This window comes from Candidatus Aenigmatarchaeota archaeon, from assembly GCA_016932615.1.
Taxonomy (GTDB): Archaea; Aenigmatarchaeota; Aenigmatarchaeia; order QMZS01; family QMZS01; genus JAFGCN01.
Map to the genome: position 1 here is coordinate 1 of JAFGCN010000014.1, position 49,498 is coordinate 49,498.

Genomic DNA, 49,498 nt, shown 5'->3' on the forward strand with positions numbered 1-49,498 from the left:
GAGAATCTCTCCCGAATGCCGCCGTCTTGCGCTGAACCGAGGTAATTCCCGTGATACCTTGGCGCATTGTCTCCATCAAGCCCGTAGTATGCCATAAGTTCAGGCATCAGAATAAAACTAAAGAGCAATTATCTCTATTTCAAAGTAAAAATATTTTCAAAAGCCGGCTTGGGGTGGCAAGGTCGCTTGTCTTATACCTAAGCACTAGGAAAAGCAAAAATCTTTGCAGGCCTTTCTGGGAGCAAATCCTTGAAACGCAATAGATCCGGTTTCATTTGAACTAAAGCAAACCTTCCCGGTCCAGATTCGGTTCTGCTTGTTCTTTCAGGTACGAAGCCCTCTTCAAATCCTCCGAAGGCGTTCAGACCAATTTTACGGTATCGGGTAAACCCGGCGCCTGTAGTATCTACCAAAAAACGGTGTAGAGCCACCAAAAGCTTGTCAGAAGCATAAGTTTCAAAGCTAGCTACACCAACCTCCTGCAATAATATTTCTCCAAAAAGGCCTCTGTCGCCCAGACCAGCAAATGCCCCTGTCGTCATGCCACCCCAATTAATTTGGATTTGGGCCTATTTAAACAACACACCAAAAAACCGACAAATCTAGAAAAATAAGCTACCTCTGAAAGTTGCTAAACTGACTTATGGAAATAACCCTTGACTCAAGCTCTCCATAGGTTTCATATATCGGGTTATGTCAAATTTCCCTCCTTCATAGGACTGTGCGGGCTTGTCTTCAAGGTTTATGATTTTTGCTCCTTCTACATTCAGAAATCTTGGCTCATGTGTCGCAACAAATATCTGCACGCCCCCTCCAAATGCACAATTTGAAAAGGCATCGACCAAGGCCTGCCTTCTAAACATAGAAATTCCGTCTTCCGGCTGGTCAAAGAGATAGGTCATATGGGACTTTCTCTTTAGTTCTCTAAAAAGGGTGTCTAGTTGATATATGGAATACTGTCCGGAAGAGTAGGTCTTCAGGTGATCATTCTTTGTATTATCCCTGCCACCCCTAAGTCTTATTTGCGACTCAATAGAATCACCATCCAGGGGCTGTTTTTCTTCGCTGTACCATATAGGCGGCTGATTCTTCTCATTACTGTGACTAATTTCAAAATAAGGACTTTTGAGTAATGCTGAGGAATCTTTCAGATGTCTCTCCCAAAAAGAGTTATGTTCTTGTGAATGGAGCTTTCTCAGGAAGGTGGTCTTTCCACTTCCGTTGTCACCAATCAAAACCACTAAATTGCTATTGGTGTCTAGCACATGTCCTATCTCAAAAGCATCTAGGTGATATCCTTCCCGCTTTCCATACCCCACATTTTGGGTAGCTTCAAAGCCTTCCAGAATCTTTACGCTAGTTATCATTATATAGTAAATATTTAAATATCTTAAGTTTCTCTATAGAGGCGTAGACACTTTCAGAAATAAGCCAAAAACTAGTATTTGGGAACTTCTTTTACTGCCTTTTACTGCCCTGCTGCCTCATAAAGGTCCTGATACGCTTGGTAGGGGCTCTTCTTTTCCTTCCCGCCAAAAACCCGGTCATATGCGCCGCCAAGTGCCCCGGATTTATGGAGCTGGTAAACTGCTAAAGCGTCGATTGCAAGCCCAAGCCACGAAAAGACTCCATCTCCTTCAACCAAAAGGTAAGTTCCTGGAACAAGCATGGCTTCCGCTCCAATGTCAGCCGACCGCTGGCTTGTCGCCTTTTTCACCCAGTTCCCCACTTTAGCGAAGTATTTTTCTCCTAGTGCCATTTTGTCACCATTATATCGTTGTATTAAGGAGTATTTATAGCAAATTTTACTGAGGGGCTACTTGAAATCACAGACAACCGGAAGCTTATTCCTCTCAACAAACTCACCAATCTTCCGCTTAATGTCTGCAATAACTTTCCTGTAGCCCTCGTCATCCATGCCCTTGGGGTCTTCAACTTCCCAGAACTCAGTTGCTTTGTTTTCCCTGAGGTAATCAGGAACCGTTTCCATTTCAGCCATCACGATAATCCTGTCGTAACCCGAAGCCATTTCGGGAGTTATCTGGCGCCGGACATTTTTCGTGGCATCACACCCCTCCTCTTTCATAAACCGGACAATCGGCTCTACTCCGGGGCTGATGTTCCACAAGTCCTGAAGCGTGCTTCCCGGCGCCTCCACTAAAGTTCCAGCAGAGTCCGCCTTGATTCCAGTGCATTTCGTAAAAAGCTCTGCTGCCATCTGGCTTCGGCCCACGTTTCCCCTGCAGACAAAAAGGACTTTCATAAAAGTACCTTCCTTTTTATGATTTTGCCAATTCTACTGGAATGCAATTCAGCCCCACAATATCCAATTTAGGATAATCACTTGGTGAAACCATATAGTCATAGTAATGCCCTGCGTCCAGAGAGCGCCTGCCACTCAGAAAGGCAGTTAGTGCCCCGCTCACGTTTGTCCTGAGTAAAGAATCGTTAAGCACAAGCACCTTAGCAGGATAGACCCCTCCAAGGGAGTTAATCTCACCAAAAGCCATATTTTCATTTAAGTAATCCCCAAAGGTATCCACCTGGCATTCCGGTTCCTGATGCCAGTACAAAGGCTGAAGGTTCTCCAGATTAGTATTGCCTTCTCTTGCCAGATACAACTCAGTAACTAGGCCTGAATAATCGAAATTAGCTATCCTAAAATCAGAAGGCCTGTGCAGAACCGGCTTGTCAAAAGCACTTGTTGTGTAAGGGAAGAACTGGATAAAACCCACACCTTCCTGCATATGCAATCCGGAAGAAGTAGCCATACCCAAGGAACCAATCGGTGGGTCGAAAAATAACTCCGCTGCATAAAAATGAGGATTTTTACTGCCGGTTGGAACGTAAAATGTCATAATTAACTACCTTTGCATATATATTAGTTCTTGAGGTTAGCCAACAAACTCAAACCTCGGCACCTTCTTTCCATTAACCTCAACAAGCTCCAGAAACATCTCCTTTGGCCTCACCCATATTGCATTATTGCCAAATTCCTTCGAGTCATATTCTGCCTGGTAGATGACAACTTCCTCTAAGGTTTCGCTGTGGCGCCCGGTTCCCAGAACCTCATAAAAATTGCCCTTGTAATGTCGATATCTCCCAGGCTTTACTTCCATCCTAAAAGAAATATCAGGACCATCCCAAGGGCGGCAAAGACAAGAGAAGTCTCACTGTCAAGAAGCGCAACAAAAAGCAAAAAAATCGCTGCGGCGATGGCAATGTTGGAATTGAATTTTTCCTTCCTCTGCTTTTTCTTCTTTGGCATTTTTATCTCTAGACAATCCCCCCCTTGAAAGGTGCAGGATTTGGCGACTGTCCCCTACTGAGGCCATATAATTTGTAAACTGCGTCAATAAGCAATTCTGCTTCCTCCTGGCTTAGAATCTTCTTCTCACGGGCAGATTTTCCCTCGTTAAAATAATCAAGCTCAATTTTTCCGTTAACAACCGCAACCGTGCATTCCTTCCCGCCACTGCTAAAAGTCTTCTGCAATTCGTCTGCAGTTTCTTCTATGCTCGGCATAAGTATATCGTATCTTGAAATATTAAGCTTTATTTTTGACCCTAAACAGTAGTCTAGTATATAGATTGGGAGAGTATTAAAATATTAAATAGATACTTATTATAGTGACTATGGCCAAAAAACAAATGAACATGGAGACAATAGGACAATGGTCCTTTATCATAGGAGTTGCTGTAGCAGTACTCGCAGGAGTCTTTGGCGCCTATAATGAATCAGCCAGATTGGTATTGGTTCTTTTGGGTATCCTTGTGGGATTCCTGAACATCTCCGACAAGGAGACTACCGACTTTCTTGTCGCCGCTGCAGCCCTGCTTTTGACAGGCATTTTAACCGGTACAGCTGGATTGAACACTCTTCCGTACATTGGATACTACATTGGTGCGATCCTTCCAAACATATCCACCTTTGTTGCCCCAGCTGCAATCATCGTTGCCTTGAAAGCAATTTACGCAATGGGTAAAGAAAAGTAAAAACTCCTTTCAGCAAGAGAAAAATCTTTTTTTTCTTATTCCTTTCGCATTTTACTAAAGATTCTCTGTATACCTCTCTATACTCTCACATAAATGCTACAATCTACGCTTTGAATCCTGACTGGGGATGCTAATGTTCTGGGAGGAACCCCACCAAATGACTTCCTGAAGATCTATTGTGGTCGCCAGCCAGCCTTCTGACATCAAAGTCAATTTTTTCTCGAAACTCGGGGTTTTCTGTGTAACTCTTCCTAAAATCCCTGTAAGATTCAGTAACTCTATTAAGAAATGTAGCTGCCTCATCAATCCTTCTGCGATAAACTTTAGGCCCAAAAAATTCGCGGTCTCCGGGATGCAGGTAAAATTCTGCCAAAAGCCCAGTAGACACAAGGTTACAACAATTATAGGGATTTGACCGCACAGGTTCAGTCATCAAATTAGGTCCCTGCATTGCAAAATTAAAATACCAGGCATAGTCTTCGGGGGTCATTACTCCATAATCTGCATCTAGTTCGCACAAAACAAGATCGGTGCTGGGGTAAACTTTGCCTCCATGGTGAATATCCAAGAATAAGTCTGGCCTCAGTGAATGAACTTTTGAGTAAATTTGGCGGCACACTTTACCGCAAATTTGCCCCCCAATAGAGCCCTTATTATCCTCAGGCTCATAGAAGAAGGTATTTTTTGAGCCAAACTGCCTCTGGTAAGAGCTGACTATCTCTTGCCCAAGTTCTGCTTCATTTTCATGGTAGCCAGTTATAAACATCACCCTGGGACCATTTTCCTGAAACATAATTATTGAACTGTAAATTAACAATTAATAAGTAATTGCAATAGACATAATGAATATGCCACTAAAATCTCCTTCTGGAAATGCTTTACGGACTAAAACCGACGACCGGCTGAGGTACCTCTCGCTTAAGCTTGAAGGCACCCACAACCTCGGAACCTCCGCCCACATAAGCCCGCTTATTATAGTTCCCTTAGAAGATGACCTTCTCGACCTGCCGCACTATCAAAGACATACTCCTCTTGGCTATCCTAAGGACCTTGCGGAAGAAAACGGCTTCAGGAGGATTGAAAAACCTAGAGAAGGTAAATACGGCCAAACGCCGCTCAGGATTGGCAAAACGGATCTTCATATAAGGGAAGTTGGGTCTGAGGAAAACCTGAAATCCGCAGCCATCGTGTCAATCGAGAACACTAAAGAGCACCTTCTAGGAAAAGATTTCCCAAAAGGCCTAGCCGGAGAGGATTTTGCAGGCGTGTTTCTCCATGGAAATGGAGTGATTTCCGGGGTATATATTCCCGGAGGGGTTCCGCATGCCCTCTGCAGCAATTGGTATCCTGAAGACAATAACTCTTTAGGCAAATATCCACACCCCACCCGCAAAAAGGAAGTGGAAGAGATTCTGAACAGAGAGTTTGACCTTGTTCAGGAAACTACCCTGGGAGCGGCACATAAGGCAGTGGGCTTTTACAGACTTCCTGATATGGTAATGCTTGCAACTGATATCTATAAAAATGCGGGGAGGAAATGACTATGGGAAAAATGAAGCCCCCTCAAACAACCAGAAAAGACCCACAATCCTACGAAACTGAATGGAGGATCTCTGCAGACAGAATAGCTGAGGTTGGGCTTTACAAGCGGATTTTTGACCCTTATGGCTTTGAGGGCAAAAATATTCTTGAGCTTGGAACTGGCCCGGGAAGGGAGACAGAAGAAATCTGGAGAAAAAATCCAAACCTGGTGCTTGGGCTGGAAATAAAGCCCCCCATGCTCAAGCTTGCAAAAGAATACCTTATTGAAAAGGGGTATCCCGTTAACATTACCGGCACGCAACGTTATTCAGGAATTCCAAGCTTCAACGTGAGAGAAGGAGAAATAACCCTTGCTCAGGCTAACTACCTGGACCCAAAAACGATAGACCCAAGGCTTAGGGGAAAATTCGACTATGCAATCCTGACTTTTCCCGGTGGGGGAATCTGGCCAGTAGTTAACTGTGACCCTGAAGAAGGCATATATCCTCTAGCAGTCGCCATGGAAAAAATTGGCTACCTGGTAAAACCTGGTGGAAAAGCGATTTCCGCAGACAGGGTTTTTTCAGATGACCTTGCAGAGAGGGCCCAAGATGTTGCTGTCCCCAGCGGCTTTCGACTAGTTGGCGCTAAATGCATTGAAGACAGGGAAGGCGTAAAAGCAACGGTTTGGGGCAATAAAAGTGCCAGCATCTATGCGGGGGGTAAAAAGAAACGCTACCCTATCAAGAATGCAAAGCCAGGGGAAGTTGCAGAAGTGATTTTGAAAGAGATGGACGAAACAGATGCCAAGCCAGGAATACTCACTCTGGAATTTGAAAAACTATGAAACGTGCAGAGTTATCTGGGATTGATTTGCCAGGAAATTACCCCAGAGAGTGGGAGATTTCATCGAGGCGCCTTGCAGAACTTGGGGTTTACGAGGATATTGCCAGAAGATACCCCTTTAGAGGCAGCAATGTCCTTGAGCTTGGAGTCGGGCCTGGTGAGGAAACAAAAGCGATATGGCAGCAAAAACCAAACCTCTTTCTCGGCGTAGACCATAATTGGGCAATGCTCCTCCTTGCAAGGGATAATCTCCAAAAAGAAGGCTACTCCGTAAATCTGAACAATCCAAGCGGCATCCCAATGTTTGACCTGAAGGGTGATTCAATTAACCTGGCACTGGCAGATTATTATGACTCTTCTACATTTGACCTCAGTCTTGGCGAAACATTCGACATTGCACTGCTTACGTTTCGCAGCGCACCAGACCCTCGTCAGATGAACTCAATCGCTTCCGTTTCAGATACCATCTACCCGCTTCTCAGGGAAGGAGGGAAATTCATTTATGCAGACAGGGCGTTCGTCCAAAACCCCGACTCCTTCATCAGCAGAATTATGGCGCCGCTGGGATATACGCTGGAAGCCGCTTTTTTCGAAGAGAACCAAAATGTGGCTGAAGCAAGCTTCTGGGGAAACAAAAGAGTATTTGTTCCCATGCCAGGAGCACTTGGTGAGCTAACGGGAGATAAGGACACCAAAGACGGCGAAATCGCAAAAATAGTCTGCGACGCTTACGCTGAAAGCGGATTTCGTGTCGGGCTTTTTACCCTTGAGTTGAAGAAAAACCCTGAAATTTAGAGCATTAAAAAGTAATTTCCTACTTCATAATGAATATGAGCCAAAAAGATGCTGCCAGGCAATGGTCCCGCTCTTCCAAAGCCCTCGATGATATGGGTGCTTATCAAAAGCTGTTTAGGGGCCTAGGGATACAGGGAAGCTCAGTTCTAGAGTTTGGAGTATCGGGCAGGGAAGCCAGGAGAATCGCTGAGAGAGGGCCTAGCTTTTTCCTCGGAATCGACAAAAACCCAGAATCAATTCGCCAGTCGGCAGATTACCTCCAGGAATGCGAGATTCCCGTAAACGTGGCCTCAGGCTGGTACCCGCGGCCCACCCAAAATCCCAACTGGAACCTTAGCCCGAACTCGATGAACTTTGCAGTAGCAGACTATACTGACCCCTTTACGTTCGACCCGAAATCATATGAAAAGTTCGACCTCGGGATCCTGACATTCAGCGGAGGGTCTGAGTATAGACCTATTTCAACAGAGTTCCCCTTTTTAGACCCCCTGCTCACCTGCGACTATGCCTTAAGGCCAGGCGGAAGCTTCTACTTTGTTCAAAGAGCCACCCTGCCAGTCGATAAACTGAAATCGCTTGAAAACCGGACGTTGATTGCACCAGAAGGTTACTGGCTCAAGGAATTTATTGTATACCCTGACGAAAAGATGCTCAAAGCCAGCATGGCTGGCAATAAGTCTTTCCTTGTATATGGAGATACTCAGCTTGACGTGATAATCTCAGACGGGCTGGAAGATGGCAAACCCATAAGCATATACTTAGACCAAGAAAAACAAAGGGGTATGTGCCCACTGATCTATACTGCACAATTTGTAAAAGAGGATTAGTTTATGAAAGAAAAAAAGATTGAAGGGATACTTGCCCCGGCATATCTCGTGGGGCATACGTTTACTGTAGAGCCCAGAGAAAACCTTCTCACAAGAGAAGACGGTTGCGAGATTTATGTCAGAACAAATCTTCCCCAGCATTCAGATGAACTAAACTTTGACTCTTATGCAGGTGTGGTATATTTTTCAGAAATCCCTGGAGAAGAGGAATGGAGGGACCCTGTGAGAAACCTTAAGTCGATTGAAGAGCAAATGGTAATGTGCGCCGTTGGGAACCCAAGAGACCGTGTCTGGAAAGACCTCACCGACCACGCATTTGGGCATCCAGATTCAAGAAGCGTCAGCAAGCTCAGAAGAGGAGTTTACGGCCCGACCCGAAGCTCAAAGACCTTCGAGGAAATCTACCTCATGACTTCAAAGGACATATATCAGCTTGGAAACAGAAAGATTTGCTCCGGCGGGCCTAAATGTAGTCCCGGCTTTGGGGGATATGACTACCTTGCCAGTTTCCGATGTGAAGGTCTTTTAAAGAAGCAAATCGATCATCGGAAAACCGTCCTGGGCGCGATAAAGGGCTACGCAAAAAGCCGGGGGTTTGCTGGAGAAATTCCAATAATTGAAGGGGAAATCAGGAAATTAAATGAGTTTGCCTCTGAAAAATTACCCGAATAGAGGCCTGACTCCGGGAGGAGAAAGTTGAACGGGGAGTAAAGCCCACCCTGCGCCCCTTATAAAGGGATTATTCATAGATAATTATATTATGAGTGACGACAACCCCCCCTTCTATAGAACTAATAAAGGCTTTTACAAAGTGACCCTTCCGGACAGGTATGGGCTGCTCGACGCAAAGGTCTCAATCCAACATAAAAGCCCAAGAAAGGAAATAGAGAGGATATTTACTCCTGACAGGGATTCCTGGGAGTTTACTTTGATGATGACTGAAGCAAGCCACAAGGCCATGAAATTGCTTACCGATTATGTCCGGCAGGGCGACGTATACGGAAAAAACCCCACGGCAGTCCCAAAAGCCGATGCGGGCGATTATAAATCAAGAGACGTGCTCCGGTTCAGCCCCGAACTGATGAGAATCTACTTGGGGGCAATAGACCAAATTATTCTCGAAACGCCCTTTCTTCATGAAAACTACGCCCGCTGGCCTGCGGTTGACTTTAGCCAAATCGTCCCCGCAGCGTGGCCCTGGAACTATGCAGAGTACCCGCAAATCCATTTGGTGGCTGGAAGCGGCAATGAAAAGGAATTTGAAAAAATCATACTAAGCTTGAATGAGTACAGCTCTCAGCTATATGAGGCGCAGAATCGCATTTTTAATGGGGGTGAGTGCATAGCAGAAATAGATACGCTCAAGGCGCACAAAGTCCCGCCCCTCATTATTCGCCCCAAACCATGGCAGACTGACGGCAAAACCCTCAGGTATGCAGTAAATTTTCTCGTGCCACCGGAAGTCCGGGTAACTCCAAATGTGCACTATTCGCTTTTGGATGATTAAAAAAGTGGTTCCTCACAGAATTTTTCCTGCGAGGCAAAGGGCTTGGCGGCTCCAGAAGGCCTTTGCCGATTGCCTGAGGAGGTTTAATAAGCAAAGCTAGTTTCTATATGGCAGACGCACTCTTTGAGGGGATATTGGCTCCGGATTGCCTGATAGGCCACACGCTAAAGGCGAAGCCAAAACTAAACGGCTTCGAACTTGAAAACGGCGAACTGGTCTTCGTGAAAAACAGGTTGCCGGACGGAATCGACGAATGCTCCTTATGCCTAAACGATGAGCCCATGTATTTCTCAAGCATCCGGGGAGAGGCATATGAACGCCTAAATCCGATAGAAGGCCTGAAAAAACTGGACAAGCAGAGAGTCTTATGCGCCTTGGGAGACCCAAAAGAACTCTTATGGTGGGACCTGATATACTTCACCGCCCCAAAACTCGACCCTGAGAGCATACTTGAAATACAAAATGGCCATCCAGACCCGACTAGCGAAACCGGCCCGTTTAGCATGCTTTACCTCATGACCGACCGGGATATCTACGGCCTCAGAACTAACTGCTGCGGAAAACCCTTATGCACGCCTGCCTTTATGGGTTATGACGACATCCCAATCCGCCACAGCGGCCACCTCGATGAGTATGAAATTTCAAAATTAGGCACTCATCGGACTGTCCTCAACATGATTAAAGGGTATGCTGAAAACAGGGGATTTGGCTATGCTGTCCCCGGAATTAACAAGGAAATCACCAAACTGGGAGATTTCGTCTACGAGAATTTCCCGGATGAAGCTTCACGCATTGGGCTTACGGGGAGAGGTTAGGTGGGGGGTTTTGATAGGGAGACTAAAGCAGGAAGTCCAGCACCTAAAGACTTTCTTTAACGAATACATTTACTTATGATTCAGCTACATGAAGTTTTCGGTGTGGGTAGGGGGGTTCCAAGATACACTTATGTAGATAGGTCTGGACTTGATGCAAGATTTAACTACCTATTGGGAACAGAAAGACATATCGTAGTTCATGGTGCTTCAAAGCAAGGAAAATCCTGCCTGAGAAGAAAGAACCTGAATGAAGCTAATTGCATCATTGTTCAGTGCAGTCCCGAAATGTCAAATAAAAATCTTTGGCAAAATGCATTAAGACAACTCAATGCCTGTATGACTAGCTCAGAATCAGAAACGAAACAAATAGGCGGCAGTATTGGGGGACATATTCAGTCAGATCTAAATGCCTTTATTATAAAGTCTGAAGGAAAATTGGAGAGTACGATTTCATCTAACTCAGAAAATAATCGGGTGAAATCATACGTTTCTGGGAAAGAAGATGATCTGGACTTTTTATCTGCCGAACTTAAAAAGCACAAAAAAAGACTTGTCCTAGAAGACTTTCATTATTTATCTGAAAGCTTCAGGAGAAAGGTTGCATTTGACCTAAAAGCACTTTATGAATTGGGTATATATGTAATAGTCATCGGTATCTGGTCTGAACAGAATCTACTAACCTACTACAATGGAGATTTAACGGGTAGAATAGAAGAAATAAATATAAATTGGAACGGACCGGAACTTGATGAGGTATTACAAAAAGGAGAAAAAACTCTAAATATAGAATTTAGCAAAGAACTTAAGAAGAGCTTGATTGAGTCTTCTTTTCAAAATGTCGGACTTCTGCAAAGAACTGCTGAAAAGCTATGCTTCACTAATGGAATACTGACTACTCAAAAAGCTAAGCAGATATTAATACCTGATGAAATGCTACAAAGTGCTATAACTCAGGTTATCGCTGATATTGGTCAAAGATATACTCGAATCTGCGAAGTGTTTGTAAAGGGATTCAGGTCTGATACTAAACTGAGAATTTACTATAAAATATTTCGAGTTCTAACAAAAATAGATGAACGATACCTGATAAATGGAACTCCTTACGATATGCTGTTGAAAATGGTGCAAGAAGAATCTACAGAAGAGGTTCGGCCCTCGGATTTGACTCAGTGTCTAGATAGAATCGAACGTCTACAGGCAACAAGGCAAATAACTCCTCTTCTTGTATCCTATAACAAAAATTTAAAGCTACTTGCTCTAATGGACCGAGAATTTTTATTTTTCAGGAAACATGGTAGTGTAGATTGGGAAGAATTGGTTCCAGAGTAGTACCTAATAAGAAGAATAAACCTTGTTAAAAGTTGTAGTCCCCAGTATCTAATATACAAAAATAAACCCTTTTCCCTATTAGTTTATGAAACTAATCACATCAGCACTGCCGTACATACACGGGGTGCCGCACCTGGGAAACATTGTCGGCTCGGTTCTGCCTGCCGATGTATTTGCGCGGTTTTGCCGCCTCAGTGGAGAGAAAACAATCTTTATCTGCGGCTCTGACTCCCACGGGACCATGTTTGAAGTCGCCGCCAAGGAGAAGGGGACCACCCCAAAAGAGCTTGTCTACCAAAACCACGAGGAAGTCAAGAAAATCTTCGGGGAGCTTGAGATGTCCTTTGACCACTACGGGATTACCGACAGCCCCGCAAACAGGGACCTCACAATCCACATATTCGAGCAGTTGATGAAAAACGGCTACCTGGAGGAGAAGGAAGTCGAGGGCGCTTTCTGCCCTAATTGCGACATGTTCCTGGCTGACAGGTGGGTCGAGGGAAAGTGCCCGCACTGCGGCGGGCTTGGCAGGGGCGACCAGTGCGACGACTGCGGGCGGCTTTTGGACCCCATCGACATCATAAACCCCGAGTGCAAGAACTGCAAGGGAAAGGTCGAATTCAGGAAAACCAAGCACATTTACTTTCTTTTGCCGAAATTCGAGGGCTGGCTCAAGACCTGGGTAGAAAGCTCGAAGGGCTGGAGCAAGCTTGCAAAAAACGAAACTCTGGGCTTTCTAAAGGGCGGCCTGAAAGAGAGGGCAATAACAAGGGACGCCTCCTGGGGCTTCAAGGTGCCAAGGGACGGCTATGAAAAGAAGATTTTCTACGTCTGGTTCGATGCCCCCATCGGCTACCTTGCCTTTACCAAGGAGTTTCTCAAGACCAACCTGGAATTCGAGAAAGTCTGGAAGGACACCACCGGAAAGGTGGAGCTGGTCCAGTTCATGGGAAAGGACAACACGCTTTTCCACTCCACCATTTTTCCCTCGATGCTTTACGGCTGCAACGAGAACTGGAAGCTTGCCGACCGCATCATCTCAAGCGGCTGGCTGAAAGCCCAGGGCATAAAATTCTCAAAGAGCCGCGGAAACGGCATAACAACTCCCGAAGCCCTGAAGATGCACCCTGCCGACTACTGGCGGTTTGCGCTCATTTCCCTCTACCCGGAGCACGATGACACCCTGTTTACGATGGAACTTTTCAGGGAGAAGATAAACAACGAGTTTGCAGACATAATCGGAAACTTCGTCCACAGGGTTTTGTCCTTCTCTTACGCGAATTTCGAGGGGATTCCCGACATGGAAGATTACGAAAACTGTGAGATAATGTGCGAGGCGTCAAGAATCCAGGAGGACATTACCGGCAGTTTCAGCGATTGCCGCTTCCAGGAAGCCCTGAACAAAATCGTGCACTATGCAAAGGTCTCAAACGCCTACTTCAACAATAATGAGCCCTGGAAGGCAGAAGAAGAGAGGAAAAAGAAGGTCTGTGCGATTTCAGGAAACCTGGTAAAGAACCTGGCGATAATTCTTTACCCGATTGTGCCCAAATTCTCAGAGGATATTTTCGGACTTATGAACCTTGACAAGAATAAGCTCACCTGGGAGGATTCCGACAGGTATGACTTTTCAGGCAGGATAAACAAGTCAAGCCCATTAATTCAGAAGATTGAGGAGAAGAAATAGGGGGGGCTATTATGAGAGATTACCGGGATATTGCAAATGGAATTCGTATTGGCTGCCCAACTGCGGTAGCTAAGCTCAGAGAGATCGTAGGCAGGCCCGACGAAGAAATGAATGACTGCTCACGATTTGCTCCCGAAGATACGCTTGGGCTTTCGAATGCATTGGGCTTATCGGGAGTGTTCAACATTGGGGCAGACAGTCATCATACCGAGCTTCTTATCGGGCTCTCAGAGCAAGATGGCCAATATTCGCTTACGGTTCATAGTCCCTATCTTGGTATTCTTAGCAGCACTCGGGACAGTCTTGATGAGAGCAGATTTTATTTAACTCGGAATATTTCGAAAGAATACTTGGATTGGAGAACGGGTAAGGGGGGTAAAGCGGCGTCTCTTGGCGATTATCTGTCTGGCACATACTATCCGAATCATCGTTTAAACCCCCTGACTGAAAACGTCCTCAGTCGGGTCAATCAAATGATATTCGCCCCCAACTGCGCTCCAGCAGAGATATGGACTCTTTGGTCTGTGAATAAGCTTGAAGGGGGCCTAGAGCCAGAAATAGGAGGTTTTATTGATGAATTGGCGCTATGCAGGCCAAGATTGAAAATCTAATCAGAGTTCATTTAAAGATGGGGATTGTGCTTTTTTTAAGGGCATCTGGCTCACTTAAATAAACAAATCATTTCCCACCGTACAGAAGATTGAGGAGAATAAGTAATTTTCCAGTTAAAAGAGAAATATGTACGGAAATCCTGTGATTATGGCTAAATTCGGAAAAGAAGCGCTTCGCCTCAGAAGGTCCCTCATCGAAGACATTCGCACTGGGGCATATGCGCGCCAAAACCCGCTTGGCGATGCAGAGCCAATAAGCACCCAGGACTTTGACTACCTGGCCGGACAGTTTGGGCTTGAGATTCCTGTTAACAAGAAAGGGCACCACTTTGACCTCATAGCTCAAGCCCATGAGGAGGATGGGTGGAGAACTCTTGAATACTACGACCCGTCGACAGGGCTTCAAAAACTGGACATTTCAGGCAATTTTGACCTTGAAGAAATGGGAATTAAACTCCACCTGACGCCCGGGCTTAACCGATTTTGGAAAGACTCTGGAACCTTAGATAAGTATTCCTTCCTGGCAGATTTGTATAGGCAAGGGCCAAATTCCACCACAAATGCAGAGATTAGCTCCCTCCATTTTCTAGGCCCGGTCCAGGATGCAAATATAGATAACCATAATTGCGGCCTTTTCTGCCTGTTAGTCGCGTCAGCCATGCAAAAGCTCACCCCCTAGTCCCTTCCTGCTTCAACCAGATGCCCCGTCTCCAACCTATTTATTCTGGCTAGAATTGTTATGGACGTGGAAAAGAGTGTTTACGGCATCCTGGAAGACGGGCAGCCCGTCCACATTTTCAAAATAACAACCGATTCGGGAATGGTTGCAGAAGTCCTGACTTATGGCGCTACAATCGCCTCCCTGAAAGTGCCTGACCGGGAAGGAAAGCTGAGAGATGTCGTCCTTGGCTATGACGACCTTAATGGATACCTCCACAACCACGGCCACATCGGCACAATCGCCGGAAGGTACGCCAACAGGATAGGGAAAGCAAGATTCTCAATTGATGGGGAGGAATTCCGCCTGAAAGCAAATAATGGCGAAAACAACCTTCACGGGGGCCCTGGGGGGTTAGATAAAGCCATCTGGAAAGCAAGGGAATTCATGGAAAAAGACCGGGCGGGAGTGATTCTCTCGTACCTGAGTAAAGACGGGGAGGCGGGTTTTCCCGGAAACCTTGAAACAGAAATTGTCTACTCCTTCAGCAACAACGGCGAATGGATTATCGAGTACCTCGCGAAAACCGACAAGCCAACGCACGTAAACCTTACCCAGCACGCCTACTTTAACCTTAACGGTGGAAAGCGGGACATTCTGGATGAGATCCTCCAGATAGACGCCAAAACAACAACTGAAGTCAATAGCCAGCTGATACCCACCGGAGTCCTAAAAGACATAAGCGACGGCTCCTCTGACTTCAGTAAGCCAAAATCAATTGGGCAGGACATCCTGCGAACCGGCGGCTATGACCTAAATTACGTCCCGGAAAAAGGGCCGGGGCTCTCGAAAGTCGCTTCAGCTTTTGACAAGGAAAGCGGAATAAAAATGGATGTCCTGACAACCGAGCCTGGGCTCCAGCTTTATACCGCAAACCACTTTAACGGCTTTACAGGAAAAGGGGGGACACGGTACACGAAACATTACGGGGTCTGTTTTGAAACCCAGCATTTTCCGGACTCGCCAAACCGCCCAGAGTTCCCCTCCACCCTGCTTAGGCCAGGGCAGGAGTACAGGTCAAAGACGGTCTACAAATTTTCGGTCCAGTAGATCTCCCTTCTTTCTTATTGCTCTACTGTTTTTATGGGAATATGGCATATGTCTCCTTTCCAAGCTATGTGTACAGAAAAATCTCCTCTAAGAGAGGCAGGAAGGGCTCACTAGACATATATTTCCCCGGGCTTGAAAGATACCCTCCTAAAAGCGATGGATATAACCGGGAAATTCTGGACTTTTCAGAAAAAATGGCCAAAGAAAACGGAATAGAAGCCCGGCTTTACGGGCTCACGGCAAGCAGTGAAATCGCAAAAAGCTGGGAAGGGCGCGAAATCACGCCCCTCGTATCAAACCTTTTCAGCCATAAGTACAATGGAGGGCTGGTGATAATCCCAAAGCCCCTTTTCTGGAGAACAAGCGAAAAGCTTGAAATGCCCCTTATCGAAGAACTGGCAAAAACTTCGGCAAGAATCGTCGAGTTGGAAGGAATGCCTCTCCTGTGGAGAGTAGATGAACCCTATGGCAACATATCCGAGTATATCCCTGAAAATCAGGTGCCAGGGCTTGAAGCCAATATAAGGGAAAAGCTTTCAGAAGCCCACCCTCCAGGAAAATACCCCTTTGGAGAAAAACCCATTGAAGCCACGCTTATAAAACGAGAACTCGATTCTGATTCCGCGGATTATGCAAAAATATATCCTGATTTTTTAAGCCCATCAGGCAACTAGTTCGGTTGAGCTCTTGCTGTCAAGGAGTTTCTGCTCAAACCCCTTCCGAAGAATCTTTTCAACCCCGTCAAGGTTCTCGTCAAGGATAAACTCTAGCAATTCATCTGCAAAGTCGAGCTTGCTTTTCTCCTTTATTAGTGTCAGGCCATACTCCTCTGCAGACATCTGTTTTCTCAAAATCTCGGTCTTCTGTTCGTCAAAGCTCCTTGTTACCTCGCGCTGGAAGACCATTATTGCCTTGTCGGAATAGGTCTTTTCTATGAGGTTAAGGTCAATTGACGACGCGTTCTTTATCTTGAGCTTTACGATGGGCTTTACCTCCTGCTTTTCAAGCCCCTCAAGAAGCCCCTTTATCTCCTCAACGCTGTTGACAGACTCGTAAATAAATTCCCTCTGCTTTATCTCCCTGAAGCTCACACCCCCCTTTTCAAGGTCGAGCTCAAAGTACCCCTTGCTTACCTCTGACTCCTTCTTGTTTAGCTGCGTTGCAACCGTGCTTCCGGGCATCAGAAGCTTTGACTCGCCAACCTTTACCTCATTATGCCAGTGGATGTGGCCGTTTACGATATAATCAAAGCCCACCGGCAGGTCAGCAATCTTGAGGTAAACATCCTCCAGGTCAGAATAGACAAACGGCTCGATGTTCTGGTGCATGACCAGTATGTTTATCGCGCCCGGTACTGGTTGTGGGTTCCATGCGGAAAGCACGCCCCGGGCATACTTTTCAGGCACATAGCTCATGCCGTGTATCACAACGGTTTTGCCGCCGATGTCAAAAACAACCTTCTTGCAGTGCAGGTTCACGAGAAGCCCCGCCTGGTCAAGCGCCTGCACGGGGTTTACAAGCTCCGCCCTCCTTTCATGGTTTCCATAGACAGATATGAAGGGAATCCCGTCTAGGGCGCGGGGGCTGATGTCCTTGTCGCAGCCGATAAACTTTGCCTTGCTTCCGTACTTGGTTTTCAGCTTCGACAAAAAGTGCATGCCTTCCGAAAAGACCTCAAGCCGTGGGACACGGGAATCGAAGAGATCTCCAGCAAAGATTATCAGGTCAACATTCTCTCTGGAAAGTATGTCGTCGAGCACAAAATAGGCGTCCTTCTCCCTCTCCGAGTTGTAGTCATAGCCAAGATGGAAGTCTGAGGCGATTAGAATCATAACTAGAGCTTTTTTTAGTAAAGTTAAATTCAGCGCAAGTTCACTAAATCTGAAGCCGATGGAAGCAAAAATTAATTCCCTCGCAGGGTTTAGCGTAGCAGGGGTAAGTAAGCGAGCGTCCACAGGGTTCGCCATACATATCAAAAATCCGGGCTCCATTATAGCCCGCAGTTGCAAGAGTCGCGCCAAAAGCTTCTATTGGAAGCCGGTACCTCATACCTTCAGAAACCGTGCCTGCAGGATTCGCCACCAAGGCAAAATCAGGGTCTGAGTAACTGTCGCCTACATACTCAGAAACCCTCACGCAGGTAGGCACAGTATTTCCTCCAGCAAGGAGGGGGTAAATTGTGTCAAGGCACTCTGGAGACTGTGAAACTGGATAAAGAGACCCTTCAGAAATTACTGCTGCCATAGCACCCTCTAGAGAATTCCTGACGCCCGAGACAATCCCAATCCTTCCGTTAGAGGTAAGCTCTGTAAGCTCATCCACTCTGGAATCGCGATACAAAAACTCGGCCTTTCTGCTTTTCTTTCCTTTCTTGCCCTTCTTTGCGGGTAATTTGAACAGGTCAAGCTTGCCTTCCGGCAAAACAAAAAACCGCCCCTGGAATCCGCCATAAGGCCGATTATCTCTGCCCAATCGTTCCTGCAGGGTCCGGTTTGCACTGCATACAAATCTACCGAGCCCATAATAAGGAGGATTCATGCAAGCCAGACTATTGCTTCATCTGATTTGCGTTTTTCAGCGCGTCTTCGATTGCCTGGATGAAGTTTGTGCGGGAGTGTGTTTTTCCCCTCGTCTTTATCCTGACATCCTTGATTCCTGCTATCTCAAAAAGCTTCTTCATCTCGTCAGTTACACACAAGCCCAATCCCTTGGGGGCGGGCATAAGCTTTACCTCAACAGAGCCGGACTTTCCGTAGGTTGTAAATGGAATCGAATGGCCCTGCCCACAACTGCACTCCCAGGAGCCGCAGCCCTTCTTGACAGGGAACATGTTAAGCTTTGCGTTCCGGAGGGATTTTTCCCTTGCCGCCTTGTTCGAACTGGCCTTTCCGACGCCTATTCCGACATAGCCCCTCGGGTCGCCGACAATTGTCATCATGGAAACGCTGGTTCTTCTTCCGGATTTGTGCACCCGGACAGTCCTCCTGCTTGGCCTCCTCTGGATACCCCCTCCCTTTCCAGGGCTTCCACCAATAAGGATCGTGTTTTCGGCAATGCCTGGGAACAGGATATCTATAATTTCCGGCTCCCTTATGACCTGCCCACTCTCAAAAAGCTCTTCAAGAGTCATCTCACCATTTTTAACCATCATGCCAAGCTTGGTCTTTGGAGCCCATTCAACCTCTTCTCCTTCCTCTCCGGCAAAGACTTCAGGAACCGCCGCCTTCTCTGGTGCGGATTCCTCAATGATTTCATCGTCGCCCTCGCCAACCGCCTCAAGCTCTTCCTCAACCTCAGGGTTTCCTTTTTCAATTTCCTCTTCAGTTGGGCCCTTGGTACAGTAAACTTCAGGCATCTTTATGCTGTCTACAGCCCCCTTTGGCTTTCTTGGCTTTGCCGCCTTTTTTGGCTTTTCAACTGCAGAAGCGACAGGCGCATCCTTAATTTCAATTTCATCCTTCACTATTTTTTTACTTACCATAATTATCTAAAATTTTTTGTTTTACTGCTTCAAAATCCTTTGAAACGTCCTCGGAGATATGCCTTCCTGAGAGCCGGTCATCGGAGGGCATCTTCTCGTCTGACATAGGAACTTCAAGCCCGGAATCGGCAAGTCCCTTCAAAACCGCAAAATACCTGTTTCCAGTGGTCTTTCTTGCAACGCCCATGTCAAAAACGGCGCCCTTTACCTTGTTTTTCTTGCAGAAAAGCCCAAAATAAAGCCCTGAAAGGTAACAGGCAGGAATGCTGTTTTTCGAGTGCTTCCAGCCCATTCCTTCAAGCTTTTTGGAAGTAAATGCGAAAGTTGTCTTGTCAGAGCTGCCAATTGCGCCAGAAGGGGCATATTCGACAACCTGCAGGGTGACAAAATTATTGGTTATTCTTGCCGCAATTCGCGGCATTTTTGATTTCAAAAGAGCAAGTCGCCTCTTATAATTGGTCTTTTCTTCTCCCCTTCGCTTGAGAGGCAACAGCTTCGGTCTCATTTTCTTAATTCAATTTAAACTTTAAATCACCTACCATATCCTTCAAACGACCATATCCTGAGCAAAAGCCCAAAAACTATTTAAAAGTGAGAAGGTATTATGGCAAGAAAAGTCTATGAAAGCCCCTTTGCTCCTGCCTTATATACCAAAATAGGCGAGGTTTTGAAAGAGTCCAATGGCCTTTTGCCCATTGGCAGAGAAGACCCTGTTTATCTATGGGCAGACAGTTTGAGTGGAAATGTTTGGGGGGGAGCATTCGTGCCTTCCAGCGAGCTTCGGCCAGGAATGAAAATAGAAAACCTAGATTGGCTCAAAAACCAATGGATAATTCTCTTCGCGCCAGAGCTTAGCCCGGAAGACTGCTGGAAAGACTACATTAGTAAAAAATATAGGAGTCTTCATTTCAACGAAGGGCTCGAAATTGTGCCGGCATACAGCTATGCAGTGCTTACTTACCCTTCCAAACAGGCATCATCTCCAAGCGGCCCTCTTGAGCTTACGTGGTATTCTGGTAGGAATGACGAAGCAGTTCCAATACTGAGAGAAAATCCAGGAAACACTTGCCTCAACGAAGTTGTAGACTGGCCGGAAGATCTGAGAAAATACAATAACCGCGTAAAGGACCATGGACTTGGTTACCGTGGGACAAACGAGGGTGCATTGAAGTTCCAAAGACCTCGCAGAAAGGCCTGAGCCGAAAAATAAAGAGAACTTATATTTGGGAGACAATTATGAGGTCCATTCCTGTAGATAGCCCGGCAAACCGTATCTTGTATCGTAAGATTGGGAGAGTCTACCCGGCGTCCAATGAGCTGACACCAGAAAGCAAAAATCCTGAAAATAGCAGGCCTGTGTACATTGAGGCACGCAGATGGAATTCTACCAGTACCCCTGCAACGTTTAGATTTCTGGACGAACCTGCCCTAAATAACGAACCTATAGACTACCTGTATAAACTTAGGAGGAATACGACACTGCTAATCGCCCCAAATCTTAGCCCGGAAGAATGCATGAAGAGGCATGTCAAAAGGAAGCAGGGGTACGAATTCAATGGAGGCCTCCTCATAGAGGAAGCTCCCAATATAACTATTCTTACTCTCGAAAAGCCCTATGTGCTTGGCTACGTTCAGGACACTGTAGATTCCAGGATGAATCCCACTCTGCTGGAAAATCCCACCCATCTAGACCTGACAGAATACCGTAATGAGATGAGACTCTTAAATAACCGGCTGTACCGTGACGGAAAAAGCTGCTTTGGAGACCTAAGAGATCGTGGCAAAGCAAAGACTATTTAAAAGTAATTTATGAAACTGGAAGAAAGATACCGCCCCGGAAAAGAAATCGAACTGCGGCCGATAATTGGTTCAGTTGTAACCTCAGTTGAAGAAGACCGAGGTCGGCTCGTTTTTGAAAATGGGCGCAAGCTCTATGTTCATCCTTTACCCGAAAAAAGACCTGACTACTTTGCGCTTACCAACCGGCCGGTTAGAGATGAACAAGGTGTGACTTGGCTAGATGACCTTCTGGGACAAAAAATACTGAAAGTCGCGGATACCTCGCGGCGGGGGCGCTACATAGAGGAAACCCTGTACCAGAAAATCCTGGAAGAATGCAGAGGGGAACCTTGGGAGACCACCGCCCACTGCTCGCATATACTCGCAGTTCTTACTGACCAGGAGCCCCGTGTGCTTATGTATGGCGGGTGCGGCTGGAAAACGCCCTGGCTTTATGTAAACCCGGAATTCCTGAGTGCGGTAGATTCAAGGAAACGGCTGGAGGGGGGTGGATTTGAAGATTCCAGAGACTGGCACGAGCGGGCCCTTGGAAAATACCGGGGCCTTATGGCAACCTATCAGGACCGGCTTAGGGCAGAGGGAGTGAGGGTGTAAAAAAATGATGCTAAAAAAAGGAGATGAGTTTTCGGTGAAAGGTTTTCTGTATTCAAGAGTCGAAAATGTTGGCAGAGGCAACCAGAACCCGATTGAGCTCGAAAATGGAGAGACATTCTTTATCCATGGTGTCGGTAATGGCGCCGATAGGTGCATCTACCTCTCCCCTGAAGAGCCCGGTGAGGAAAACGCAAAAGCAAACAACCTGGATTTGCTAGTAAGAAACACTCCCCTTATTGTGACGGATCTGACTCTGGGAGGTAGTTGCTCCAACAGGTACGATTTTGGCAGAACACTCCGTGGACTTATTGCAAGCAGTTCAGGGAAGTTTAACGAGGGACTCTGGGGATGCGCAGGTGATCCGCTGGTAGTTTGCACAGATCACCAGCCGCTTAGGATTTCATTTGGCAACCCTGACGGGCGGCTTTATGTTAAGGATGACCTAGAAGTCCTTGAATGGTTAACGCTCAAAAAAAGATATGTCGATGGGAAAGGTTATGGCAAAAATCTGCCCCCAGAATTAACAGACGTTTTTCGTAAAGAGCAGCCTGAACAAGTGGAACGTTACGGGCACTGGTACGAAAGAGCAGTCCCTGAATATGAAAAAGCAATGAGAAACCTCCAGACAGCGCACAGCCGTAGCAGGGGTTCCAGATGCCAGCGTTTCTAAATTTAAAATAAGGCAACCCATAAAACTCAAAAAAACAACGAAAAAACTCGTTATTACGCGTATTTTGCGAGGACCTTCTCGATTTTCTGCAAGCCCTCCTTTGCCTCGCTGATTTTCTTAGCTCCAACGCAAACTATGCTTCCTGACGAGAACACCAAAAAGGAGGTGTTGTATTCCTCAAGCCGGCAGATGAGCCCCGGAAAATTTTCCGGCTCATACTCGCTGTTCTCCATCGAGAAGGCGACCTTTTCGAGGTTTATTTCCCTGCCAAGAGACCCTACTGCGACAACGTTCTCAATCTTGGTTTTGTAAGTTGTTGGGGTCTTCACGCCGACTTTCTTAAGCATTTTCAGGATTTTCCCTATCCCTTCCTCGGCGTCTTTCAAGCTCTTTGAGCCGACGCAGACGATTGTGCCCGACCTGAATATGAGGGCGGTGATTTTTGGGTCCTCGAGGCGCATGACAAGCCCAGGGAAGGCCTCTGGCTCATACTCTGCTGACTCAAAGGTCTCTGCAATCTGTATCAGCGGAAGAGTCGCATCGATACTTGTTGAAACTACTACATTTTGCACTTTTATGTCCATTAGTATATATACTAAAAATACTTAAAGGTTATATCTTCCAAAAAATATAGCACTCCTAAGTTGTAATTATTGCCCAAAAAAGCCCTATTTAAAGCCCCATGGCGAGGATTATTATTACCATGCACCTAACTCTGCCTTTCGGCGCAAAAAAGAAAGGGGGCAATTCGAACAAATATTGTTCTCTTGAGGAAGCCACAAGTGCGGTTGGCTATTCCCTTCCGCAGAATGCAAGCGCTGCAGGCGAACTTCTTGTCGCTGCCGGGCTTGCTTGTTATGGCGGCTGTCCCCTGAATGTTGTAGCGTTGCCTATGGGAATACATGCAATAGGGCGGGGCTTGGAGTCCCTGAACATGGATAAAGCCCGTAAAATGCTCATGGAATACCCCAATAACGCCCGCGAATCGTTCAATGAAATCATAAAGCGTGCAGAGCCGGGCATCCTGAACACTCTTGGCTCTTTGATGGAGGTGGGGCTTGGGGTGGTTATTGCCGCAAAAGACACTGCCTACGGCCTGTCGGATGCTGCAGGGCTTCTCCTCGGCGGAGAACTGGTTATTGATGGGGCCTATGGAGTGTACCAGTCAATTGGAGCCCACAAACTCGTGGACAACATAAGGCAGCTTTCTCCCTATAAATCAAATGGGCTGTTATAGCTTCAGATCATGCGTGTGTTCAGCCAGGCATCTATGGAGGATTTCAAGCGGGGCAGGTCTTCGTCCAGATTTTTTCGCGTCCGATCCTCGTCAAAATATGGCTCTCCCGTAAGTCTTTCAAAGGCCTGGTTTGCTAATCTGGCCTTTAAGCAGATAAGGTCTGCATATTCAGCAGGAGTAGTGCCTAACTCCTCCATCCTTAGGGGCATATTCTCAGAATTGAGTATCTTGCCCATGTCCTTTGCATCAAGCGTGTTTAGCGAAAAGGCCAAAATATCCTTCTCAAAAGGGTAGGTAAAGTTCCTGCCGGAATTGGCTTGCCTGACTTCCATGAAGCCCACTCTATCTCTTTGGTAATCGTATAATTCCGCCAGAGTCTCAGGCATGGGCAAACTGCCGTGAATGGCACGCCTTAATACTTCCACATCCTGGCCCTCCAGGGGTCTTCCTAAATAGCTTGCAGCATTTGCCCTGTGATATGCACCAAACAAACGCCCGCCTTTTTTAACATCATTTGTTTCTGGCTCCAGCGGGATAATCTTCCTGCTTCTTTCATCATGAACTTTCAGGTTAAGATACATATTTGCAGTATGAGGTACAAACCCTAGGTCAATTGGTGGCTCTCCTTTAATAGAGAGGCCTATGTTTGCAAGATAATATTTTCCTTCTTCTACCATAATATCTACTCATAGATAGTCTTATTACTTAAAATACTACTGCCAGAACAACCAGTGGCACTCATTCACCCTGGACTGCTCGCTAAATGCCTCAAGGGTCTGCCTTAACGGCGCCTGTGTGATGGAATAAACGCCAAACAGCTTTTCTTTTTTCTTTTCCCATTTTCCTTTTTCTGCCGAGGAAAAGGCAAAAATCCGTTTATTTGAATTTCAGGTCTATTATGCTGCAAAAACTTGAGCTTGAAAGCTTCCGGAGCCACAAGAAGAGCGAGCTTCGCTTTGACACCGGCACCAATGTCCTGATTGGAATATCGGGCTCGGGCAAGTCATCGGTTCTCGACGCAATCTGCTTTGCCTTGTACGGGAACACCCCAAAAATCCAGTCAAGAAAACTGAAGGTTTCCGACCTCATAATGGACAAGCCCACAAAGGAAGACGAGGCGAAACTCAAGCTCACGTTCCAGGCAGATGGGAAAGATTATGAAGTTACAAGAGTTTTAAGCCGGGAAAAGCCGACATACGCAGAACTGCGGGAAAACAGCACGCTTAAGGCAACAGGCACCACACAGGTAACCGAGGCAGTCGAGCGCATACTCAAGACAAATTTCGACCTATTTTCAAAAATCATCTACTCCGAGCAAAACCAGATGGATTACTTCCTCACCGTCCCGAAAGGTGACAGGATGAGCAAGATTGACGAGCTCCTGAAGCTTGAGCGGTTCGAAAAGGCCCGCCATATTGCAGTTTCATTTGCAGGAAAGCTCAAGTTCAAGGCAAAAAACCTCCAGGAAGCAAGCGAAAAATTCAACGAAGAGGAGCTAAGTAAAGATAAAGCCGCCCTACAGGCAGACCTTGCCGGGCTTGAAACCCGCACAAAGGAGCTTTCGGCCAAAAAGACAGACCTTGACAAGACGCTCGAAATACTTACAAAACTCCTCCAGGACATGGAAGCCAAAAAAAGGGAAATAGAAAAGCTAAGAGCCCAAAAGCAGGAAAATGACGGGGCAATCCGGGTTATAGAAAGCGAGCTTAAGGAGCTTCCCGAAGGCGACCTGGAAAAAGAAAGAGAGAGGTTCGAAAATGCCCGCCAGGAGTTCAATGAAAAGAGCCAAAAGGAAGAGGCGAGAAAAAAGGAAGTCGCTGGAATCGAGTCCGAGCTCAGGGAAAAAAGAAGCCAGCTTGAAAAAAAAAGTGCCGCCGAAGAGTTCCTGAAAGGGTTTGACTCCAGAGAATACGAACTGCTTGAGGCCAAGCTAAAAGAGCTGGAAATTGGGCACGTTCGTGAAGAGCACCTGGAAAAAGAGCTTTCAACGTCCATCAGAAGCTTGAATTCTGCGGGGCAAAAATGCCCGACCTGTGACACCCCCCTAAGCGACGAAAAGCGCATCATTCTCCTCAAGGAAAAAAGAGATGCCCTCATGAAAACCCAGGAGCGCCTGTCGAACTTGGTAAAGGAGATAATCGCCGCCCAAAAAGAAGCCCAGGCAGAAAAGGAAAACACCCGAAAAGCCGAGGAAAAGAGGGCCATAGTCAATGACATTGGAAACGTCGCAGAAAAAATCGATACCCTTCAAAAACAGCTAAACAAGCTTGAGGCGGCGAAAATAGACCTGGATGCCATAAGGAAAACCTTCGAGGAAAAGAGGCAGCTTAAAGAGCTTCTCGAAAGAAAAACCGCAAAGCTGGTGAATTTATGCAAGTACAGGGAAGCCCTGCAGAAGGTCGAAGGTCAGCTTTCCGGAATAGAGTTCAATGAGGAAGTCTTTGAAAAGCTGAAAGTGGAGCTTGAGGAAAAAAGAAGGGCGCGCTTTGGAGTCGAAAAGGACCTCCAGTACAGCCAGGAAATCCAGAGGGAAAAATCCAAGGCGCTTGTGCGGCTTCTCGAAAGCATAGACTTTTTGCTCAGAAACCGCTCGGAGATAGAGCAGCTAAAGTACTCGACTGAGACCCTCGACAAGTTCTCGGAAGTCCTTTCCGAAGTGCAGGGAAAGCTCCGGGAAGAGTTCGTCCTCACGCTTAACGAAGTCATGAACGAGGTCTGGTCAGAGCTCTACCCTTACGAGGATTATTCAGCCATCCGCTTCAAGATAGAGGACAATGACTACACCTTGCAGCTTTGCGACCTGAAAAGCAACTGGGTGAATGTCGAAGGCATTTCCTCCGGAGGTGAGAGGGCAATTGCCTCCTTTGTGATGCGGGTCGCGCTTTCAATTATCCTTGCGCCAAACCTAAAGCTCCTTATTCTGGACGAGCCGACGCACAACCTTGACGCCGAAACAATAGAAAACCTGACCGAGATTCTCCGGACCAAAATGACCGACCTTATCGACCAGATTTTCATAGTCACTCATGATGAGCGCCTTGCCCAGGCCGCCACTGCCTACACATATGAGCTACGAAGGGAGTCCAAGAAAAAGGAACCAACGGAGATTCACCGAATTGAGACGTTTTTGAGCAGTTAAGGGGGTTGGATGTTTGCCATAGCTGCCCCTAAACCCATACTGAATAGGAGCATTCAAAGATAAATACATTGCCAGGAAGTTATTTTGTGAAGCCGTTATGAGCCAGATTTACGAGAATCCCCTTTTGCTACTTGTTCCCAAAAATGCCACCCGCCAGGAGGTGATGGATTGTTTTTCTAAGGTACTCATACCAAAGGTCCTTAATGAAAGCGGACCAGTCCCCGTATTTTTTGGAGGCCTCATTTCACTCAACAGCGGCTTGTATGGAGAACCTGCAATGGAGTCTCTCCTGACCAACTATGGCCACTCTGGAGATTATAGAACTCCCCCCGCTCTTGAAACCTCCCTCAGACTGCTCGAGCCGCTCCAGAACCTGGGGCTAATTGGCCAGGTCCACCGGAACATGGACCATATAAAAGGCCACTTAAACGGGTCGGGCAGCGGGGAGACCTCCCATGACAGACTTTCGGAAAAGCAAGGATGGCTGCTAGACCTCTGCATAGCCAATGGTCTCGATACTGTGGACCATTATGACCCCCCAATACCAGACCTCTGGGCACATTTCGACTACGAGCGAGAAGGTCTCCCGCCCGATAAGTGGTACCCCCGAACGGTTACCTGAGTAGACTTGGTTTTGACCGGCGGTTAACTTTTGAGTAGTGGTGGGTTTAAAAAGCTTCCAAGAGAGGATTATTATGGTATATCGACGAAAACAGTGGGGGACTGGGCCTGGAAACAAAAGCCACAGGCACGATGTGAATAGAGACCCCCCCTCAATTACCCTAAGAGAAATACCCGGAATATATCTATTAAGAGCAGAGATTGTGCCAATGGACAAGGTATTGGGGTTAGATGACAAAACCTCCTACCCTTACGACACTGAACTTACTATATTGCCTGGACGCTGCAGGAGAGGAAAGGATTCTAATCTGGGGATGGGAGTGCCTAGAGAAATAGATATCTATCTTAACAAGGGGGAGCTAACTTATGCAGAATCTGGCTATTGGCCTATAAAGTATTCCGGAGAAGACCTGACCCGGAGAGAGCAATTGCGCGGTTTGGGTGACATAAAAACCCAATTTGAATTGATAAAGCCCATAGAAATCGAAGGAAAGTATTGGAGCGTCGTCTCCGAAGCAATGAAGAAAAATTCCGGACCTAATCTGAAAGGACACCTTTCAGGAATACTGGTTTGACTTGCCAAAATCACTCCAAATCGTCGTCGTACCTGCTTTGCCTCCTCCTTTTCTTGTTGACTCCAAATGCAATCTTTGCCGAATCCGTAAATGACTTTGTCAGGACCTCAAGTATTGCAAGCCCATAGTAGATAAAAAAGCCCATGACGCCAATCATCACAAAGGAGAGCATCAGCTCAGTTGTCAGGTTCCAGCCCACGCCGAAAACCTTGACCAGAATTACCGGGAAAAGCGCCGAAATGCCGACAACGGCAATGAACTTGACAAAAAGCTTCATCGCCCTGTAGAAGAGGTACACAAACAGGACAAAAAACCCCACCACCACCAGGAGAGCTACATCAAACATTCTGGGCCGTTGACCAGTAGAGACTTGGTCGCTGAATACATGGCAGAAAACCTTGGAAGGGTGAACACTATCGCTTTGGAAACAGCCCCCTCCCTGCCCCGGTGCTTCATAAGCATATTTAGCATGCTTTGCTTAAATGGGTGATGGTTTTCAGTAAGGTGCTTGGCGGATATCTTGGGGTTAGCCCTCAGCCGGTCAAGGTACCAGTCAGTCATGTCCATAACCGATTGGTAGCTTTCGAAAGTCTTTGTTTTTCCGGACTTTATCGCCTTCAGGACAGAATCAATATCAAGGCCAGAGTTGATTTTTGTTATTGCTTTTCCAACCATTGCGCTTGTGTGGGCATCGCTTCCGGCAGTTCGGCCCATGTTGTGGTACTTTGCAAAAATTCCCGCCCGGACATTCGAGAAGTGGTCCACGTTCATCGCATTGAAAACTTCAACTGCATCCGCGTGCTGGGCGCGCTCAGCAAGCCCTAATTCACCAAGGTCAAATGGGTGGGGAGCTACAGCAATTCCGCCCTGCGCGTGAATCTTGTCTATAGTTTCAAGAAAGTGCTGCGCCGGCTTTATTTCCTCTGAAATGCCAAGGGCAAGCAGGTGGCCTTGCCGGGTGGATATTTCTTCGCCAGGAAGCGCAAGAAAATTTTCCGCCTTGAAGTGCTTAAGAGAATGCCATGCCTTAAAACTGTTGTGGTCGGTAATCGCAATCCCATTAAGCCCCTGCCTCTTCGCGACTTTAGCCATCTCTATCGGGGAGGAAAACCCGTGGTCGCCAAACTTATCCCTGGAGTACCAGGAATGGGAATGCAGTTCAAAGAGCATAAAATATATACTGAAAGATATTAAATTTGGTTTCCAGGATTTTGCCAAAATATGCCCTTTTTGATGCAACAAGCGGCGGCAACCAATCCGGCATAAACAAAAAACGCTTCGGACCTTCCAATTAAAGCCATTTAGTATAATCCAGTAATGACCTTAACACTCTCTGAACAGGTAGACACTATTTTTATGGGCGGGCCCTATCGGGAGGCAGTACTCTTCCGCGCCCGGCTTCCAAACGGAAACTCCCCTCTGGTTCTGACCTACATAGATGGTTCGGACTATCACCCATTTATGGAAAATATCATCACCTGGTCGGCAAGTGAAGGGTTAATCGAAGAATCCGAAGACCCCTCCAAGTGTTATGTTGGTTTTCCAAGAGACACTTCCGAATTCTTGCCAAGAGGCATAAACTCAAGGTATAAACGAGCATTCCTGCTTGGAAAAGACGGCCTGAGCGCAACGGTAATCAATGGCTCTTCAAGGGAAAAATACTGGCTTGCCGATCCTCAGGATGGACAAATTGTCCTTAAGCTCATTAAAGACGGGCTTGCCGATTTCCAGGACCAGCCATTCTCTCCACGGGGAATAGAGCTCCATAGTATCGGGCAATCCGCCCTTGAAGTTGGGATGATATCTCCTAAGCTAGTCCTTGCCTACTCAGATTAGAAAATATGAAAGAACGCCCTTACTTAAAACCTGACCCGGATATCCGCATTACGAGAGCAGATTTTGACCTCGGGTTTATGAAGAATCACCCAGGAGAACAACTTCTCATAAGCGTGCCTTACGGATTTCTTAGTGAGGGGGCTCTGCATTTCTATGCGCTAAACATGCACTATGTGCTTCCGGAAGAAAGGAATGCTTTGCGCGCCATGCTGGAAAAAGAGATTGAGGGAGAGGAAAATAAAAATGACGAGAGCTTGCGCAAGATAAACTTGAAAGAGGTTAGCCGGATTGAATCACTCATAATCCCCCACTCAAGGCAGAGAAGTTTTTACCTGGACAAAACAGCAGGACTGTACCTTACACCCCTGCACGAAGGTGTGCTGGAAGTAGAAACTATGCGCCTTATGGGTCCCAGAGACGGACGTGTGGTGTTAAGAGACTTGGTTGACTTTAGTGTTGGTTCTGAAGCCGGGGAGCTTTACAAAAAAGGGGAGGACCTGGCAGATCTAGGGCTTATAAATGTCGTGGATTAGATTATGGACCCAATTAAGGATATTCGGCTTGGCAAAAACATAACCGCGTCTGACCTTGTGGGCCAGATGTTTGAGGGTGGCGGCTTTACCGCCAAAAAGATAAAAGTCGGCTCAGAAATCTTCTCGGACATGATTAACGACAAGGAGTGTTTCACTTTTCTCTCTTTTCCCGCCTGCACGATTGCAACAGGGATGAGGGGCGTTGTAAAGGACCTTGTAAAGGACAGGAAGATTGACGCGATAATAACCACCTGCGGCACGCTTGACCACGACTTTGCAAGAATCTGGAAGGATTATTACCAGGGCGACTTCGTGGCTGATGATGAAAAGCTAAGGGAAAAAGGAATCTGCCGGCTTGGAAACGTTTTTGTCCCTGACGACAGCTACGGGATAATCATCGAGAAAAAGCTTCTGCCGATTATCGAAAAAATCTATGAAAGCGAAAAAAACCTCGGCACTAAGGAATTCATCTGGAAAGTAGGAGAAGCTGTAAAGGATGAAAAAGGGGCGGAGGACAGCATAATCTACTGGGCGTGGAAAAACCAGATACCAATTTTCGTTCCGGGCATAACTGACGGCTCTTTTGGCTTCCAGCTCTACATGTTCTGGCAGGACGGCCACAAGGACCTTGTCGTAAATCTCATGAAAGACGAAGACGACCTGGCAGCAATTGTCTATACCCACAAAAAAACCGGGGCGCTGATGATTGGAGGCGGAATCTCAAAGCACCACACGATATGGTGGAACCAGTTCAAGGACGGCCTCGATTACGCCGTTTATATCACAACTGCAATCGAATCCGATGGCTCCCTTTCAGGCGCCCGCCTTCGGGAAGCCATAAGCTGGGGAAAGGTCAAGCCAAGGGCAAAAAGAGTGACAATCGAGGGGGATGCAACAGTAATCCTGCCGCTTCTTGTTTCGGCTCTTCATTAAGGCAGTGGCTTAAGCGGATACTTTATAGAAATCCAGCTAAATTATGGCAGAAGAGGAAGTTGAAAGCGTTCCGCCCTGGCTGGTAATCGTGCTCCTGGCAGCAGTTATCGGGTTTCTCATGGTGTACTATGTAAGCGCAGACCTGATAAATTCCCTTTTGTTACAATTTGCGGGCTAGGCAAGAGGAAGGCCAAAATAGCCAATCAGGGCAATTGCAATTCCAAAATAGATGAATAGTGTAATGATGTCTGTAAGCATTGTCGCAAACGGGCCCGTTGCAATTGCAGGGTCCATTTTAATTTTTCTGAAAAGAAGCGGAAGCGTCGTGGATATGAAAATAGAAACCATCATGCCAACAAAAATAGATGCTCCCACAATCATCCCAAGAAGGGGAATTTTCCACACAACATAAGTTGCAAGGCCCAAAAAAGCCCCGCTGCAAAGCCCCAGCGTAAAGCCAATAACCGCCTCCCTGAAGATATAGCGCGCCACGTTTATTTTCGGGTCTATCGCAAGCGCCCGTATTATTAGCGCCGATGACTGGGCTCCTGCAGCACCGCTGATGTAGACCAGAACCGGGATAAATGAGGCAAGCACAATGAAAGTTTCAAGCACCTCCTCGAAGAGCCCGACAATTGAGGCAGCAACAAGCCCCCCCATTATGCCAATTATAAGCCAGGGAAGGCGGCTTTTTACCATGTGAAAGGAAGAGGAGTCGTGCTTTGTGTACTCGGACCCCACCTTGTGAAAAATACCGCCCAGCATAAGCGTATCCTCGTGAACCTCATGATGAAATATCTGCAGGATTGTGTCATATGGCACTACCCCCATAAGCCGTCCCTCCTTATCCACCACAGGTATCGCCTTTATCCCGTGCGAGAGCGCAAGGTAGACCACCCGCTCCTGAGGGGCAGTTGGGTGAACACTTACAAGCTGACGCTTCATCAGGTTTTCGACAGGGATTGTCTTTTTTGGAGCCCTGAAAATCTCCTTTATAGTAATAACCCCAACAAGCACGTCGGACTTGTCAAGAACGTAAATGTAATCTATTGTGTTCAGGGAACCCGCATTTCGCGTAAGCATCGATTCAATGTCGCCTATCCTGTCGCCTATCCTGGCAACAGGCACGTTTTCCACCAGCCGGCTTCCTGCAGTCTTGTGGTTGGGCTTTTGAACGCCAGAGCCGTTCCCTTCCATAATTAACTCTTGTCTGAATTTAAGGGCTTTTTCGGGTGAGACCAACCCCTAGCAGAGGTTTCTTTTTCATTTTTGTAGGTTAATTATTGGAAAATGAGATTTGCAATAGTTGACGAGAAGAAATGCGAGCCCAGAAAATGCGATAATCTGTGCTTCCGCCTCTGCCCCAGAAATAAGCTGGAAGAGAAGTGCATCGAGATAGGCGAAACCGCAAAAATAGACGAAAACCTGTGCGTCGGGTGCGGCATCTGCTCGAACCGCTGCCCGTTTGGGGCCATAAAAATCGTAAACACTCCCGAAAAGGCGGGCTTTCTCGTCCACAGGTACGGCGAAAATAAGTTCGCGCTCTACAACCTCCCCCTGCCTGAAAAAGGAAAGATAACTGGAATTATCGGCCGGAACGGAATCGGAAAGTCAACTGCGATGAAAATTATCTCCGGGCTTCAGCAGGTAGACACCAAAGACATGCCGACGCTTATGAAGCAATATTTCCAGAAGAAAAGGTCTGTCTCGCTAAAGCCGCAGGTTCTCGAAAACCTGACCAGTAAAGACCTAAACAGGGAAATGATAGATTTGTTTGGAATCAGGGAAAAAGAGCATTACTCAGGTGGAGAGCTCCAGAAGCTCAACATCGCAAAATGCCTCTCAAAAGACGCGGACCTCTATATCCTGGACGAGCCAACGTCATACCTTGACGTTTACGAGCGGCTGAGAATCGCGAAAATCATAAAGGAGCGGCTCAGGGACAGGGAAGTCCTTGTCGTAGAGCACGACCTTGCAATCCTGGACTACCTCTCAGAGCAGATATGCGTGCTTTTTGGGACTCCCGGCGGATATGGAGTCGTTTCATCAAAATACTCAACGCTTCGGGGAATTAACAATTACCTTGAAGGGTACCTCCCGACAGAAAACGTACGGGTGAGAAAAGACCCGATAAAGTTCGACATATCCGCAACAGAGGAGCTTGGAAAAGACCGGCTTCTCGGCTTTTCGAACATAGAAAAAGCCCTGGGAGACTTCTCCCTAAAGGTAGAGCATGGGGACTTGAACCGGGGGGAAATCCTTGGCGTTCTTGGGCCAAACGCAATCGGAAAGACGACCTTTATGGAAATGCTTGCCGGCAAAATGGCGCCAGACAAGGGAGAGGTTGAAAAAGCAAAAATATCCTACAAGCCGCAATACCTGTACGCGGACTACGAAGGAACCGTCGAAGAAATTATTCCAAAAGAGCGGCAGTTCAAGGAGCAGATAAGCTTCCCGCTAGGCCTTGAGCAGCTCTACAAAAAGAAGGTCAAAGAGCTTTCCGGCGGGGAGCTCCAGACGCTTGCCATCGCACTGTGCCTTTCAAAAGAAGCAGATATCTACCTTCTGGACGAGCCGTCCGCCTTCCTTGACATAGAAAGCCGCCTTCGGCTTGTGTCCCTTCTGCGGCAAATCATAAAGGACAGGCAGGCCTGCGCAGTCGTAATCGACCACGACCTTCACCTCGCAGTCCAGATTTCAAACAGGGTTTTGCTTTTTGAGGGCGAGCCGGGAAAGCTGGGGCTTGCAAGAATCGAAAAGACAGGAATCGCGATGAATAACTTCCTAAAGCAGCTTGGAATAACCTTCAGGCGCGACCCCGAGAACAACCGCTTCAAGGTAAACAAGGAGGGAAGCAAGCTTGACCAGGAGCAGAAAGAGAGGGGGGAGTACTTGATGTTTAAGTAGACTATAATTCCTCAGGAGCTTGTACCTTTGGAGGGATATCTTCAATACTATCTGGACAGTATCCAAACTCCAACTCAGCAGACCTAAGTGGCGAAAGTTTTTGGGCGCTTCTATTTATAAAGTAGAGCATCCAAGATGCTAGCATTAAAAAATCTCCACGATTTCCCTCTGGAAACCCCTTTCTTATTTCTGGAGACTGTTTGATTATGCAACTAGAAACCACGAGTTCTCCAACACGGGATTTCACACGGCTGTTTTCGAAGCTACAATTATGAATATCGTGCGCAAAGTCATTACGTATTTTTCTTATTATGTGCAAATCTCTACAAAACTGATGGCTGATGAGCCCCAATCTAAATGACAAATTTATTTTAGAGCTAAAAGCAGACAAGGGGGCATTTAAACCATTAAATACTTCGTCTCTACCTGAAGGACTGGGAACCAGATAGTTCCTCAATAGTGACTCCAAAGCGCTATCAAATAGCGCAACCACAAGGATTACTGCTGCCCGGTCAGTTTCCTTATTAAATTCTTCAATAAGCAGATTATCCCAATATGTCCAAGAATCATCCTCTACTTCCAAGTTCTCAGAAGACATAACTATCCTTAGATAACGATAATACTAATTAACTCATTCATACGCCTCCCACAAAACCTAAATCCTCTCCTTCCTGAGCCAGGCGTACCACACCTGGAAAAGCACCATCCAGACGATGACGTACCCGAAAAAGGCGTGAACCGCCGTCCAGGCGCCGGAGTAAGCCATCATGCCGTTAAGAATCAGCAGGTGCTCCCCGATTGCGCCAAACACACTGAAAATCATGATTTCAATTGAAATGTACTCGTGGTCCGGCCTGTCCGGCAGGTGAAGCGCCCAGGCAGAGCCGCCAATCAGCGCCAGCGCCATTATCTCGATTGGAACTGCCAGGACTGTAAAAACGCTGTTGGGGCTTGACCAAAGCCCCGCGTAAAATCCCAGGTTCTGCAGGATAAAATCAAGAGCCATCAGGAAAAACCCCAGCGTAAGAGCCGGCTTGAGTATTCTGCGCTTTTCCGGCTGCATCAGCTCATAGATAAGCCAGAGCGTAGCAATAACCAGAAGTGTCGTATAGGTTACGTAACCCGCATCGGGAGTGAGAATCCTGAAAAAATACGCAATTGCCGCAAACAAAGCAACCTTGCAGTATATCGCCCGCACTTCGGCGCTCTTCATAACTACATTCCCCTGAGAACTATATATTTAGTCCCCCCATCGGAAGTGCTGTAGGTATTTACAAGGCAGCGCCCCCGGCAAAACCCTTCAGAAGCAACATTTCCGGGGCAAAAATGCCTCTCTTTTCCTGTCACGCTCAGGGGGCCCGACTCAAGCAAAAAATCCCCCACGTCAATCTCAACGCTTGCGTCAGACTCCATCAGGGAGAGCCGTTCGATATAAGAGCATATCCTTTCTGCCCGAACCTCTTCAAGCGCCGCCGCTTTTTCGCCCATGGCGCTGGTTGTAAACGTGTAAAGCATCGCCGAAAAGGCAATCCCGACAGAGAAGAGAAGAATGTAGGTGACAGCAGGGTAAATGCCTTTTCCCATAATTAAGGAACCTTTGGATTAACTAGCACTTTTCAAGAATCTCCTTTACCTTCGGCCAGCTTGCCAGGGTCCACCTCTCCACATCATTTGCCGGGTTTGACAGGATCTTTTCTGCCTCCTCAAGCGAGTAAAACCTCCCTTCAGCCATATCCTCCAGGGGGCTGACTTCTCCGTCAGTATCAGCAAGCGCCACAACCCCAAAATGAACCGCCTCGACCAGGTCATTGAAATTGATAAAGCCGATAATCCTGGGATTTGGGTAGGCCTCCATTTTGACCTCCTCTTTCAGCTCCCTCATCATAGCGCTAAGCAGGGGATTTTCGGAAAGTTCCTCGGTGCTCTTATCTATGTGCCCCCCGACGCCGCCGGAATACTTGTCAAAAAGCCGCCCTTCGCCGCCCGTCCTGGAGCGCACATACAGGAAAACCTCCTTTCTGCCCAAGCTTACAACCCACACATAAGGAATCGGCTGCTGCCAGGAATCGTCAGTTTCAAGCTCTTTTGTGCGCGTCCTGTACTCAAATTTTCCAAGGATTTCGGGGCAGAAATCGTGGCTTTCTATCGGCAAAAAACCCTCAAAAGCCATGCCACCAAGCAGCTTATCCCTGCTCACGACGAGGATTTCATCACCCATTGCCATAAGCTAAGTCGACTTAAAGAAATAAGGGCGCGCCAACCGCCAAGGCAAAGCTAGAACTGTTAAGCTTATATAAGGCATAGTAGAGATATATTATTATTGAATTATGATGGCAGTTCCCAGAGTAACGGAAGGTATATTGTTTATGTCCGGATGGGGCTTAGCTCCTGAAGATTTGCGGGGACAAGCAGTCAGCTATGGAGAATTAGTCAGATTATATCCAGAAAATGAACCCTTTTCTGGGCTCCAGACTCTTGAAGATGAGAAGGATTACCGGTACTATGGCATAACCGAAAAAAGAGGCAAACGCACGATTAGACACCCTTTAGCATACGAATGCAAAAAGTGTGATGAGATTCGCTGGGGACCTCCCTATGTTAAGGACTTTAACAATATGCGTGCTCTTTCGGGGGGAAGAGGATATGTGATATATTGCAGGGAAGAATTGCCAAGAATAGGCCGCTTAGAACTGCCCGGAAGGCACCTGCTGCAGGAAATCGTAATAGAACGCTCCTAATCCACGCACATCAGAGGTTATTAAAACTTTAAGAATTATGTTATGAAAGCGGTAATTTCGATGAAGGGGCTGGCATTCCAGAAGGAAGTCGACAAAGACCTGTTTGTAGGCAAAAAAATAGGAGAGAAGATTTCCGGAAACGCGATTGCCGACCTTGGAAATTACGAGTTTGAGATAACCGGCGGAAGCGACAAAGACGGCTTTGCGATGCGAAAAGGCATGCAGGGAGCTGTCAGGAAAAGGGTTTTGGTCGCAACAGGCCCTGGCTACTGCCCAAAGAAAATGGGAATCCGGAGGAGAAAAAGCATCTGCGGCGAGGTCATTTCCGAGAGAATTGCCCAGGTGAACCTGAAGGTCCTCAAGGAAGGAGACAAGAAATTCGACGATTTTATCCCCAAGAAAGACGCCCCTGCCGAGGGTGAAGGGGAGAAGAAAGAATAAGTGCCAAGCGGATTTTTGAATGGACTTTTTAGGATAACGCTATAAGAATCACTCCAAGAACCATCAGAATAGAGCCAATCAGGCGCTCTCGAAGGCAGTTTTCCTTAAGCATGTGGTGGCCAAGAATAACGGTCATGATGTTGCTAGTCCTCTTTATAGAAACCACATATACTACAAGAGCAATGCTCAAAACAGTCATTTGTATAAAGGTCATAAGCCCATGAACAAGCCCAAGTGGCGCCAGCTTTACGGCATTCTGCCTCATATGAGACACGCTTTTCTTTGACAAGATGATGACAAACGGAGTGAGAACCAGGGCGGTAGATAGGTAAAGTGAGAATGTCCAAAAGGCGGGGGAAGAGTTCAGAACACCTATTTTGTCAAAATTTGGGGTAACGCTTATCAAAAATGCAACAACCAACATCATTCTTGGCCCTTTATCATTCAGAACCGCTTTCAGAGGAGCCAAAAGTCCTTTTGAATTTTGGCTTATATTCATGAAATACGAGCCAACGACTATAAACAGCACCCCTACAAGCCCAAAGTACCCCGGAAACTCTCCAAGGATTATGTGAGAAGTCAACAGGAGAAAAAGTGGCGTAAACGAAGTAAAAGGCATCAGAAGGGAAACGTCATAGGTCTTTAGTGCCCTCATCGTAATAAGATACGCTGCCAGGTCTATGAAAACGCAGAGAAACAACGCGGGCCAGAATGCAAACCCTACTGAAGGTATGCCTGATAAGAAAACAAGAACTGCAAGAAGGGGAAGCGCAAAAAAATGCATAGACCAGGTAACGATATATTCGTCTTCCCTTCCCACAGTAGTCTTGCAAAGAATGTCACGGACTGATTTCAGGAAAGCAACGAAAAGGCTTGCAAGGACAAAAAACATAATCTATCTAAACATCAAATTTAATCCCTGAATTCCCCGGGGTCTTGCCACGGGGTTATTTACTAATTAGCCACTAGATAATCCCCTTGCGTATAAGCTCCGGCAGAATCTGGTTTCTAAGCACCGGTGAAAGAATCTCAGGATTGTCCTCCCTGCCAAACCACCTCTGCTCCTCTATTTCAGAAGACGGCTCCGGCTCGCCCTTAATTTCGGCCAGGTACAGCCAAATAGAGATTATGGTGTCCGGCTCGTTTGCGGCCCAGTCCTCAAAAAGCCCAATGTATTTTATCGAGCCGCCCACAACTTCGCACCTATGCTCCTCCTGAATCTCCCGCTTCATGCACTCTTCAGGCGTTTCTCCAGTTTCGGGCTTTCCGCCAGGCAAAAGAAAGAGCTTGGTCCCAGCTTTGCGATTTATGAGAAACTTTTTGCCACGAAGAATTATAAGGCCATGCTTTACAATCTTATTCTGGTTCACCATAAAAATCCTACTGAAAGCATAAGCTTTTTAAGGGCGTTCTGCTAAGCTCCATAACCCCTACCCCCCATTGCTGTTTTCCTTGGGTTTGGCAAAAACCACTAAAACCGCAAGCAGGAAGACGCCCACCAGAGGCAGAATGCTTTCAAAGCCAACCGCGTTACTAAACACGTTAAGCCAGGCCGTCTCACGATAAATTTCTCGGCCCGTACCGCTTTCTCTCACAACAAACTCGAATTCATAACTTCCAATTCTGTCAGCCCGGTTCAGCATGGCCGTCGTATAAGCCGCACGGTACAGGTCCCAGTCACTCGTGGCAGGCAATTCCAAGCTTGTTACCTTGCACCCACTCCCGCAGTCCTCGGACTCGTTTGCAAAATCAACCCAGTTGATGGCGGCAGGGTATTCCTTACACATCATCATAAGATCAACCGGGATTGAGTAATTCTCCTTGTTTAGCGCGCTTATCTCCCAGATTGTGTAATCTCCCTGCCCAAGGCCTGCGCTGGCCATCGGAGGAGATACCTGGAACATGTCAAAAGTGTTTGAGAAGTTCCTGGATTTAGGGTCGGTCTTGTTCTTCTCTTTATCTTCCGGGTCTCCGCCTCTCCACGGAACCCAGCCCTTCTCGGTGCAGATATAGAGCATCTTTATTCCTTCAGCGGTCCAGCCAGTATGGGCAAATGAGCCAAGAGGCACTTTCTCAACAAAGCCGATTTCATCCGCGCTTGGCGCCCGATCGCACTTCAAAACCATGTACTGCCTCCCTTCTGAAGCGTCACTTGGGTAAGTTGGGGCCACCTCCTTCTTTCCGATATACTGAAGGTCGGGAAGGACATTCAGCCACTCAGGGTCCCAGCCGCCTCTTGGAAGATAAGCCTCAACAGGGCAGGCGTAAAGCATAGCGTAGTCGGTTCTTGTTTGAGGTGCAACCCAGGCATCGTTTATCCCGCAGGAGCGATAAGCCATGACCGGGCGGGACTGGGTTTCTTTCGTGAGCTTTCCGTCAAGAAGAATCCTTGCGGTGTCATTCTCAAGGGTAGGTACTGCCTCCATCGGGCCGTACCCTGAAGAAGCTGCCTCATACACTCCAGAGCCAATCCATTTCTCAAGCGCCATGCAGCGGTCCCAGTTGTACATGCACTCAGCCAGGTGCTCGGAGTTAAGCTCGGACATGTTTCCCCATGTCCAGGACTGTGTGCAGTTGTACTCAAACTCAGTATCGAGCGAAATCTGGGTCAGATACTCTTCAGTCAGAAGTATATCAACAGAAACCGTCAGGCGCGCCTTATTCCTGGGAAGCTTATCGACAGACCTGATCCGAAAATCAGTTGTCGTAAATACGGGCTCGTAATCCCCACACCCCCTTACATCAAAAGCTTCAGAAAAGTACCTGCGAATCATTCCCTCCACATTGCTATCCGAAAAAGCTCCGCTATCGGTGAGAACCTCATATATTTCTTCAGTATTGGATGAATTCATTACATAAGCGCTGAAATTCTCATAATCCATTGAAAAAAGCGTGTTTGTGTTTATGTCGATGGTGGTCTGCCTGTCCGAAAGCTCGACCGGAGTCTTCACGCTGTCCATTATCAGGCCCTCAAGGTCAACGCTTGTGCTTATGCCGCACTTTGCCCGAATCAGACCTTCCAGGTCCTCGTCAAGACCGTAATTGGCATAATAAGCGCTCAGGTCATCCGCGCTACAGACTTTCTTTCGATTGATTTCGTTTATCGAAAGCGCGTTTATCACGCAGTTTCGCTTGACCGACAGGTTCATGGCGCAGTCTTCACCCTGGTCCCCGGAAAGGGAAACGCCACCCACAAAGTCAGAGGAATAATAAATATCTCCAACCCTTCCAGCGCTTTCAGGAATTTCACCGGGAAGGTCTTTCCACTGCGCGGCATTTCCGCTCTTAGTGTCTGTAATTTTTTCCAGGGACTCCACAAACTGCCTTCTCCAAGCCCATCCAACATAGCCGTTAAGCGTTGACTCGAGCTGGTATGCTTCCCTGAAGGCAAGCTGGTCGGGTATAACAAACTGCTCAATAAGACCCCGATTTTCGTGAAGGTAATCCAGTGTCCTGTGCTTCGCATAAAGCCCGTATTCCCTTGCAGGAACCCCTCCATAAGCGTCCTTTAGCTCAACGGTAAGGCGCAAAAGAGGAATCCTGTTCAGGCATGCCTCTACATAAGCGGAAAATGTAAGGTCTGTTGACTCTCCGCTCCGAAGTATCGAGTTGCTGGACTTGCCACCAATGCTAAGCTCGTTAAAACTCAGGCCTGACTCCTGGGGGGTGTAAAGCTCTGCCAGTTTTCTTGCGTTCGGGCAAATCCAGCTGGAAGCATCTAAAGAAGTCCAGTTCTGGACACTCCATTTGAAATTTCCAAGGTATTCCGCTCCGCATGGCTCGCTGGTAACCTGAAATGCCCCCTCTGTATCGCATCCCTGAGTCTCCCATTTAGTGCAGGTCCAGGGGTCATCATGGCACTCGACACATTTCTGGATGCAGGTGTACTTTTTTTCGATAAGTGGTTTTGCACAATAAAGAACACTCGTCTTTCCAAAATCACAGCCCTCAAAGTAGTACCTCTGCTGAATAAATGTCTGTGAAGTGTCGGTCTTTGGAAACATGTTTTCACAGGTCTCTGGTGGGTAATAGTGAGGGTCTGCCAAGATAATTCCCGCTGCAAAAAAACTAACTGACGCCAACAAACTAAATGTGAAGGCAGCCAAAATCCGGAAAGAACCCTCTTGTGCACGACTAAAACTCAGGCCCCTCAAAACACCCCCCCTCATTTTTTTGCCTTGAGATACACAAACAGAACAAATGCAACAATAAGCATTATGACCGCAATCAATTTGTAAATCTGATAGGTCTCGTATTCCACTCGCTCAATAGTCTTCTCTATTGCGGCGCAGTCAAGGCAGTCTCCCATTATTTCCTCTTCGGGAGTGCAAACACCATTGTCAAAACAGGCCTCGGCCTGCCTGGAAAGTATCCGCCCGTCATCGGACATAATTAATTCTGAAGAAAGCTCCTTATAAGACTGGTTTACCGAGTCGAAGACTTCTCCTCCTTTGCCAAGCTCAACAGAGAGCACATACTCCTCAAGACCTTCCGGGGGCTTCACGTAAAAGTCAAAGGCCTGCGTTTTGGCAGTAAGGGTCATCGACTCCTTGACAAGATTCGCCACTTCCTTTTCGGCCGAATAAACGCTCAGCTCGAGGTAAGCTCCCGACACGTTTGACTTGTCGGCAGGGCCCACGACGTGGACTCTCACAAGCCCCTGCTCTCCCGGCTCATATCTGCCCTTGAAGTTTTCGACCTCCATTATCGAGCCGGTTTCCCCGGATATTACCGCGCGCACCTCTTTTTCCCCCAGGAAGTCTTCTCCTGAGTAGATTCCAACAATCACCGAGTACGTCCCGGGGCGTGGGGGCTTAAACGCAATGGAGTACCGCCCACTCTCTCCGGATGCCAGGTTTCCAAGATTCTGGCTTAAATCCAGAACAGAGGAAGAAGTGTCAAGCGGCGAATAGCTGGAGACCATCCTGAGCCGGGCAGTAAGTTCAAGTGAAGACTGTGTGGGGTTTTGCAAGCCAAACTCAGCAAAAAGCGTGCTCTGCCTTGGGATTGTTTCGCCAACTGTTCCATAGAGCCGATGCGTCAGGGTCTGCGTAATCCCGGGCGCAATTTCCTGTGTTTCAGAATACCGCAGGTAAAGCCCACCCTCGCTAAATATGATGCCCTTGCCCTTCACGGAAGCGACATCGATTTCAATTTCCCGGAACATGGAAGCAAGGGGGATTCCCGCAGCGCTGATTGCGCCCACCACAACAGTATAGTCACCTCCAAACAAAGCAGAAGGAATTCTGGCGCTTTTGTTCAGGAAGCGAACTTCACCCGGCGCAAGCTCAAGGGGCTCAGCGGACGAGAACACAACCGCACTGTCCGAATTCCTGAGGATTTTCAACTGCAAGACCAGGTCTGTGGCAGGATATCCCGCCCCGTTGACAATCGTGGTCTCGACAGAAATATAATCTCCGGGCGCGTAGACTTCACTATCGAGCTTGAAGCCCTGAAAAAAGAGTCCATGCGACTCTGCCATAGCCGGCAATGCCAAAGTCCCTGCAATTAAGCTTGCCAAAAATGCCAAATGGCATACCCTGCGACAACGCATAAAATATATACTCCTGAATAAATATGGCAATCTGGCTATATGCAAAACTCTGCAACCGCTTCTTCAAATCCATCGGAAGTCAGCACTGAAACAACCCTCCTGGAGCAGGTCTCGCCCCTGCCTTCAAAGCGCGGAACTGAAGTCAGCGCCTCAAGGTAGATGGGTGAGGAGATTTTCTCTTCAAGCCGGTTATAAAAAGGCCCCGCCGTACAGAAATCATGCACAAAATAGTCCGAAGTTAAATAAGCGTAAAACTCCGCCCTTCCTGAAATGTTTGCGACAAAACCCTCCAGCCGCTCATCATAGCAGACCGGCTTTCCGCTGGAATCAAGCACCAGGTCCGCCCCATAGCCGGGAAGAACCACCAACTCATTTTCAGAGTACCCCTCCACCAGAATGACCCTCTTTTCGAAAAGCGCCTTTGGAACTGCGGCAAGGGCATTTTCGAGTTCTGAATCTGCTTGCATTTGCCTTTCGTTGCTAAGCCGCTCCATGTATTCCTGGTTCAGGTAGGCAAATGAGGAAAAAAAGGCGAGCATGAACAGGGAAATGCCAACTGCAAAGTCCAGGTTGATGTTTCCCCTGGAAGTCCTTCCGATAGCCCCCATTTATTTATATTCTTTTGTAATTATGGGAGTTCTTGGAATAAGGTTCACCGAAATTTCAGCAAAATCAGGAAAGTCTGCAAAAGGAGACATACAGGTCTCAACTTCCCTTCCCGCAATCAAGTCCATGAAAAAGATGGAGGTGGGGACAGGAAAGGACAAAAAAGACATAATCCTGATGGAATTCGATTACTCCACAATTTACCAGCCGCTTGACGCAAGAATTGACCTCAAGGGCGAATTGAGCTACCTTACTGAAGAATCCAAAAAGATAATGGACCGCTGGAACAAGGACAAAAAGATGGATGACAAGGTTTCGGTCCCTATCCTGAACCACCTGATTAAGAAGTGCTCAGTTGAATCCATAAAGCTTGCAGACGACCTTCAGCTTCCGGTTCCTGTCAAGCTTCCTGAAATCAGGTCAAAGGAAGAGAAAGCTAAAGGCAAGAAGTAGGTCCCTAATTCGAACTTTGCGTTTCCTCTAAAAAATTGCAATTACTCGATCATCTGAGGGTTAAATTATCAAGGCAAATAATTCCCTCTTCATCCAAACAATCAAAAAAAGTGTGTGAGATCAACCGCATACCTCTCAACACCTCCACAGTAAACGCTCCTCAGAAGTCCCATCTCCTGCCAGGTCTTTATAGTTTGTCTAAGGTTTCCCTGAACATTCCTCCGCTTTTTGCGCTCAAGCAATTCAGAATAGGAAAGAACGGGAAGTTCATCCCCAAAGTCTCCTCCATCATCCTCCAGGAGACGTGTAATGTCACAAGTGCCATGAGGCGACCTTTTACGAAAATACTCTTTCTGGTACTTCAAATAGTCTTCCCTATGCCTTTCGAGGTAATCCTTCTGGTGCGCTCTTCTCCTTTCGGGATTTCTTTGATTCCACTGTCTTTGATACTCATTTCTGTCTCCCGGGGCAACATAGTTGCATACCGTTGACTCAGAAAGCCGGGGTGAAAGCCCCCCAGCAATCTCAGCAAGAGATTTTCCCTCAAGTATGCCTCCAGCAATTTTCTGGGCAGTGCCATAGTCCGGCATCCCCCCAGAAGCCGAACGGGTAATGACTCTCTCTATACGGTCTGCATCCTGAAAGAACCTTGCCGGATACAATGGTCTTGCCATATTATCACCACAATTAAGTAACACTTAATACCTATTTATTCCACAAAAGCAACCTCAGAGCCGCGCATGGAGTAAAGAAGCGTCTTATCCACGACATTGCTTGGGTCACTTGAGTCCTTTACGACATAAGCAGCAGTTATGAACACGGAGGGGGCATTGTTGTAAGGGTTTCCTTCCCTGCAGACCTGCTGGGTTACCTCAAAGACATAGTCATCCCCGGTAATGACTCTTTCCAGGACACCGTTATCCTCGTAAAAATGCTGGCCCGGAACCATCTCAACCACATTCCCGGAGTCAAGGTTTGGCCAGAATTTCATGTTCTGGCAGTACTCGGGGGGAGTCGTGCAGACTTCAACCTTCTTTATGGTGGGGGAGCCAAGAAGCGTGCTTGACGGGATTTCGATTTCCTTTTCCTCAAACTCCGGGCAGCACAGGCCTGAAGCATTGATTGTCCAGTTCAGGACGAGGTTTTCGTTTCCGGCAGCAGAGCAGCTAATCTCTGGGGTTTCAAGAACTGCGCGCTCTGCAGGGTCATCCATCCGCTTCAGGAGTTGGTTTCTTTCAAAAGTGCTAAGCTCAGTATTACCAATAACTGCAATATCAGTCCCAAGATCCAGCCGCCATTCACCAGGTATCTTCAGTTCCCTGGGAAATATCTCATCATAGCTCACATCCCCCGAAGAATCATAGAGGACTCTGGACACGTTTACCCTTATGTTCGGCAGGCATTCGCTCATTCTTTTGTTTGACGGGTAAATGGCGTCATAAGCATTCTGGCACAAGAAAAGCCCGCTATCGACTGGCACGTCCTCAAGGTACCAGGGTGAGCAAAATCCCCAGGCGTCTTTTGAGCAGGTAGAGCACTTGTGGGCAACGCAGCTAAGGCCAGTGCACTGCCTAGAATTGTCGCATTCCCCAACAGCATTCCACCCGGCGCACGCGGAAGCTGAAGCATAGTAGTCTGACTCGGACAGGTCTGAAAATCCCCGGTCAACAAGCTTGCTGGACTCGACAACGATATAGCGGACATCTATCGCGTCCTCCGGCAGGTTTCGGTACAGGTCTATCATGCTCTTGGCAAACTCACAGGCATCCTTTCTTGGAAGCTTGTCTTTTTCAAGGCATTCGGAAGCAGTATTTACGTCCACCATGAAGCCCCCTGGCCCGGGCAGTTTGCAGGCCCAGTGCGAATAAATATTGTCGCAGGTATATTCTCCGCTGGGCTTTGTGAGGTACTCACAGGAAATCTCGCAGTCCTGAACGTTTTTCTTCAAAAACCACCACGGCCCGCCCTCATTGCACCGAAGCTTGCAAAATTCCATCTCATTTGTTGCTGTCCAGGACTTGCGGGCGCTCTCGACTTTGAGGTAATATTGATAACGCCCAAGAAGGTCTTTAGAGTACCCGGGAAGCCATGTCCTGACAGATGCGGTTTTGGGGCTGCAAAGCTTCTCTGAAAGCTGACCCTCGGTGTAAATGTAGTCGGGAATTCTCGTAACAAGCGGGCATTCTTCCCCATTATTCTTCCTGTATACGGAGAGCACGTTCAGCCCCATCATATTGCCGGTGCCATATGCAGGGTCATCGACTTCGGTTCTTTCAAAACCCCAGTTGAAGCCGCAGGAGGCATAAACTTTTTTGCTTTCCCACCAAACCCTTCTTCCAACCCCAAAAAAGTCAAAGAAGCTCACCAAAAAACGCTTATATGCTTCAACGGTCTTAGAATATACGCTTTCGCTTACCTCAGTTGCCCCCTCGTTTACTATGCACCCTTCAGGATACGAGCCAAGCGGGTAATATGCCTCGGCTTGGCCAAGCACCCCAACTCGATAGATTCCATCCCGAAGGCGGGTTGCAAGGTTCGTTGTAGTGGAAACCTTTAGCTCTGCAGGGCGCACATCAGCACCCTTGACAAATGTAGGAAGCTGGCACTGGGCAAGTATTGCATTATAGCTTGTCATGTCTTTTGCGTATTCCCCCCCGTCGCCTCCTTCTTCGTAGTAATCCCCAGTCCCGAAAAATGACCTCAGGTAGCGGGAAGTCCTTGGAAGCTGACCCCCGCCGGAAGTTTCCTCTTCTCCATTTTCATCCACAACAATAGTGGAAGGGTCTGTTGATGTGTAAGTGGGCCTTGCACAGGTAGTGAAAACCGAGGCGCTCTCCTTTGGAAGATACAGCCGGTACGGATCTTCCCCTTCGGAGGTCATCTCAAGATAGATATCTGAGTCGGGTATGAAAAAGTCGCGTGAAAGTTTCTCAAAAATGATGTCTGAAGTGTCTGACTTGCTGAGCCCGTCACTATTTTCCGAGTTCCAGCTCCTGAGAAAATCCTCATCAAAAATATTCGGCTTGACTGTCGCCTTGTCCCAGAGAGATATCATGAAGGCAATGTCGCAGGCAGTGTATTTTTCGACCGGCTCGCGGGGGATTGTGTTGAACTGGACTATAAACCCAAAATAAAACATCGCAAACAGGACAAAAATTGCCATGAAAATTATCCAGCCAATCATACCGGGGGTTAGTGAAATCTGCCCCCTTAGACTAAATCCCCTTGATTTCGCAATTGTGGCTGGCTTCCCACTTCCTGCCAATTTGCGCACGCCAGGATTCGGCCCGCCCCTCATATTGAAATTCCCGTCTGCCTGTCTATGGCAAGCACTGTGATTGTCCCTGAGCTGGTGTCTACATTTTGCTTTTTGAAGCATATCGAGACGACAACGCCTGGACCCCCACAGGTGGTTACAAATCCCTCTTGCCCGACCTCTACAAGCTCGCCCTTCTCGTTATGCTCGTAAAGCGGCAGGAAGCTTGTCGAAAGATCGGTTGACAGGAATGCCGGCTCCTTGAAATACTCATTTTCCGCGCCCCAGATTTCCACAGTATTCTTGTGTATTGCGAGCTTGCTGCAGCCGCTTATCGGGATGCAGCTTTCCGAAACCACCGGAGCTTCCTGCATAAGGCCCACGATACCCTTTACCTGCGTTATCGTATGTATCTTCAGGTCGCCAAAATTCTCTTCAGCCCTTGCCGTGCCAATTCTCTGCCAGGCGCTCACAAGCAGAAGGACAAGCAAAAGCCCCACCAGAAGGGAAACCTGCTCCGTCATGTCCCCCTTTCGTTTCATTGTCCCGAACACCAATCAGATGAACTGTAAATCCTGTCAAGAAGGTCCAACTCGCAGGCGTTTCTCATAAGGTTATACTGCTCATCCTCATTTAAGGACTTGAAGTCTGCCTTGCTGGACCAGGCAGAAGCAATCTGGGACCGCACGTCAGAGCTTCTCGAGTCCCTGCAAAGGTAGCTTACGCCCTCGTCAAAATCTGACTCTTCGTAGCAGGGCTTGTTGTTCCAGGGTGAAGAAGTTCCCCCGCAGTCATTGTACCACCTTGAGCACATCGGGCCCAGGGGATTTCCATTCGGGGAAAATATTGCAGTCACTTCCTTTAGGAGAGCATTATTCTTGTCCAGGTATTTTTTTGCCCCCACCTTTGTCACTGATTCTCCATAGAATAGGGGCTTGGAATACTTGTCATAAACTCCCCCGTCGCCAAAGCTCTTTCCAGATATTGCGGCCGCAGAAGCCACGAGAATCAGCACAATTGTAAGGGATATCAGAAGGGCTATGACCGTCTCATCGCCTCTCATAATCCAGACTGCCCGACCCTAAGTGCTTCCGCCTTCATAACTACAAGATGCCCTAAGAGCGCTATGCACGGGACCCATAATGAATTCATCCTGGCTTACCTCCAAAGACCAGCAGCGGTAAAGCGCTTCTTCCCTTGTAGGGGGTGTTGTGCGCGTGCTGTCGCCCTCAAGAATGCTCGCCTCGACAGATGCCGGAATCTTCGTCTCAGAGCATTTGTATTGCGTGGCCCAGTTAAGGCAATCAGTCTCCATCTGCGAGCTTTTTTTCAAGGGCTCCCAAAGCGTCGCAACTCCACCCATCGTAAGTGTAATGACCACCACAAGCGCAATCAGAAGAATAATGATATAGGAAACGTGGCTGGTTACCTCCATAATATACGCTTGATTAAAAATAGGGATTAAATAGCAGAAGTACCTACAACCTCACTTTCTCGTGAGTCAGCTTGTAGCCACCCTTGCCATCTTCCTTTATCTGCGGGAACTGGTTCGAGTCGCCTTTGGCAAATATCGCCAAGTGGTTTGCCGCCTCTCGCCTCAAAGGGTCGTATTTCTGGTCTTGTGGAAGCCCTTTCAATCCAGCAATAAGATTTTCCAGTTTCCCTTCAGCGGCTTCCAGACGATTGAAATGGGTATCCCTATCCAATTGCCTCGCCTGCGGAAGTCCCTCACGGACAGTTCTTACGGCACCTGGAAGTGTAAGAGCCGCCCCAACTGCGGCGCCTATTGGAGCGATTTTTTCTGCCAAATTACCCAGCTCCAAATAAGTTTCCATGGGAATGATCTCGCGTGGACTATATGGAGTTAAAGTCAAGGAGTCTTTGATACATTGACCATAACCTATCAGACCTTCTCCCATCAGTGGACCCATAAGAATCAATCCGGAACCAGTAAGTCCAGCTGCCGCACCAAAGCCAACAGTAGCCGCTGCTGTTGCGCCAGTCTCCATCCTCTTCTTTGCTCCAGGACCAGTAATTCCCCCCCTCTCAGAAAGATTCGTTAATTGACCCATAATCTGACCCTTCTCAGGAGACAGTGCATGGATTTTCCCGCCTTCTCCAACCATGCCTGCAGGAAGAGGTTCACCCGGCCGGTAAATGCCAATATTACCTGAACCATACTGAGAACCTAATTTTAATTTGGATCCATTTAGTGAATGCCCATAGTTGGCATCTGTCCTTGAAAGAATTGTGCTTCCAGAATACCCGGAAGGCAGCCGACTGCGGTCTAAAGAAGGCATTGCTTTCTGCCCAGCACCACCATAACCTGAACTAGCCGTACTCAAGCCACTACCATAACTACCTTCTCCTGCTGGCGGCTTTTTAATATTTAACTCGTCCACAATGTAATTAGCTCTAGGATA

62 protein-coding genes are annotated in these 49,498 nt (G+C 47.4%); 29 read left to right on the plus strand and 33 right to left on the minus strand.

The window, feature by feature from the left end:
• Positions 1–197: 197 nt before the first annotated feature.
• The 8 genes from JW727_04005 to JW727_04040 form a co-directional block, all read right to left on the minus strand.
• Positions 198–542, minus strand: coding sequence for a hypothetical protein (locus tag JW727_04005; GenBank protein MBN2095186.1), 345 nt, complete (start codon positions 540–542; stop codon positions 198–200).
• 99 nt (positions 543–641) lie between these two features.
• Complete coding sequence (locus JW727_04010; GenBank protein ID MBN2095187.1) at positions 642–1,367, minus strand: AAA family ATPase; 726 nt, start codon at positions 1,365–1,367, stop codon at positions 642–644.
• 101 nt (positions 1,368–1,468) lie between these two features.
• Positions 1,469–1,759: a hypothetical protein gene (locus JW727_04015; protein ID MBN2095188.1), complete on the minus strand. Its 291-nt coding sequence runs from the start codon at positions 1,757–1,759 to the stop codon at positions 1,469–1,471.
• 57 nt (positions 1,760–1,816) lie between these two features.
• Positions 1,817–2,263, minus strand: coding sequence for a low molecular weight phosphatase family protein (locus tag JW727_04020; protein ID MBN2095189.1), 447 nt, complete (start codon positions 2,261–2,263; stop codon positions 1,817–1,819).
• 16 nt (positions 2,264–2,279) lie between these two features.
• The gene (locus tag JW727_04025) at positions 2,280–2,771 is read right to left on the minus strand and encodes a hypothetical protein (GenBank protein ID MBN2095190.1); all 492 of its coding nucleotides are present in this window, start codon (positions 2,769–2,771) and stop codon (positions 2,280–2,282) included.
• A gap of 123 nt (positions 2,772–2,894) precedes the next feature.
• Positions 2,895–3,119 carry a DUF1653 domain-containing protein gene (locus JW727_04030; protein MBN2095191.1) on the minus strand — a complete coding sequence of 75 codons (225 nt, stop codon included), beginning with the start codon at positions 3,117–3,119 and terminating at the stop codon, positions 2,895–2,897.
• Positions 3,110–3,268: a hypothetical protein gene (locus tag JW727_04035; GenBank protein ID MBN2095192.1), complete on the minus strand. Its 159-nt coding sequence runs from the start codon at positions 3,266–3,268 to the stop codon at positions 3,110–3,112. The genes JW727_04030 and JW727_04035 overlap by 10 nt, the downstream gene beginning before the upstream one ends.
• 8 nt (positions 3,269–3,276) lie before the next feature.
• Complete coding sequence (locus tag JW727_04040) at positions 3,277–3,525, minus strand: hypothetical protein (protein ID MBN2095193.1); 249 nt, start codon at positions 3,523–3,525, stop codon at positions 3,277–3,279.
• 125 nt (positions 3,526–3,650) lie between these two features.
• Between JW727_04040 and JW727_04045 the strand changes: the two genes are divergently transcribed.
• Complete coding sequence (locus JW727_04045; protein ID MBN2095194.1) at positions 3,651–3,995, plus strand: hypothetical protein; 345 nt, start codon at positions 3,651–3,653, stop codon at positions 3,993–3,995.
• 130 nt (positions 3,996–4,125) lie between these two features.
• On the opposite strand, the gene JW727_04050 is transcribed toward JW727_04045, so the two are convergent.
• Positions 4,126–4,788 (minus strand): hypothetical protein, encoded by a 663-nt coding sequence (locus tag JW727_04050; protein ID MBN2095195.1) that lies wholly within the window; start codon positions 4,786–4,788, stop codon positions 4,126–4,128.
• A 55-nt stretch (positions 4,789–4,843) separates the two neighbouring features.
• Between JW727_04050 and JW727_04055 the strand changes: the two genes are divergently transcribed.
• From JW727_04055 to JW727_04115, 13 genes are all read left to right on the plus strand, one after another.
• Entirely contained in the window at positions 4,844–5,536 is a 693-nt protein-coding gene (locus tag JW727_04055; GenBank protein MBN2095196.1) for a hypothetical protein, read from the plus strand.
• A gap of 2 nt (positions 5,537–5,538) precedes the next feature.
• A complete protein-coding gene (locus JW727_04060) occupies positions 5,539–6,363 on the plus strand; it encodes a class I SAM-dependent methyltransferase (protein MBN2095197.1) in 825 nt (274 codons plus the stop codon).
• Positions 6,360–7,157, plus strand: coding sequence for a class I SAM-dependent methyltransferase (locus JW727_04065; protein ID MBN2095198.1), 798 nt, complete (start codon positions 6,360–6,362; stop codon positions 7,155–7,157). Before JW727_04060 ends, JW727_04065 begins: the two co-directional genes overlap by 4 nt.
• A 35-nt stretch (positions 7,158–7,192) precedes the next feature.
• The gene (locus tag JW727_04070; protein MBN2095199.1) at positions 7,193–7,984 is read left to right on the plus strand and encodes a hypothetical protein; all 792 of its coding nucleotides are present in this window, start codon (positions 7,193–7,195) and stop codon (positions 7,982–7,984) included.
• A gap of 3 nt (positions 7,985–7,987) precedes the next feature.
• Positions 7,988–8,656 carry a hypothetical protein gene (locus JW727_04075; protein ID MBN2095200.1) on the plus strand — a complete coding sequence of 223 codons (669 nt, stop codon included), beginning with the start codon at positions 7,988–7,990 and terminating at the stop codon, positions 8,654–8,656.
• An 88-nt stretch (positions 8,657–8,744) separates the two neighbouring features.
• On the plus strand, positions 8,745–9,491 hold the full coding sequence (locus tag JW727_04080; protein ID MBN2095201.1) for a hypothetical protein: 747 nt from the start codon (positions 8,745–8,747) through the stop codon (positions 9,489–9,491).
• A 107-nt stretch (positions 9,492–9,598) separates the two neighbouring features.
• Positions 9,599–10,306: a hypothetical protein gene (locus tag JW727_04085; GenBank protein MBN2095202.1), complete on the plus strand. Its 708-nt coding sequence runs from the start codon at positions 9,599–9,601 to the stop codon at positions 10,304–10,306.
• A 75-nt stretch (positions 10,307–10,381) separates the two neighbouring features.
• On the plus strand, positions 10,382–11,635 hold the full coding sequence (locus JW727_04090; GenBank protein MBN2095203.1) for a hypothetical protein: 1,254 nt from the start codon (positions 10,382–10,384) through the stop codon (positions 11,633–11,635).
• 85 nt (positions 11,636–11,720) lie between these two features.
• The gene (gene metG / locus JW727_04095) at positions 11,721–13,322 is read left to right on the plus strand and encodes a methionine--tRNA ligase (protein ID MBN2095204.1); all 1,602 of its coding nucleotides are present in this window, start codon (positions 11,721–11,723) and stop codon (positions 13,320–13,322) included.
• Between the two features lie 11 nt (positions 13,323–13,333).
• Positions 13,334–13,933, plus strand: a complete 600-nt coding sequence (locus JW727_04100; GenBank protein MBN2095205.1) for a hypothetical protein — start codon at positions 13,334–13,336, stop codon at positions 13,931–13,933.
• Between the two features lie 127 nt (positions 13,934–14,060).
• A complete protein-coding gene (locus JW727_04105; GenBank protein MBN2095206.1) occupies positions 14,061–14,612 on the plus strand; it encodes a hypothetical protein in 552 nt (183 codons plus the stop codon).
• A gap of 60 nt (positions 14,613–14,672) precedes the next feature.
• Positions 14,673–15,701: a galactose mutarotase gene (locus JW727_04110; protein MBN2095207.1), complete on the plus strand. Its 1,029-nt coding sequence runs from the start codon at positions 14,673–14,675 to the stop codon at positions 15,699–15,701.
• A gap of 41 nt (positions 15,702–15,742) precedes the next feature.
• Entirely contained in the window at positions 15,743–16,375 is a 633-nt protein-coding gene (locus JW727_04115) for a hypothetical protein (GenBank protein ID MBN2095208.1), read from the plus strand.
• On the opposite strand, the gene JW727_04120 is transcribed toward JW727_04115, so the two are convergent.
• From JW727_04120 to JW727_04135, 4 genes are read right to left on the minus strand one after another with little or no spacing between them, the layout of a single operon-like run.
• Positions 16,364–17,533, minus strand: coding sequence for a DNA repair exonuclease (locus JW727_04120; GenBank protein ID MBN2095209.1), 1,170 nt, complete (start codon positions 17,531–17,533; stop codon positions 16,364–16,366). The two genes, JW727_04115 and JW727_04120, sit on opposite strands and share 12 nt — an antisense overlap.
• 43 nt (positions 17,534–17,576) lie before the next feature.
• Positions 17,577–18,239 (minus strand): hypothetical protein, encoded by a 663-nt coding sequence (locus JW727_04125; protein ID MBN2095210.1) that lies wholly within the window; start codon positions 18,237–18,239, stop codon positions 17,577–17,579.
• A gap of 10 nt (positions 18,240–18,249) precedes the next feature.
• Positions 18,250–19,182, minus strand: coding sequence for a 30S ribosomal protein S5 (rpsE, locus tag JW727_04130; GenBank protein ID MBN2095211.1), 933 nt, complete (start codon positions 19,180–19,182; stop codon positions 18,250–18,252).
• Positions 19,172–19,687 carry a 50S ribosomal protein L18 gene (locus tag JW727_04135; protein MBN2095212.1) on the minus strand — a complete coding sequence of 172 codons (516 nt, stop codon included), beginning with the start codon at positions 19,685–19,687 and terminating at the stop codon, positions 19,172–19,174. The genes rpsE and JW727_04135 overlap by 11 nt, the downstream gene beginning before the upstream one ends.
• A 99-nt stretch (positions 19,688–19,786) precedes the next feature.
• Between JW727_04135 and JW727_04140 the strand changes: the two genes are divergently transcribed.
• The 4 genes from JW727_04140 to JW727_04155 are packed head-to-tail and all read left to right on the plus strand — an operon-like array spanning position 19,787 to position 22,246.
• Positions 19,787–20,380, plus strand: a complete 594-nt coding sequence (locus JW727_04140) for a hypothetical protein (GenBank protein MBN2095213.1) — start codon at positions 19,787–19,789, stop codon at positions 20,378–20,380.
• Positions 20,381–20,418: 38 nt separating this feature from the next.
• Positions 20,419–20,982 (plus strand): hypothetical protein, encoded by a 564-nt coding sequence (locus tag JW727_04145; GenBank protein ID MBN2095214.1) that lies wholly within the window; start codon positions 20,419–20,421, stop codon positions 20,980–20,982.
• A gap of 9 nt (positions 20,983–20,991) precedes the next feature.
• A complete protein-coding gene (locus JW727_04150) occupies positions 20,992–21,576 on the plus strand; it encodes a hypothetical protein (protein ID MBN2095215.1) in 585 nt (194 codons plus the stop codon).
• A gap of 4 nt (positions 21,577–21,580) precedes the next feature.
• A complete protein-coding gene (locus tag JW727_04155) occupies positions 21,581–22,246 on the plus strand; it encodes a hypothetical protein (GenBank protein ID MBN2095216.1) in 666 nt (221 codons plus the stop codon).
• A gap of 53 nt (positions 22,247–22,299) precedes the next feature.
• Here JW727_04155 and JW727_04160 read toward each other — a convergent pair whose 3' ends face one another.
• On the minus strand, positions 22,300–22,830 hold the full coding sequence (locus tag JW727_04160) for a TATA-box-binding protein (protein ID MBN2095217.1): 531 nt from the start codon (positions 22,828–22,830) through the stop codon (positions 22,300–22,302).
• Positions 22,831–22,928: 98 nt separating this feature from the next.
• Between JW727_04160 and JW727_04165 the strand changes: the two genes are divergently transcribed.
• Positions 22,929–23,483 carry a hypothetical protein gene (locus tag JW727_04165; protein MBN2095218.1) on the plus strand — a complete coding sequence of 185 codons (555 nt, stop codon included), beginning with the start codon at positions 22,929–22,931 and terminating at the stop codon, positions 23,481–23,483.
• A gap of 2 nt (positions 23,484–23,485) precedes the next feature.
• Here the strand turns inward: JW727_04165 and JW727_04170 are convergent, their stop codons facing one another.
• Positions 23,486–24,160: a hypothetical protein gene (locus JW727_04170; protein ID MBN2095219.1), complete on the minus strand. Its 675-nt coding sequence runs from the start codon at positions 24,158–24,160 to the stop codon at positions 23,486–23,488.
• Between the two features lie 221 nt (positions 24,161–24,381).
• Between JW727_04170 and JW727_04175 the strand changes: the two genes are divergently transcribed.
• The 3 genes from JW727_04175 to JW727_04185 all read left to right on the plus strand — a co-directional run bounded on the left by JW727_04175 (position 24,382) and on the right by JW727_04185 (position 27,818).
• Complete coding sequence (locus JW727_04175) at positions 24,382–26,622, plus strand: AAA family ATPase (protein ID MBN2095220.1); 2,241 nt, start codon at positions 24,382–24,384, stop codon at positions 26,620–26,622.
• 97 nt (positions 26,623–26,719) lie between these two features.
• Complete coding sequence (locus JW727_04180) at positions 26,720–27,244, plus strand: hypothetical protein (GenBank protein MBN2095221.1); 525 nt, start codon at positions 26,720–26,722, stop codon at positions 27,242–27,244.
• 73 nt (positions 27,245–27,317) lie between these two features.
• Entirely contained in the window at positions 27,318–27,818 is a 501-nt protein-coding gene (locus tag JW727_04185) for a hypothetical protein (protein MBN2095222.1), read from the plus strand.
• Positions 27,819–27,828: 10 nt separating this feature from the next.
• On the opposite strand, the gene JW727_04190 is transcribed toward JW727_04185, so the two are convergent.
• A complete protein-coding gene (locus tag JW727_04190; GenBank protein ID MBN2095223.1) occupies positions 27,829–28,164 on the minus strand; it encodes a hypothetical protein in 336 nt (111 codons plus the stop codon).
• Entirely contained in the window at positions 28,152–28,988 is an 837-nt protein-coding gene (locus JW727_04195; protein MBN2095224.1) for a PHP domain-containing protein, read from the minus strand. Before JW727_04195 ends, JW727_04190 begins: the two co-directional genes overlap by 13 nt.
• Before the next feature lie 186 nt (positions 28,989–29,174).
• On the opposite strand from JW727_04195, the gene JW727_04200 reads away from it, so the two are divergent.
• The 3 genes from JW727_04200 to JW727_04210 are packed head-to-tail and all read left to right on the plus strand — an operon-like array spanning position 29,175 to position 31,120.
• Positions 29,175–29,654, plus strand: coding sequence for a hypothetical protein (locus JW727_04200; protein ID MBN2095225.1), 480 nt, complete (start codon positions 29,175–29,177; stop codon positions 29,652–29,654).
• A gap of 5 nt (positions 29,655–29,659) precedes the next feature.
• Entirely contained in the window at positions 29,660–30,187 is a 528-nt protein-coding gene (locus tag JW727_04205) for a hypothetical protein (protein MBN2095226.1), read from the plus strand.
• A gap of 3 nt (positions 30,188–30,190) precedes the next feature.
• On the plus strand, positions 30,191–31,120 hold the full coding sequence (locus JW727_04210) for a deoxyhypusine synthase (GenBank protein ID MBN2095227.1): 930 nt from the start codon (positions 30,191–30,193) through the stop codon (positions 31,118–31,120).
• Positions 31,121–31,294: 174 nt separating this feature from the next.
• Here JW727_04210 and JW727_04215 read toward each other — a convergent pair whose 3' ends face one another.
• Complete coding sequence (locus JW727_04215; GenBank protein ID MBN2095228.1) at positions 31,295–32,317, minus strand: magnesium transporter; 1,023 nt, start codon at positions 32,315–32,317, stop codon at positions 31,295–31,297.
• A 93-nt stretch (positions 32,318–32,410) separates the two neighbouring features.
• Between JW727_04215 and JW727_04220 the strand changes: the two genes are divergently transcribed.
• Entirely contained in the window at positions 32,411–34,027 is a 1,617-nt protein-coding gene (locus tag JW727_04220; GenBank protein MBN2095229.1) for a ribosome biogenesis/translation initiation ATPase RLI, read from the plus strand.
• Between the two features lies 1 nt (position 34,028).
• Here the strand turns inward: JW727_04220 and JW727_04225 are convergent, their stop codons facing one another.
• The 4 genes from JW727_04225 to JW727_04240 are packed head-to-tail and all read right to left on the minus strand — an operon-like array spanning position 34,029 to position 36,251.
• Positions 34,029–34,625: a hypothetical protein gene (locus tag JW727_04225; GenBank protein ID MBN2095230.1), complete on the minus strand. Its 597-nt coding sequence runs from the start codon at positions 34,623–34,625 to the stop codon at positions 34,029–34,031.
• A 57-nt stretch (positions 34,626–34,682) separates the two neighbouring features.
• Positions 34,683–35,240, minus strand: a complete 558-nt coding sequence (locus JW727_04230) for a hypothetical protein (protein MBN2095231.1) — start codon at positions 35,238–35,240, stop codon at positions 34,683–34,685.
• 2 nt (positions 35,241–35,242) lie between these two features.
• Complete coding sequence (locus JW727_04235; protein ID MBN2095232.1) at positions 35,243–35,611, minus strand: hypothetical protein; 369 nt, start codon at positions 35,609–35,611, stop codon at positions 35,243–35,245.
• A gap of 22 nt (positions 35,612–35,633) precedes the next feature.
• Positions 35,634–36,251: an NUDIX domain-containing protein gene (locus JW727_04240; protein MBN2095233.1), complete on the minus strand. Its 618-nt coding sequence runs from the start codon at positions 36,249–36,251 to the stop codon at positions 35,634–35,636.
• Positions 36,252–36,393: 142 nt separating this feature from the next.
• On the opposite strand from JW727_04240, the gene JW727_04245 reads away from it, so the two are divergent.
• Positions 36,394–36,765 carry a hypothetical protein gene (locus JW727_04245; GenBank protein ID MBN2095234.1) on the plus strand — a complete coding sequence of 124 codons (372 nt, stop codon included), beginning with the start codon at positions 36,394–36,396 and terminating at the stop codon, positions 36,763–36,765.
• A gap of 42 nt (positions 36,766–36,807) precedes the next feature.
• The gene (locus tag JW727_04250; protein ID MBN2095235.1) at positions 36,808–37,206 is read left to right on the plus strand and encodes a 30S ribosomal protein S6e; all 399 of its coding nucleotides are present in this window, start codon (positions 36,808–36,810) and stop codon (positions 37,204–37,206) included.
• Between the two features lie 28 nt (positions 37,207–37,234).
• On the opposite strand, the gene JW727_04255 is transcribed toward JW727_04250, so the two are convergent.
• The 5 genes from JW727_04255 to JW727_04275 all read right to left on the minus strand — a co-directional run bounded on the left by JW727_04255 (position 37,235) and on the right by JW727_04275 (position 43,368).
• Positions 37,235–38,098, minus strand: a complete 864-nt coding sequence (locus JW727_04255) for an EamA family transporter (GenBank protein MBN2095236.1) — start codon at positions 38,096–38,098, stop codon at positions 37,235–37,237.
• Positions 38,099–38,171: 73 nt separating this feature from the next.
• Positions 38,172–38,579: an NUDIX domain-containing protein gene (locus JW727_04260; protein MBN2095237.1), complete on the minus strand. Its 408-nt coding sequence runs from the start codon at positions 38,577–38,579 to the stop codon at positions 38,172–38,174.
• A gap of 57 nt (positions 38,580–38,636) precedes the next feature.
• Entirely contained in the window at positions 38,637–41,210 is a 2,574-nt protein-coding gene (locus JW727_04265) for a hypothetical protein (protein ID MBN2095238.1), read from the minus strand.
• Positions 41,211–41,371: 161 nt separating this feature from the next.
• The gene (locus tag JW727_04270) at positions 41,372–42,688 is read right to left on the minus strand and encodes a hypothetical protein (protein MBN2095239.1); all 1,317 of its coding nucleotides are present in this window, start codon (positions 42,686–42,688) and stop codon (positions 41,372–41,374) included.
• Between the two features lie 107 nt (positions 42,689–42,795).
• Positions 42,796–43,368: a hypothetical protein gene (locus JW727_04275; protein ID MBN2095240.1), complete on the minus strand. Its 573-nt coding sequence runs from the start codon at positions 43,366–43,368 to the stop codon at positions 42,796–42,798.
• A 22-nt stretch (positions 43,369–43,390) separates the two neighbouring features.
• Between JW727_04275 and JW727_04280 the strand changes: the two genes are divergently transcribed.
• Entirely contained in the window at positions 43,391–43,819 is a 429-nt protein-coding gene (locus JW727_04280) for a hypothetical protein (GenBank protein ID MBN2095241.1), read from the plus strand.
• 101 nt (positions 43,820–43,920) lie between these two features.
• Here JW727_04280 and JW727_04285 read toward each other — a convergent pair whose 3' ends face one another.
• The 6 genes from JW727_04285 to JW727_04310 form a co-directional block, all read right to left on the minus strand.
• Positions 43,921–44,493 (minus strand): hypothetical protein, encoded by a 573-nt coding sequence (locus JW727_04285; GenBank protein MBN2095242.1) that lies wholly within the window; start codon positions 44,491–44,493, stop codon positions 43,921–43,923.
• Positions 44,494–44,528: 35 nt separating this feature from the next.
• On the minus strand, positions 44,529–47,003 hold the full coding sequence (locus tag JW727_04290; protein MBN2095243.1) for a hypothetical protein: 2,475 nt from the start codon (positions 47,001–47,003) through the stop codon (positions 44,529–44,531).
• 110 nt (positions 47,004–47,113) lie between these two features.
• Positions 47,114–47,617: a hypothetical protein gene (locus JW727_04295; protein MBN2095244.1), complete on the minus strand. Its 504-nt coding sequence runs from the start codon at positions 47,615–47,617 to the stop codon at positions 47,114–47,116.
• Positions 47,614–48,138, minus strand: coding sequence for a hypothetical protein (locus JW727_04300; GenBank protein ID MBN2095245.1), 525 nt, complete (start codon positions 48,136–48,138; stop codon positions 47,614–47,616). Before JW727_04300 ends, JW727_04295 begins: the two co-directional genes overlap by 4 nt.
• 18 nt (positions 48,139–48,156) lie before the next feature.
• Positions 48,157–48,510, minus strand: coding sequence for a hypothetical protein (locus tag JW727_04305; GenBank protein MBN2095246.1), 354 nt, complete (start codon positions 48,508–48,510; stop codon positions 48,157–48,159).
• Positions 48,511–48,553: 43 nt separating this feature from the next.
• Positions 48,554–49,498, minus strand: a 945-nt coding sequence (locus JW727_04310) for a hypothetical protein (GenBank protein MBN2095247.1), incomplete at its 5' end; no start/stop codon positions are given.

Excerpts from the sequence above, each read along its gene's own strand:
- JW727_04005 (MBN2095186.1), bottom strand. The coding sequence starts at position 542 with ATGACGACAGGGGCATTTGCTGGTCTGGGCGACAGAGGCCTTTTTGGA.
- JW727_04010 (MBN2095187.1), bottom strand. The coding sequence starts at position 1,367 with ATGATAACTAGCGTAAAGATTCTGGAAGGCTTTGAAGCTACCCAAAAT.
- JW727_04015 (MBN2095188.1), bottom strand. The coding sequence starts at position 1,759 with ATGGCACTAGGAGAAAAATACTTCGCTAAAGTGGGGAACTGGGTGAAA.
- JW727_04020 (MBN2095189.1), bottom strand. The coding sequence starts at position 2,263 with ATGAAAGTCCTTTTTGTCTGCAGGGGAAACGTGGGCCGAAGCCAGATG.
- JW727_04025 (MBN2095190.1), bottom strand. The coding sequence starts at position 2,771 with ATGGCTACTTCTTCCGGATTGCATATGCAGGAAGGTGTGGGTTTTATC.
- JW727_04030 (MBN2095191.1), bottom strand. The coding sequence starts at position 3,119 with ATGGAAGTAAAGCCTGGGAGATATCGACATTACAAGGGCAATTTTTAT.
- JW727_04035 (MBN2095192.1), bottom strand. The coding sequence starts at position 3,268 with ATGCCAAAGAAGAAAAAGCAGAGGAAGGAAAAATTCAATTCCAACATT.
- JW727_04040 (MBN2095193.1), bottom strand. The coding sequence starts at position 3,525 with ATGCCGAGCATAGAAGAAACTGCAGACGAATTGCAGAAGACTTTTAGC.
- JW727_04045 (MBN2095194.1), top strand. The coding sequence starts at position 3,651 with ATGAACATGGAGACAATAGGACAATGGTCCTTTATCATAGGAGTTGCT.
- JW727_04050 (MBN2095195.1), bottom strand. The coding sequence starts at position 4,788 with ATGTTTCAGGAAAATGGTCCCAGGGTGATGTTTATAACTGGCTACCAT.
- JW727_04055 (MBN2095196.1), top strand. The coding sequence starts at position 4,844 with ATGCCACTAAAATCTCCTTCTGGAAATGCTTTACGGACTAAAACCGAC.
- JW727_04060 (MBN2095197.1), top strand. The coding sequence starts at position 5,539 with ATGGGAAAAATGAAGCCCCCTCAAACAACCAGAAAAGACCCACAATCC.
- JW727_04065 (MBN2095198.1), top strand. The coding sequence starts at position 6,360 with ATGAAACGTGCAGAGTTATCTGGGATTGATTTGCCAGGAAATTACCCC.
- JW727_04070 (MBN2095199.1), top strand. The coding sequence starts at position 7,193 with ATGAGCCAAAAAGATGCTGCCAGGCAATGGTCCCGCTCTTCCAAAGCC.
- JW727_04075 (MBN2095200.1), top strand. The coding sequence starts at position 7,988 with ATGAAAGAAAAAAAGATTGAAGGGATACTTGCCCCGGCATATCTCGTG.
- JW727_04080 (MBN2095201.1), top strand. The coding sequence starts at position 8,745 with ATGAGTGACGACAACCCCCCCTTCTATAGAACTAATAAAGGCTTTTAC.
- JW727_04085 (MBN2095202.1), top strand. The coding sequence starts at position 9,599 with ATGGCAGACGCACTCTTTGAGGGGATATTGGCTCCGGATTGCCTGATA.
- JW727_04090 (MBN2095203.1), top strand. The coding sequence starts at position 10,382 with ATGATTCAGCTACATGAAGTTTTCGGTGTGGGTAGGGGGGTTCCAAGA.
- metG (MBN2095204.1), top strand. The coding sequence starts at position 11,721 with ATGAAACTAATCACATCAGCACTGCCGTACATACACGGGGTGCCGCAC.
- JW727_04100 (MBN2095205.1), top strand. The coding sequence starts at position 13,334 with ATGAGAGATTACCGGGATATTGCAAATGGAATTCGTATTGGCTGCCCA.
- JW727_04105 (MBN2095206.1), top strand. The coding sequence starts at position 14,061 with ATGTACGGAAATCCTGTGATTATGGCTAAATTCGGAAAAGAAGCGCTT.
- JW727_04110 (MBN2095207.1), top strand. The coding sequence starts at position 14,673 with ATGGACGTGGAAAAGAGTGTTTACGGCATCCTGGAAGACGGGCAGCCC.
- JW727_04115 (MBN2095208.1), top strand. The coding sequence starts at position 15,743 with ATGGCATATGTCTCCTTTCCAAGCTATGTGTACAGAAAAATCTCCTCT.
- JW727_04120 (MBN2095209.1), bottom strand. The coding sequence starts at position 17,533 with ATGATTCTAATCGCCTCAGACTTCCATCTTGGCTATGACTACAACTCG.
- JW727_04125 (MBN2095210.1), bottom strand. The coding sequence starts at position 18,239 with ATGAATCCTCCTTATTATGGGCTCGGTAGATTTGTATGCAGTGCAAAC.
- rpsE (MBN2095211.1), bottom strand. The coding sequence starts at position 19,182 with ATGGTAAGTAAAAAAATAGTGAAGGATGAAATTGAAATTAAGGATGCG.
- JW727_04135 (MBN2095212.1), bottom strand. The coding sequence starts at position 19,687 with ATGAGACCGAAGCTGTTGCCTCTCAAGCGAAGGGGAGAAGAAAAGACC.
- JW727_04140 (MBN2095213.1), top strand. The coding sequence starts at position 19,787 with ATGGCAAGAAAAGTCTATGAAAGCCCCTTTGCTCCTGCCTTATATACC.
- JW727_04145 (MBN2095214.1), top strand. The coding sequence starts at position 20,419 with ATGAGGTCCATTCCTGTAGATAGCCCGGCAAACCGTATCTTGTATCGT.
- JW727_04150 (MBN2095215.1), top strand. The coding sequence starts at position 20,992 with ATGAAACTGGAAGAAAGATACCGCCCCGGAAAAGAAATCGAACTGCGG.
- JW727_04155 (MBN2095216.1), top strand. The coding sequence starts at position 21,581 with ATGATGCTAAAAAAAGGAGATGAGTTTTCGGTGAAAGGTTTTCTGTAT.
- JW727_04160 (MBN2095217.1), bottom strand. The coding sequence starts at position 22,830 with ATGGACATAAAAGTGCAAAATGTAGTAGTTTCAACAAGTATCGATGCG.
- JW727_04165 (MBN2095218.1), top strand. The coding sequence starts at position 22,929 with ATGGCGAGGATTATTATTACCATGCACCTAACTCTGCCTTTCGGCGCA.
- JW727_04170 (MBN2095219.1), bottom strand. The coding sequence starts at position 24,160 with ATGGTAGAAGAAGGAAAATATTATCTTGCAAACATAGGCCTCTCTATT.
- JW727_04175 (MBN2095220.1), top strand. The coding sequence starts at position 24,382 with ATGCTGCAAAAACTTGAGCTTGAAAGCTTCCGGAGCCACAAGAAGAGC.
- JW727_04180 (MBN2095221.1), top strand. The coding sequence starts at position 26,720 with ATGAGCCAGATTTACGAGAATCCCCTTTTGCTACTTGTTCCCAAAAAT.
- JW727_04185 (MBN2095222.1), top strand. The coding sequence starts at position 27,318 with ATGGTATATCGACGAAAACAGTGGGGGACTGGGCCTGGAAACAAAAGC.
- JW727_04190 (MBN2095223.1), bottom strand. The coding sequence starts at position 28,164 with ATGTTTGATGTAGCTCTCCTGGTGGTGGTGGGGTTTTTTGTCCTGTTT.
- JW727_04195 (MBN2095224.1), bottom strand. The coding sequence starts at position 28,988 with ATGCTCTTTGAACTGCATTCCCATTCCTGGTACTCCAGGGATAAGTTT.
- JW727_04200 (MBN2095225.1), top strand. The coding sequence starts at position 29,175 with ATGGGCGGGCCCTATCGGGAGGCAGTACTCTTCCGCGCCCGGCTTCCA.
- JW727_04205 (MBN2095226.1), top strand. The coding sequence starts at position 29,660 with ATGAAAGAACGCCCTTACTTAAAACCTGACCCGGATATCCGCATTACG.
- JW727_04210 (MBN2095227.1), top strand. The coding sequence starts at position 30,191 with ATGGACCCAATTAAGGATATTCGGCTTGGCAAAAACATAACCGCGTCT.
- JW727_04215 (MBN2095228.1), bottom strand. The coding sequence starts at position 32,317 with ATGGAAGGGAACGGCTCTGGCGTTCAAAAGCCCAACCACAAGACTGCA.
- JW727_04220 (MBN2095229.1), top strand. The coding sequence starts at position 32,411 with ATGAGATTTGCAATAGTTGACGAGAAGAAATGCGAGCCCAGAAAATGC.
- JW727_04225 (MBN2095230.1), bottom strand. The coding sequence starts at position 34,625 with ATGTCTTCTGAGAACTTGGAAGTAGAGGATGATTCTTGGACATATTGG.
- JW727_04230 (MBN2095231.1), bottom strand. The coding sequence starts at position 35,240 with ATGAAGAGCGCCGAAGTGCGGGCGATATACTGCAAGGTTGCTTTGTTT.
- JW727_04235 (MBN2095232.1), bottom strand. The coding sequence starts at position 35,611 with ATGGGAAAAGGCATTTACCCTGCTGTCACCTACATTCTTCTCTTCTCT.
- JW727_04240 (MBN2095233.1), bottom strand. The coding sequence starts at position 36,251 with ATGGCAATGGGTGATGAAATCCTCGTCGTGAGCAGGGATAAGCTGCTT.
- JW727_04245 (MBN2095234.1), top strand. The coding sequence starts at position 36,394 with ATGTCCGGATGGGGCTTAGCTCCTGAAGATTTGCGGGGACAAGCAGTC.
- JW727_04250 (MBN2095235.1), top strand. The coding sequence starts at position 36,808 with ATGAAAGCGGTAATTTCGATGAAGGGGCTGGCATTCCAGAAGGAAGTC.
- JW727_04255 (MBN2095236.1), bottom strand. The coding sequence starts at position 38,098 with ATGTTTTTTGTCCTTGCAAGCCTTTTCGTTGCTTTCCTGAAATCAGTC.
- JW727_04260 (MBN2095237.1), bottom strand. The coding sequence starts at position 38,579 with ATGGTGAACCAGAATAAGATTGTAAAGCATGGCCTTATAATTCTTCGT.
- JW727_04265 (MBN2095238.1), bottom strand. The coding sequence starts at position 41,210 with ATGTTTCCAAAGACCGACACTTCACAGACATTTATTCAGCAGAGGTAC.
- JW727_04270 (MBN2095239.1), bottom strand. The coding sequence starts at position 42,688 with ATGGCAGAGTCGCATGGACTCTTTTTTCAGGGCTTCAAGCTCGATAGT.
- JW727_04275 (MBN2095240.1), bottom strand. The coding sequence starts at position 43,368 with ATGGGGGCTATCGGAAGGACTTCCAGGGGAAACATCAACCTGGACTTT.
- JW727_04280 (MBN2095241.1), top strand. The coding sequence starts at position 43,391 with ATGGGAGTTCTTGGAATAAGGTTCACCGAAATTTCAGCAAAATCAGGA.
- JW727_04285 (MBN2095242.1), bottom strand. The coding sequence starts at position 44,493 with ATGGCAAGACCATTGTATCCGGCAAGGTTCTTTCAGGATGCAGACCGT.
- JW727_04290 (MBN2095243.1), bottom strand. The coding sequence starts at position 47,003 with ATGATTGGCTGGATAATTTTCATGGCAATTTTTGTCCTGTTTGCGATG.
- JW727_04295 (MBN2095244.1), bottom strand. The coding sequence starts at position 47,617 with ATGAAACGAAAGGGGGACATGACGGAGCAGGTTTCCCTTCTGGTGGGG.
- JW727_04300 (MBN2095245.1), bottom strand. The coding sequence starts at position 48,138 with ATGAGAGGCGATGAGACGGTCATAGCCCTTCTGATATCCCTTACAATT.
- JW727_04305 (MBN2095246.1), bottom strand. The coding sequence starts at position 48,510 with ATGGAGGTAACCAGCCACGTTTCCTATATCATTATTCTTCTGATTGCG.